This is a genomic window from Oceanicaulis sp., from assembly GCA_040112665.1.
GTDB lineage: Bacteria > Pseudomonadota > Alphaproteobacteria > Caulobacterales > Maricaulaceae > Oceanicaulis.
The window spans coordinates 2002386-2056300 of sequence record CP157796.1; the positions used below are offsets into that span (position 1 = coordinate 2002386).

General features: G+C 67.5%; 57 protein-coding genes (2 of these 57 cut by a window edge). 23 read left to right on the forward strand and 34 right to left on the reverse strand.

What is annotated here, in order from left to right:
- Window positions 1-101 carry the 3' portion of an SOS response-associated peptidase gene (locus tag ABL308_09685; GenBank protein ID XBQ15227.1) on the forward strand. The gene continues 553 nt to the left of window position 1, outside the view, so only the last 101 of its 654 coding nucleotides appear in the window; the start codon falls outside the window, past its left edge; its stop codon occupies window positions 99-101.
- Here ABL308_09685 and ABL308_09690 read toward each other — a convergent pair.
- Both ABL308_09690 and ABL308_09695 read right to left on the reverse strand, forming a co-directional pair.
- A complete protein-coding gene (locus ABL308_09690) occupies window positions 98-1030 on the reverse strand; it encodes a bifunctional riboflavin kinase/FAD synthetase (GenBank protein XBQ15228.1) in 933 nt (310 codons plus the stop codon). The genes ABL308_09685 and ABL308_09690 overlap by 4 nt on opposite strands.
- Window position 1031: 1 nt before the next feature.
- The gene (locus ABL308_09695; GenBank protein ID XBQ15229.1) at window positions 1032-1472 is read right to left on the reverse strand and encodes a MaoC family dehydratase; all 441 of its coding nucleotides are present in this window, start codon (window positions 1470-1472) and stop codon (window positions 1032-1034) included.
- A gap of 132 nt (window positions 1473-1604) precedes the next feature.
- Here ABL308_09695 and ABL308_09700 point away from each other — a divergent pair, with 132 nt between their 5' ends.
- The gene (locus tag ABL308_09700; GenBank protein XBQ15230.1) at window positions 1605-1991 is read left to right on the forward strand and encodes a response regulator; all 387 of its coding nucleotides are present in this window, start codon (window positions 1605-1607) and stop codon (window positions 1989-1991) included.
- Window positions 1992-2091: 100 nt separating this feature from the next.
- Entirely contained in the window at window positions 2092-2733 is a 642-nt protein-coding gene (locus tag ABL308_09705; protein XBQ15231.1) for a protein phosphatase CheZ, read from the forward strand.
- Window positions 2734-2806: 73 nt separating this feature from the next.
- Here ABL308_09705 and ABL308_09710 read toward each other — a convergent pair whose 3' ends face one another.
- From ABL308_09710 to pgsA, 3 genes are all read right to left on the reverse strand, one after another.
- On the reverse strand, window positions 2807-4165 hold the full coding sequence (locus ABL308_09710) for a globin-coupled sensor protein (protein ID XBQ15232.1): 1359 nt from the start codon (window positions 4163-4165) through the stop codon (window positions 2807-2809).
- 154 nt (window positions 4166-4319) lie between these two features.
- Window positions 4320-5678, reverse strand: coding sequence for a globin-coupled sensor protein (locus ABL308_09715; GenBank protein XBQ15233.1), 1359 nt, complete (start codon window positions 5676-5678; stop codon window positions 4320-4322).
- Between the two features lie 86 nt (window positions 5679-5764).
- Window positions 5765-6352 carry a CDP-diacylglycerol--glycerol-3-phosphate 3-phosphatidyltransferase gene (gene pgsA / locus ABL308_09720; protein XBQ15234.1) on the reverse strand — a complete coding sequence of 196 codons (588 nt, stop codon included), beginning with the start codon at window positions 6350-6352 and terminating at the stop codon, window positions 5765-5767.
- A 287-nt stretch (window positions 6353-6639) separates the two neighbouring features.
- On the opposite strand from pgsA, the gene ABL308_09725 reads away from it, so the two are divergent.
- A complete protein-coding gene (locus ABL308_09725) occupies window positions 6640-8535 on the forward strand; it encodes a hypothetical protein (protein ID XBQ15235.1) in 1896 nt (631 codons plus the stop codon).
- A gap of 129 nt (window positions 8536-8664) precedes the next feature.
- Here ABL308_09725 and uvrC read toward each other — a convergent pair whose 3' ends face one another.
- The gene (gene uvrC, locus ABL308_09730) at window positions 8665-10575 is read right to left on the reverse strand and encodes an excinuclease ABC subunit UvrC (protein ID XBQ15236.1); all 1911 of its coding nucleotides are present in this window, start codon (window positions 10573-10575) and stop codon (window positions 8665-8667) included.
- Between the two features lie 49 nt (window positions 10576-10624).
- Window positions 10625-11035, reverse strand: a complete 411-nt coding sequence (gene folB, locus ABL308_09735; protein XBQ15237.1) for a dihydroneopterin aldolase — start codon at window positions 11033-11035, stop codon at window positions 10625-10627.
- Between the two features lie 91 nt (window positions 11036-11126).
- Between folB and ABL308_09740 the strand changes: the two genes are divergently transcribed.
- The gene (locus tag ABL308_09740) at window positions 11127-11885 is read left to right on the forward strand and encodes an SDR family oxidoreductase (protein ID XBQ15238.1); all 759 of its coding nucleotides are present in this window, start codon (window positions 11127-11129) and stop codon (window positions 11883-11885) included.
- On the opposite strand, the gene ABL308_09745 is transcribed toward ABL308_09740, so the two are convergent.
- From ABL308_09745 to crcB, 5 genes are read right to left on the reverse strand one after another with little or no spacing between them, the layout of a single operon-like run.
- Window positions 11882-12622, reverse strand: a complete 741-nt coding sequence (locus ABL308_09745) for an ATP12 family protein (GenBank protein XBQ15239.1) — start codon at window positions 12620-12622, stop codon at window positions 11882-11884. The genes ABL308_09740 and ABL308_09745 overlap by 4 nt on opposite strands.
- Window positions 12619-13317: an HAD-IA family hydrolase gene (locus ABL308_09750; protein XBQ15240.1), complete on the reverse strand. Its 699-nt coding sequence runs from the start codon at window positions 13315-13317 to the stop codon at window positions 12619-12621. Before ABL308_09750 ends, ABL308_09745 begins: the two co-directional genes overlap by 4 nt.
- On the reverse strand, window positions 13314-15107 hold the full coding sequence (locus tag ABL308_09755) for a putative 2OG-Fe(II) oxygenase (protein ID XBQ15241.1): 1794 nt from the start codon (window positions 15105-15107) through the stop codon (window positions 13314-13316). The genes ABL308_09750 and ABL308_09755 overlap by 4 nt, the downstream gene beginning before the upstream one ends.
- A complete protein-coding gene (locus tag ABL308_09760) occupies window positions 15104-16087 on the reverse strand; it encodes an RluA family pseudouridine synthase (GenBank protein XBQ15242.1) in 984 nt (327 codons plus the stop codon). The genes ABL308_09755 and ABL308_09760 overlap by 4 nt, the downstream gene beginning before the upstream one ends.
- Window positions 16084-16470 (reverse strand): fluoride efflux transporter CrcB, encoded by a 387-nt coding sequence (gene crcB / locus ABL308_09765; GenBank protein ID XBQ15243.1) that lies wholly within the window; start codon window positions 16468-16470, stop codon window positions 16084-16086. The genes ABL308_09760 and crcB overlap by 4 nt, the downstream gene beginning before the upstream one ends.
- Before the next feature lie 131 nt (window positions 16471-16601).
- Here crcB and ABL308_09770 point away from each other — a divergent pair, with 131 nt between their 5' ends.
- Window positions 16602-17000 carry a hypothetical protein gene (locus tag ABL308_09770; GenBank protein ID XBQ15244.1) on the forward strand — a complete coding sequence of 133 codons (399 nt, stop codon included), beginning with the start codon at window positions 16602-16604 and terminating at the stop codon, window positions 16998-17000.
- Here ABL308_09770 and ABL308_09775 read toward each other — a convergent pair.
- Window positions 16997-18307, reverse strand: coding sequence for a replication-associated recombination protein A (locus ABL308_09775; protein XBQ15245.1), 1311 nt, complete (start codon window positions 18305-18307; stop codon window positions 16997-16999). The genes ABL308_09770 and ABL308_09775 overlap by 4 nt on opposite strands.
- Before the next feature lie 108 nt (window positions 18308-18415).
- Between ABL308_09775 and ABL308_09780 the strand changes: the two genes are divergently transcribed.
- Window positions 18416-18826: a glyoxalase/bleomycin resistance/extradiol dioxygenase family protein gene (locus tag ABL308_09780; GenBank protein ID XBQ15246.1), complete on the forward strand. Its 411-nt coding sequence runs from the start codon at window positions 18416-18418 to the stop codon at window positions 18824-18826.
- A gap of 55 nt (window positions 18827-18881) precedes the next feature.
- Here ABL308_09780 and ABL308_09785 read toward each other — a convergent pair whose 3' ends face one another.
- Entirely contained in the window at window positions 18882-19082 is a 201-nt protein-coding gene (locus ABL308_09785) for a hypothetical protein (GenBank protein XBQ15247.1), read from the reverse strand.
- An 81-nt stretch (window positions 19083-19163) separates the two neighbouring features.
- On the opposite strand from ABL308_09785, the gene ABL308_09790 reads away from it, so the two are divergent.
- Both ABL308_09790 and ABL308_09795 read left to right on the forward strand, forming a co-directional pair.
- Window positions 19164-19535 carry a 6-carboxytetrahydropterin synthase gene (locus ABL308_09790; GenBank protein XBQ15248.1) on the forward strand — a complete coding sequence of 124 codons (372 nt, stop codon included), beginning with the start codon at window positions 19164-19166 and terminating at the stop codon, window positions 19533-19535.
- A gap of 108 nt (window positions 19536-19643) precedes the next feature.
- On the forward strand, window positions 19644-21176 hold the full coding sequence (locus tag ABL308_09795) for an acyl-CoA carboxylase subunit beta (GenBank protein XBQ15249.1): 1533 nt from the start codon (window positions 19644-19646) through the stop codon (window positions 21174-21176).
- A 160-nt stretch (window positions 21177-21336) separates the two neighbouring features.
- Here ABL308_09795 and ABL308_09800 read toward each other — a convergent pair whose 3' ends face one another.
- The 3 genes from ABL308_09800 to ABL308_09810 form a co-directional block, all read right to left on the reverse strand.
- Entirely contained in the window at window positions 21337-21633 is a 297-nt protein-coding gene (locus ABL308_09800; GenBank protein ID XBQ15250.1) for a GIY-YIG nuclease family protein, read from the reverse strand.
- Between the two features lie 136 nt (window positions 21634-21769).
- Window positions 21770-22036, reverse strand: a complete 267-nt coding sequence (locus ABL308_09805; protein XBQ15251.1) for a Txe/YoeB family addiction module toxin — start codon at window positions 22034-22036, stop codon at window positions 21770-21772.
- On the reverse strand, window positions 22033-22320 hold the full coding sequence (locus ABL308_09810; GenBank protein ID XBQ15252.1) for a type II toxin-antitoxin system prevent-host-death family antitoxin: 288 nt from the start codon (window positions 22318-22320) through the stop codon (window positions 22033-22035). The genes ABL308_09805 and ABL308_09810 overlap by 4 nt, the downstream gene beginning before the upstream one ends.
- 283 nt (window positions 22321-22603) lie before the next feature.
- On the opposite strand from ABL308_09810, the gene xseA reads away from it, so the two are divergent.
- Entirely contained in the window at window positions 22604-24040 is a 1437-nt protein-coding gene (xseA, locus tag ABL308_09815) for an exodeoxyribonuclease VII large subunit (GenBank protein ID XBQ15253.1), read from the forward strand.
- Window positions 24041-24171: 131 nt separating this feature from the next.
- On the opposite strand, the gene ABL308_09820 is transcribed toward xseA, so the two are convergent.
- Window positions 24172-24654 (reverse strand): peroxiredoxin, encoded by a 483-nt coding sequence (locus tag ABL308_09820; GenBank protein XBQ15254.1) that lies wholly within the window; start codon window positions 24652-24654, stop codon window positions 24172-24174.
- 120 nt (window positions 24655-24774) lie between these two features.
- Between ABL308_09820 and ABL308_09825 the strand changes: the two genes are divergently transcribed.
- The 4 genes from ABL308_09825 to ABL308_09840 all read left to right on the forward strand — a co-directional run bounded on the left by ABL308_09825 (window position 24775) and on the right by ABL308_09840 (window position 27880).
- Window positions 24775-25353 (forward strand): YqgE/AlgH family protein, encoded by a 579-nt coding sequence (locus ABL308_09825; protein ID XBQ15255.1) that lies wholly within the window; start codon window positions 24775-24777, stop codon window positions 25351-25353.
- A gap of 60 nt (window positions 25354-25413) precedes the next feature.
- Complete coding sequence (locus ABL308_09830; GenBank protein ID XBQ15256.1) at window positions 25414-26274, forward strand: 50S ribosomal protein L11 methyltransferase; 861 nt, start codon at window positions 25414-25416, stop codon at window positions 26272-26274.
- A 163-nt stretch (window positions 26275-26437) separates the two neighbouring features.
- Window positions 26438-26758 carry a GIY-YIG nuclease family protein gene (locus ABL308_09835; GenBank protein ID XBQ15257.1) on the forward strand — a complete coding sequence of 107 codons (321 nt, stop codon included), beginning with the start codon at window positions 26438-26440 and terminating at the stop codon, window positions 26756-26758.
- A 189-nt stretch (window positions 26759-26947) separates the two neighbouring features.
- Entirely contained in the window at window positions 26948-27880 is a 933-nt protein-coding gene (locus ABL308_09840) for an IS110 family transposase (protein ID XBQ15258.1), read from the forward strand.
- Window positions 27881-27956: 76 nt separating this feature from the next.
- Here ABL308_09840 and ABL308_09845 read toward each other — a convergent pair whose 3' ends face one another.
- On the reverse strand, window positions 27957-29330 hold the full coding sequence (locus tag ABL308_09845; protein ID XBQ15259.1) for a glutamate--cysteine ligase: 1374 nt from the start codon (window positions 29328-29330) through the stop codon (window positions 27957-27959).
- 98 nt (window positions 29331-29428) lie between these two features.
- Entirely contained in the window at window positions 29429-30388 is a 960-nt protein-coding gene (locus ABL308_09850) for an RsmE family RNA methyltransferase (protein ID XBQ15260.1), read from the reverse strand.
- Window positions 30389-30474: 86 nt separating this feature from the next.
- On the opposite strand from ABL308_09850, the gene ABL308_09855 reads away from it, so the two are divergent.
- From ABL308_09855 to msrB, 3 genes are all read left to right on the forward strand, one after another.
- The gene (locus ABL308_09855) at window positions 30475-31845 is read left to right on the forward strand and encodes an NAD-dependent succinate-semialdehyde dehydrogenase (GenBank protein ID XBQ15261.1); all 1371 of its coding nucleotides are present in this window, start codon (window positions 30475-30477) and stop codon (window positions 31843-31845) included.
- Between the two features lie 33 nt (window positions 31846-31878).
- Window positions 31879-32820 (forward strand): 4-hydroxybenzoate octaprenyltransferase, encoded by a 942-nt coding sequence (gene ubiA / locus ABL308_09860; GenBank protein ID XBQ15262.1) that lies wholly within the window; start codon window positions 31879-31881, stop codon window positions 32818-32820.
- Between the two features lie 75 nt (window positions 32821-32895).
- Window positions 32896-33444, forward strand: a complete 549-nt coding sequence (gene msrB / locus ABL308_09865; GenBank protein XBQ15263.1) for a peptide-methionine (R)-S-oxide reductase MsrB — start codon at window positions 32896-32898, stop codon at window positions 33442-33444.
- A gap of 3 nt (window positions 33445-33447) precedes the next feature.
- Here the strand turns inward: msrB and purL are convergent, their stop codons facing one another.
- From purL to purC, 6 genes are all read right to left on the reverse strand, one after another.
- Window positions 33448-35691 carry a phosphoribosylformylglycinamidine synthase subunit PurL gene (gene purL, locus ABL308_09870; protein ID XBQ15264.1) on the reverse strand — a complete coding sequence of 748 codons (2244 nt, stop codon included), beginning with the start codon at window positions 35689-35691 and terminating at the stop codon, window positions 33448-33450.
- The gene (purQ, locus tag ABL308_09875) at window positions 35688-36356 is read right to left on the reverse strand and encodes a phosphoribosylformylglycinamidine synthase subunit PurQ (protein XBQ15265.1); all 669 of its coding nucleotides are present in this window, start codon (window positions 36354-36356) and stop codon (window positions 35688-35690) included. The genes purL and purQ overlap by 4 nt, the downstream gene beginning before the upstream one ends.
- 55 nt (window positions 36357-36411) lie before the next feature.
- Window positions 36412-36699 carry a type II toxin-antitoxin system RelE/ParE family toxin gene (locus ABL308_09880; GenBank protein XBQ15266.1) on the reverse strand — a complete coding sequence of 96 codons (288 nt, stop codon included), beginning with the start codon at window positions 36697-36699 and terminating at the stop codon, window positions 36412-36414.
- A complete protein-coding gene (locus ABL308_09885; protein XBQ15267.1) occupies window positions 36683-36937 on the reverse strand; it encodes a type II toxin-antitoxin system ParD family antitoxin in 255 nt (84 codons plus the stop codon). Before ABL308_09885 ends, ABL308_09880 begins: the two co-directional genes overlap by 17 nt.
- Window positions 36938-37257: 320 nt before the next feature.
- A complete protein-coding gene (gene purS, locus ABL308_09890) occupies window positions 37258-37500 on the reverse strand; it encodes a phosphoribosylformylglycinamidine synthase subunit PurS (GenBank protein ID XBQ15268.1) in 243 nt (80 codons plus the stop codon).
- Entirely contained in the window at window positions 37497-38258 is a 762-nt protein-coding gene (gene purC / locus ABL308_09895) for a phosphoribosylaminoimidazolesuccinocarboxamide synthase (GenBank protein XBQ15269.1), read from the reverse strand. The genes purS and purC overlap by 4 nt, the downstream gene beginning before the upstream one ends.
- Before the next feature lie 236 nt (window positions 38259-38494).
- On the opposite strand from purC, the gene ABL308_09900 reads away from it, so the two are divergent.
- Window positions 38495-38818 (forward strand): DUF1476 domain-containing protein, encoded by a 324-nt coding sequence (locus ABL308_09900; protein ID XBQ15270.1) that lies wholly within the window; start codon window positions 38495-38497, stop codon window positions 38816-38818.
- Window positions 38819-39075: 257 nt separating this feature from the next.
- On the forward strand, window positions 39076-39246 hold the full coding sequence (locus ABL308_09905) for a hypothetical protein (GenBank protein ID XBQ15271.1): 171 nt from the start codon (window positions 39076-39078) through the stop codon (window positions 39244-39246).
- A gap of 238 nt (window positions 39247-39484) precedes the next feature.
- Here the strand turns inward: ABL308_09905 and ABL308_09910 are convergent, their stop codons facing one another.
- The 5 genes from ABL308_09910 to ABL308_09930 form a co-directional block, all read right to left on the reverse strand.
- Complete coding sequence (locus ABL308_09910; GenBank protein XBQ15272.1) at window positions 39485-40582, reverse strand: D-Ala-D-Ala carboxypeptidase family metallohydrolase; 1098 nt, start codon at window positions 40580-40582, stop codon at window positions 39485-39487.
- Window positions 40582-42399 (reverse strand): L,D-transpeptidase family protein, encoded by a 1818-nt coding sequence (locus ABL308_09915; protein ID XBQ15273.1) that lies wholly within the window; start codon window positions 42397-42399, stop codon window positions 40582-40584. The genes ABL308_09910 and ABL308_09915 overlap by 1 nt, the downstream gene beginning before the upstream one ends.
- Window positions 42400-42528: 129 nt before the next feature.
- Window positions 42529-43131 carry an MgtC/SapB family protein gene (locus ABL308_09920; protein XBQ15274.1) on the reverse strand — a complete coding sequence of 201 codons (603 nt, stop codon included), beginning with the start codon at window positions 43129-43131 and terminating at the stop codon, window positions 42529-42531.
- 54 nt (window positions 43132-43185) lie between these two features.
- Window positions 43186-44532: a serine hydrolase domain-containing protein gene (locus ABL308_09925; GenBank protein ID XBQ15275.1), complete on the reverse strand. Its 1347-nt coding sequence runs from the start codon at window positions 44530-44532 to the stop codon at window positions 43186-43188.
- Between the two features lie 82 nt (window positions 44533-44614).
- Window positions 44615-45211: a superoxide dismutase gene (locus tag ABL308_09930; GenBank protein ID XBQ15276.1), complete on the reverse strand. Its 597-nt coding sequence runs from the start codon at window positions 45209-45211 to the stop codon at window positions 44615-44617.
- Between the two features lie 144 nt (window positions 45212-45355).
- On the opposite strand from ABL308_09930, the gene ABL308_09935 reads away from it, so the two are divergent.
- The gene (locus ABL308_09935) at window positions 45356-46201 is read left to right on the forward strand and encodes a squalene/phytoene synthase family protein (protein ID XBQ15277.1); all 846 of its coding nucleotides are present in this window, start codon (window positions 45356-45358) and stop codon (window positions 46199-46201) included.
- A gap of 131 nt (window positions 46202-46332) precedes the next feature.
- On the opposite strand, the gene ABL308_09940 is transcribed toward ABL308_09935, so the two are convergent.
- The 3 genes from ABL308_09940 to trmFO all read right to left on the reverse strand — a co-directional run bounded on the left by ABL308_09940 (window position 46333) and on the right by trmFO (window position 50758).
- Window positions 46333-48303: a S9 family peptidase gene (locus ABL308_09940; GenBank protein ID XBQ15278.1), complete on the reverse strand. Its 1971-nt coding sequence runs from the start codon at window positions 48301-48303 to the stop codon at window positions 46333-46335.
- A gap of 101 nt (window positions 48304-48404) precedes the next feature.
- Window positions 48405-49355: an endonuclease/exonuclease/phosphatase family protein gene (locus tag ABL308_09945; protein XBQ15279.1), complete on the reverse strand. Its 951-nt coding sequence runs from the start codon at window positions 49353-49355 to the stop codon at window positions 48405-48407.
- Window positions 49355-50758, reverse strand: a complete 1404-nt coding sequence (trmFO, locus tag ABL308_09950; protein ID XBQ15280.1) for a methylenetetrahydrofolate--tRNA-(uracil(54)-C(5))-methyltransferase (FADH(2)-oxidizing) TrmFO — start codon at window positions 50756-50758, stop codon at window positions 49355-49357. The genes ABL308_09945 and trmFO overlap by 1 nt, the downstream gene beginning before the upstream one ends.
- Before the next feature lie 120 nt (window positions 50759-50878).
- Between trmFO and ABL308_09955 the strand changes: the two genes are divergently transcribed.
- The 3 genes from ABL308_09955 to ABL308_09965 all read left to right on the forward strand — a co-directional run.
- Window positions 50879-52018: a TonB family protein gene (locus ABL308_09955; GenBank protein XBQ15281.1), complete on the forward strand. Its 1140-nt coding sequence runs from the start codon at window positions 50879-50881 to the stop codon at window positions 52016-52018.
- A gap of 11 nt (window positions 52019-52029) precedes the next feature.
- Window positions 52030-52770: a hypothetical protein gene (locus ABL308_09960; protein ID XBQ15282.1), complete on the forward strand. Its 741-nt coding sequence runs from the start codon at window positions 52030-52032 to the stop codon at window positions 52768-52770.
- A 153-nt stretch (window positions 52771-52923) separates the two neighbouring features.
- Window positions 52924-53915 carry the 5' portion of an energy transducer TonB gene (locus ABL308_09965; GenBank protein ID XBQ15283.1) on the forward strand. 151 nt of this gene lie beyond the right edge of the window, so 992 of the gene's 1143 nt are visible here — the first part of the coding sequence; the start codon lies at window positions 52924-52926; its stop codon lies off the right edge, out of view.

A 53915-nucleotide genomic window follows, 5' to 3' on the forward strand; every position in this document is an offset into this window, starting at 1 on the left:
TCCTGAGGCCCGAGCCTGACGGCGCGCTCACGGCCCGGCCGGTGAGCAAGCGGGTGAACGCGGTGCGCGAGAACGATCCGGGCCTGCTCGATCCGGCCTAGACCGCGAGCAGCTTGCGCGCCGCTTCGCTGTCTGCGGCGATCTGGGCTTTCAGCGCGTCGAGGCCGTCGAATTTCCGCTCGGGACGCAGGAAGGCGACGAGTTCGGTCTCCAGCGTCTGGCCGTAAAGATCGGCCTCGAAGTCAAACAGATGAACTTCCAGCCGCGCTTCGGTCCCCTCCACGGTCGGACGGCGGCCCAGATTGGCCACGCCTGCGACCAGCCGGCCGTCGGCGAGCCGTGACCTTGTGGCGTATACCCCGAAGGCGGGGCGGACATACTCGCCAAGCGGCACGTTCGCGGTGGGAAAGCCGATCGTGCGGCCCCGCCGGTCGCCCGACTGGACCGCGCCCTCGATCGCGAAGGGCCGGCCCAGCAGCACCGCGGCGCGCTGGGGATCGCCGTCGCGAAGGGCGTTGCGCACGTCGGAGGAGGAGATCTTGCCGTCCGCGCCCTCAGCCTTCACCGCCGGGGCGACGCGCGCCTCGATTCCGTGCGCGGAGCCGATCGTCTTCAGTGCGGCGGCGTTTCCCGCCCGGTCCTTGCCGAAGCAGAAATCCGCGCCCGTGACGACGCCTTTCAGCCCCAGCCCTTCGGCCAGCACCTCGGCGACGAACGCCTCAGGCGTCATGCCCGCCAGCGTGCGGTCGAACACGATGTGATGGACGATCTCAACGCCCTCGGCCTTCAGCGCGCGCACGCGCTGGGCCTCGCTCATCAGGGCGAAGGGCTCGGCGTTCGGCTGGAAAAGCACGCGCGGATGGGGGCTGAAGACCGCTGCGGCAGGCGGGGCGCCGAGATCGGCCGCGAGCGCCTTGGCTTCGGCGATCACGGCGGCGTGGCCGCGATGCACGCCGTCGAAATTGCCCAGCGCCGCGACCGCGCCGCGCGCAGCCTCCGGCAGGCCGGAATGACCGTGAAAGACGCTCATCTCAAGCGGCGGACGCCCTGCGCTTCCTGACGATCACTTCGGCGTCGGCCTCCATGCAGGTCTGCCCGTCCACCTCGCACACGCAGGCGAGCTTCACCCGCCGCGCCTTGATGTCGATGTCGGTGACCGTGGCGCGCGCTCTCACCGTGTCGCCGATCCGCACGGGACGTTCGAACCGCATGGTCATGCCCGCGAACACCGCGCCGGGGCCGGGCAGATGGTTGCCCAGCACGCAGGAGACGTAGCTGGCCACCAGCGCGCCGTGCGCGATCCGGCCGCGGAAGGGCGAGCGCGCGGCGTAGGCCTCGTCCATGTGCAGCGGATTGAAGTCGCCGGACACCTCGGCGAACTTGCGTACGGCGTCTTCGTCGACCAGCCGGGTGATTTCGGCGCTCTGGCCGACCTCCAGCTCGGTGATCGAATAGCCCTCTTTCTCGCTCATGACTCGCGCTCCTGCCGCATCGGCCGCGTGTTTAACCGATTTTTGACCGCGCTTGTCTAGGTTTCCCGAACAGAGAGAGCGAGAAACGCGCTCTCCGGGTGGACGACGGTGGAAACACGGGAGTGGGGTGATATGGCTGTCGAAATGTCGATGCCGATCCTGGTGGTGGACGATTACAAGACCATGGTCCGGATCATCAAGAATCTGCTCAAGCAGATCGGGTTTGAAAACGTGGACGAAGCCTCGGACGGCACCGAGGCCTTCGAACTGATGAAGAAGAAGAAGTACGGTCTGGTCATCTCCGACTGGAACATGGAGCCGATGACCGGCTACGAGCTTCTGCAGCGCGTGCGTGCGGACGAGACGACGAAGTCCACGCCCTTCATCATGGTCACGGCGGAATCCAAGACCGAAAACGTCATCGCGGCGAAAAAGGCGGGCGTGAACAACTACATCGTCAAGCCGTTCAACGCCGGCACGCTGAAAGCCAAGATGACCGCCGTCATCGGCGATTTCTAGATTTCAGGCTCGCCGGCGCGCCCTGCGCGCCGACCGTTCGAGCCGATACGCAATCTGAGGGAAGGAAGCCGCTATGCCTGCCGCAGAAGTAGCAGCGCGCGTGCGCGAAAGCCTCCAGTCGGTGAAAGCCGCCGACCTGAAGGACGCCCAGCTGATCGAGGTGCTTCGCCTCGCCCAGCAACTGACCGACACCATGCAGCTCTTCTTCGGGTCGCTCGACCGGTCGATCCATGAAGAGTTCAACGCCATCGCGGCCTATATCGCCCGGACCCGGGACGAGATCGCCCAGCTGCGCCCCAACGACATCAAGGAGCAGCGCATCCCCGTCGCCGGCGCCGAACTCGAGGCGGTCGTCACCGACACCGAGAAGGCGACCGAAGCGATCATGAGCGAGGCCGAGAGCCTGATGGCCGCCGAGCCGACCGATCTGGACGCCTACAAGGCCCAGGTCGACGAGGCGATGTGCCGGATCATCGAGAACTGCTCGTTCCAGGATCTCGCCGGCCAGCGCGTCTCCAAGGTCGTCAATTCGCTCAAGCACGTCGAAAGCCGGGTCGCCCGCTTCGCCGCGACCATGGGCGTCCGCGACGCGGAGATGACCGAGGAGGAGCGCGCCGACGCCGAACGGAAGAAGGCGCTTCACCTGAACGGTCCGGCCATGGGCGGGCCTGAAACCAAGCAGGACGCGGTCGATGATCTGATGGCCATGGACCAGGACGCGATCGACGCGCTCTTCGACTAGGCCTCCCAACGTCAGACACAAAAAAGCCCTTCCGGCGCTGGCCGGAAGGGCTTTTTCGTGGAGGTCCGCGCCGTCAGGCGGCGCGGATGCCCTTGAGGAATTCGGCGACGCCGGAGCGCAGCTCCTCGGCCTTCTTGCCCAGATCCTCGGAGGCCTGCACCACGGAATTGGCGGACTCGCTGGTCTCCTGGGCGCCGGCCTGAACCTCGCTGATAGTGCGCGAGACCGAGGCCGCGCTTTCGGCGGTCTGGCCGGTGTTGCGGCTGATCTCGGCGGTGGCCGCGTTCTGCTCCTCGACCGCGGCGGAAATCGAGGCGGACAGCGCGTTCAGCTGCTCGACCGAGCCTGCGACCTCGTCGATCGCCTTCACCGCTTCCTCGACCACGGACTGGACCTCGCCGATCTGCGCGCCGATCTCCTCGGTCGCCTTGGCGGTCTGTCCGGCGAGGGTCTTCACCTCGCTGGCCACCACCGCGAAGCCCTTGCCCGCTTCGCCGGCGCGCGCGGCTTCGATCGTGGCGTTGAGCGCGAGAAGATTGGTCTGCTCGGCCACGGTCTCGATGAGCGTGACGATCTCGCCGATCTTCTTGGCGGCCGCTTCCAGCCGGGACATCGTCTCGGCGGTCTTGCGCGCGCGCGCCGTGGCGCCGGCGCTGGTGTCCGCCGCTTCGCCGGCGCGCTGGGCGATCTCGCCGATGGCGCTGGTGAGCTGGGCGGCGGCCGTGGCGACGGCGTTGGCGGTCGCGGTGGCTTCTTCAGCGGCGGCGGCCACCGAAGAGGCGCGTTCACTGGTGCCGTCGGCGGTCTGGTTCATCGCCCGGGCCGAGCCGCCCATTTCCTGCGACGCCGCGGCGAGCGCGGAGACCACGCCGGCGATCTTCTGTTCGAACTCGGCGGCCATGGCCTCGCGCTCTTCGGTCTTCTTCTTCGCCGCGCAGGCGTCGATCGTGGACATCACCAGATCGACGTCCAGGAAGGCGGCCTTGTTCACCGCGTCGAGATCGGCTTCGAGATCGGCCGAGCCGGCGCCGCGGCCGAAGCCGAAGCGGCCCGAGCCGCCATGACGCTTCGCCATGGCCTTGAGCAGGCCGCCGACGAGCTTGGCGTAGCCGCCGAAATACCAGTTCGGTTTCAGGCCGAGCCGGGCGTGCGCCTCGCCGATGCGGCGGACGCTGTCGAGATACTCATGGTCGAACTTGGCGTCGCAGATGCGCAGCCAGTGATCGAGCTGCTTGATTCGGGCGTGCTCGCGCATTTTCGGGGTGCGGAACATCTCGTCGACTTCGGGGTGCTTGGCGATGTCGGCGTAGAACCGGTCCAGAATCGCGGGCAGCACCTCGGCCACCAGCGGTTTGAGCGCGCGCAGGCGTTTTCGGTCCGCCTCGCCCAGCTCCAGAAATTCGAACCGCTCGTGAAGCGTTTCCCCCGACATGGCCCTGTCCTTTCCCGAAAGACGCACGAAGTGTGCGGGAATTGTGAGCAGGTTCGTCGAACGCAGTTAATCAATCCTGACGCATGAGTGCGTTCCGATGAAAAAGGGCGCGCCGTCGCCGGCGCGCCCTCGCAGTCTCGGATCTGATCGCCGATCAGGCGGCGCGGATGCGCTCAAGGAAGCCTTTGACGTCCTCGCGCAGCCTGCGGGCTTCCCCGCCCAGACGGTCGGCGGCGCCCACCACGTCGGCTGCTGCGGCGCTGGTCTCCTGCGCGCCGGTCAGCACGTGGGTGATGGTCTCGCTGACCGAGCCGGCGCTGGCGGCGGTCTGGTCGGTGTTGCGGCTGATCTCCGAGGTCGCCGCGTTCTGCTCCTCGACCGCCGCGGAGATCGAGGCGGACACCCCGTTCACCCGGTCCACGCTCCGGGCCACCGCGTCGATCGCCTTGACCGCCTCGGCGACGACCGACTGCACCGCGCCGATCTGGGCGCTGATCTCCTCGGTGGCTTTGGCGGTCTGACCGGCGAGCGATTTCACTTCGCTGGCGACGACCGCGAAACCCTTGCCAGCCTCACCGGCGCGCGCGGCCTCGATCGTGGCGTTCAGGGCCAGCAGGTTCGTCTGCTCGGCGACGTTCTCGATCAGGGTGACGATCTCGCCGATCTTGTTCGCCGCATCCGACAGCGCGGCCATGGTCTCGCCCGTGCGCTGGGCCTCGCGCGCGGCTTCGGTGGACGTGCTCGCCGCTTCGCCTGCGCTGCGGGCGATCTCCTGGATGGCGCGGGTCAGCTCCGCCGCGGCCCCGGCGACCGACTGCGCGGTCGCTGTGGCTTCCTCGGCGGCGGCGGCCACGGTGGAGGCGCGATCGGTGGACTGGTCGGCCGCACCGGCCATGGTGCGCGCGCTGCCCGAAAGCGCCTCGGAGCTTTCCGCAATGGTGTCCGCGATCGCAGCGATGCGGGTCTCGAACTCGCCGGCGAGCGCGTCGAAGGTCTTCATGCGCTCGTCCTGCTGGTGCTTGTAGATGACGGTCATCACCATCTCCATGTCCAGCATGACGGTCTTGACCAGCACCGAGACGCGTTCGCGGGCGTCCTCGGCCTTGGCCCGCCAGCCGCCGAAAAAGCCCGACTTGGTCCGCTGGGTGTCGAGCACGGCGGTGATCAGCCCCATGAGAAGGAAGTTGTAGGCGCCGAAATACCATTGCGGGTCGAGCTTCATGTTCGCGTGCGTCGTGCCGACCCGGATCACGGAGGCGGCGTAATCGTCGTCGAACTTCGCCTCGACGATGCGCTTCCAGTGCAGAAGCTGCTTTTCCTTGGCGTGATCGACATACTCCGCACCGCCGAACATGGCGTAGACCTCGGGCCAGTCCTTCAGATGCGCGTAGAATTCGTCGAGAATGGCGGGGAAGCGGTCCTCGATCACCGGCTTGAGGTCGCGCAGAAGCGCCCGGTCGCGCTCGCCGACATTCATGAAGGCGAGGCGGGTCTTGAAGTCGATGTCGGTCACGGAAGGGTCCCCCAAAGCAAATAAGGTTCTCAGGGTTTCTCATCGGCCGAACGCGGTTAACGCATGATTGAATTAAGACATTCGTCTCAGTCCTGCGCGCTTCGGTCGCGGCGGGCGGCGCGCAGATAGGGCAGGGCGGTCCACACCGTGAGGACGGCCAGGAACCAGACCGCGCCGACCCAGGGATAGAACCAGACCGCGACGTCGCGCAGGCCGGCGATCACCAGCACGAAGGGCGCGGCGACGATCACCATCTGGATCGCGGTCTTCGTCTTGGCTTCGGCGCTGACCGACAGGCTGCCGCCCGAGGGCTGGCGCAGGCGCAGCCCGGTCACCACCATGTCGCGGATCACCACGATCGCCACCGGCACGGTGAGCCAGGGATCGAAGGCGCTGATCACCGCGTAGGCGATGAGATACGGCCCGACGAGCAGCTTGTCGGCGATCGGGTCGAGCAGGGCGCCGAGCGGGCTGACCACGCCCATCCGCCGCGCGAGCCAGCCGTCGAGCCAGTCGCTCGCCGCAGCGACGACGAACAGCACGCCTGAGGCCAGACCATAGGCGACCGCCTCGCTCTCCACCGACGCGCTCGCGCTCATCAGAAGCAGCCATGCGCCCACAGGCCCGGCGAGGGCGCGGAAGATCGAGACGGCGTTCGGCAGGTGATTCAGCATCAGCGGGTCCAAAGGGTCAGCAGTTTAGGTCCGAGAGGATGAGTAAGCCATTCGTTGGTGGAGAGGGCGCCCCCACCCTCCTCTTTGAGCGACAGATTCTACCAGCCTAACGCGTAATGCCCGAAAAGGAGGGCGTTATGCTTCGAGACTCGACCACTGCGGCTGCAATCTTTTTTTGCCTCAGCCTCGTGCTCACAGGCTGCGGAGGGGGCGGCGGATCGCAAACTCCCCCGCCAGCTCCACCACCTCCGCCGCCACCTCCACCTCCGCCGCCGGTGACGGATTTCGTGGCGCTCGCGCGGACATTCCCGGAAATGCCGAAAGAGATTTCAGAGTTGCTGGCGATTTCCCCGAGCGCGACCGGCACGTTCGGGTCAGGGCTGCCCCTCGACGATCTTGAGTACACGATCTACGACACCGACTACATGGAGGGTGAGACGCATGGGTACGACACATTCATGCCGGTCGATCCCGCCGATGAGTATCCTGGCGCCGCTCGGATCAACATTATCCGGACGGTCAACAACACCGATCTCGACAGCCGCTACAGCGGCGCGCGCGGCGACCGGATCATTCTGGGCGTCGATGAGAAACCGCACCCGTTCTTCGTCTCGCCCGATGACGGCGAGGACAACGACTACGCTGTGGTGTCGAATTTCGACTACGAGAACGGCGCGATCCAGTTGCGCGGAACCGCGTCGGACTACGAGCTGATTTTCTGCGACGAGGTTGCCGACGGGTGCCGTTCAGGCGGCTACTACCTCTTCTATACCGGCTTCGAAGCGCCAGACCTCGTGGCGTTCGTCTTTCCGTGTGACGATCTGGCGGATACGATTTCCGGCGCACCCCCGAATAATCCGGATGCGATGTGCAATGCGTCCGGTGAGCTGAGCCTTGCCGACCCAAACCAGTTCCTTTTCGCCGAGCCGATTGAGGACGAACCGACTATCGACAGAACCAGATTGAGCGGCTTTCAGTTCGGTGGGGATGGCAAAGACATCGTGGGCGGTTTCACGCTTGATGCGGCCGGCAATGTCTATGCGTTCGGCATGAGCGACAGCAATCTCGACGGAGGTGTTCGCAGCGACAATGAAGTGTTCATCTCTCGGTTTGCGCCCGACGGGACTGAGCGTTGGGTCACAGAGCTGCCTTTGCCTGACGGCAGCCTGATCTGGGACGCGGTCGCGGACGACACGTACCTTTACGCCGCAGGCCGGACCCTCGGTGCGTTGGACGGATTCACCAATGCCGGGCGGTGGGACGGCATCTTGTTGAAGCTGCGCCTCGACACCGGCGAGATTGTCGCGACCGACCAGTTCGGCAATGAAGGGCTGGACGGGTACGGGCAGATCGTCCTCGACGATGACGGCAATCTGTATGTCTCGGCCCAGGGCAGCCGACCGGGTGAGTCCGGGACCGACCCGTATCATCTTGTCGCGAAACACCGCCAGTCCGACCTGTCGAATGTCTGGCGCAGGATCGAGGCTCCCGAAGTGGGCGCGGACCGCGTCGTCGTATCCGAGGCATGGGGCGGCCTCAGCTACATACCCGGAGCAACGCCGGGTGACGGGACGCTGGTCGCGGCCGGATGGTATTTCACCAACGGCGGCTCTAACGCCTGGATCGAGGCGCTGGCCGATCTCAACACAGCCACGCCGATCCGGATCGCCTCCAATGTGGTCGCAAGCGATGGGGTGGAGGCCGACTGGCTGCTGGACCATGCAGTGGCCGCAGACGGGTCCGTATACGCGGTCGGATTCACCACCGGCGATCTCGACGGCACACAGATCGGGCGTGGAGATGGGATCGTGATACGATACGACTCTTCCCTCGCCAATCCGACTGTCCGGCAAATCGGCACTCAATTCTCCGATGCGTTCCGCAATATCGAGATTTCGCCTGACGGCCGGATATTCGCTCTCGGCTACACCTACGGCGACTTCGAGGGCCTTCAGAATGAAAACCCGGATCGCACCACCGCAGATGTACTCGTGGTCGAGCTTTCCCCCGATCTCGACGTGATCGGCTCGTTTCAGTTCGGGACCAGAGGTGAAGACCGGGGCTACCTCCGCCTCTTCGGTGACGAAGTCGCAGTCGGCGGCATGACGGAGATGGCTCTTGCTGGCGAGAACAACGGATCGTTCGACGGGTACGTCGTGCGAATCCCGATGGCCGAGTTCTAAAGACCTTCGTTGATTCGCGAGGGCTGGCGCGAGGATGATCTTCGCCCCATCGGGCTTACACCGTTCAGAGGATCGCGAACCATGGGGAGGCACGCCCTGCCTTTCGACGGGGAAAGAGCCGGCCCGCTCTCACTCGTGGAAATGGTCGTAGATCTTCTTCGCCAGCGCTTTGGACACGCCTTCGACCTTTTCAAGGTCGGCGAGATCGGCGCGGCTGACCGCGCGCGCCGAGCCGAAATGCTTCAACAGCGCGCTCTTGCGCGAGGCGCCGACGCCGGTGATGTCGTCGAGCGGGTTTTCCCGGATCTGTTTTGAGCGCTTGGCCCTGTGGCCGGTGATGGCGAAGCGGTGCGCCTCGTCGCGGATGCGCTGCAGATAGTAGAGCACCGGATCGTTCATCGGCAGGCGGATCGGCGGCTTGCAGTCCATGTAGAAGACCTCGCGGCCGGCGTCGCGGTCAGGCCCCTTGGCGACCGAGGCGACGGGCACGTCGTCCACGCCCAGCTCCGCCATGACCTCCATGACTGCGGACAGCTGGCCCTTGCCGCCGTCGATAAGGACGAGATCGGGGACCGGCGCGCCCTCGTCGCGCTCTTTCTGAAGCCGGGTGAAGCGGCGGCGGATCATCGCCTGCATCATGGCGAAGTCGTCGTTGGTGGCCGCGTCGTCGCCCTTCATGTTGAACTTGCGGTAGCTCGACTTCTCAAAGCCTTCCGGCCCGGCGACGATCATCGCGCCCAGCGCGTTCGAGCCCTGGATGTGGGAGTTGTCGTATACCTCGATCCGCTCGGGCCGAGCGTCGAGATCGAACACTTTCGCCACCCCGTCCAGAAGCTTCGCCTGGCTCGCGCTTTCGGCCAGCGTGCGGCCCAGCGCCTCGCGGGCGTTGCGGTGGGCGGCTTCGACAAGGGCTTTCCTCGGGCCGCGCACGGGCTTTCTGATCTCCACCTGCCGGCCGGCGCGCAGGGAGAGGGCTTCTGCGAGCAGGGCGGACTGGTCGGGCTCCTCGCTGACCAGGATCTGCGCGGGCGCGGGCTTGTCGTCATAGAACTGGGCGAGGAAGGCGGCGAGGATTTCGGCCGGTTCGGTGTCCGCCTCGTGCTTGGGATAGAAGGCGCGATTGCCCCAGTTCTGCCCGGCGCGGAAGAAGAAGACCTGAACGCAGGTCTTGCCGCCTTCCTGATGGATGGCCACCACGTCGGCCTCTTCCACGCCCTCGGGATTGATCCCCTGCTGGGTGGTCACCGCGGCGATGGCGCGGATGCGGTCGCGCAGCTTCGCAGCCTTCTCGAAATCGAGCGCTTCGCTGGCGGCCTGCATCTCCGCCTGCAGCCGTTCGCGCAGCGCGTTGGATTTGCCGCGCAGGAAGTCCGTCGCCTCGCCCACCAGCTCGGCGTAGGCCGCCTCGTCGACGTAATCCACGCACGGCGCCGCGCAGCGCTTGATCTGGTAGAGCATGCAGGGCCGCGTCCGGCTGTCGTAGACGCTGTCGGTGCAGGTGCGCAAAAGGAACGCCTTCTGCAGGGTGTTCAGCGTGTGATTGACCGCATAGGCGCTGGCGAACGGGCCGAAATACTCCCCTTTGGTGCGCCGCGCGCCGCGGTGTTTGAGAAGCTGCGGCGCGCCGTGATCGGTGCGGATGAGGATGTAGGGGAAGGACTTGTCGTCGCGCAAAAGCACGTTGAAGCGCGGCTTCAGGCGCTTGATGAGATTGGCCTCGAGCAGCAGGGCCTCGGTCTCGGTCCGCGTGAGCACGAACTCCATCGACCGGGTCAGCGAGATCATCAGCGCGATGCGGTTGGTATGACCGCCCGACTTGGCGTAGTTCGCCACCCGGTTCTTCAGCCGCCGCGCCTTGCCGACGTAAAGCACCTCGCCGGCCTCGTCGTACATGCGGTAGACCCCCGGACCCGTGGGCAGGGTCTTCACATAGTCGGCGATGATCTCCGGCCCCGAGCGATTATCCTTCGGCCAGGCCTTCGGACCGGCGTCGGTCTTCGCATCGAGCGGCGGGGTTTCGGGGCGGTCGGCTTTGGCCATGACGCCAATCTAGGCGGGGAGAGGCGAGTCGTCAGCGTTCGCGCTGCGCCTACCGCCAGCGCTCCAGGCTCACGCCGACGCTTTCGGCGTCTTCGAGCGCGGCGAGCTTGTCGATGCTCAGCGCCAGCCGCGTGATGCGCGGATCGGCGAACATCACGTCGGCGATCTCCTGGGCGAGATCTTCGAGCAGGTCGTGGTGCTTGGCTCCCACGATGCGGCGCACGGTCTCGGCCAGGGCCGCATAGTTCACCGCTTCGCCCAGCGCGCCCGAGGGCGCAGCGGCTTCTGCGGCGACGTCGGCTTCCAGATCGATGCGGATCGGCTGGGTGCGGCCGTATTCGCTGTCATAGACGCCCACCTCGGCGTCCAGGCGCAGACCGCGCACGCGAACGCTGACCCGCTCGCCGGCGTGGGCGGGGCGGGGGGCGGCGGCTTCGGCGCGCACGGCGTCGAGTTTCATCGCGGAAGGCCTTCTTTCTCTCCGACTTCGAAGCATATAAGCCGGTTCAGCCCGGCGCGAAACCGGCCGGGCGCCCAAAGGGAGGCGAGCCATGCAGGCGATCAGGGGCGCAGCGCTGGTCACGGGCGGCGCGAAACGGATCGGCCGCGCCTTCATCGAGGCGCTCGCCGCGGACGGACACCCGGTGGCGATCCACTACAACACCTCTTCACACGAAGCCGACGCGCTGGCCGAAGCGGTGCGGGCGGCGGGCGGCACGGCCGTCACGCTGGGCGCGGATCTGTCGGACGCAGAGGCCGCCGCGAGCCTGCCGGCCCGCGCGCGCGAGGCGCTGGGGCCGCTCTCGGTGCTGGTGAACTCCGCCTCGATCTTCGAGGACGACACGCTGGAGACGGTGGGCGCGGAGAGCTTCCGCCGGCACATGGACGCCAACACGCTGGCGCCGGCGCTGCTGACCCAGGGCTTCGCGCAAGCGCCCGGCGAGAACGCGCTGGTGGTCAATCTGCTGGACTACAAGCTTTTCAACATCAACGCGGATTTCTTCTCGTACACGCTCAGCAAGGCGGCGCTGAAGGCGATGACCGAGATGCTGGCGCGCAGCCTGGCGCCGAAAGTGCGCGTCAACGCCATCGCGCCGGGGCTGACGCTGCCCAGCCCCTATCACTCGGAGGCCGAGTTCGAGGCGCGCCACGACGACAACCCGCTTCAGAAAGGCCCGACGACCGACGATCTGGTGCGCGCGCTGCGCTTTTTCAGGGACACACCTTCAGTGTCGGGCCAGATCGTCTGCGTGGACGGCGGCCAGCATTTCGATCCGCGCCTGACCAAAGACGTGTTCGGCGCGATCTAGAGGTCTGCTGCGTCGAGCTCGCGGAAAAGCCGTTCGCAAGCAAGCAGATCACGCTTTTTGTTCGCCGCCGCCTGGGCCGCTTCGGCGTCCTCGCCCCAGCGTTCGATCTGGTGGTCTTCCTCGAGGCGGGACGCCGCCCACACGGTTTCACCGTCCGATTCGCCCTCTAAAAGCGCAAACGCGAGCACCGCGCTCGACAGGATCGGCGCGGCGCTGACGAGCCCGGTGAGCCTGAGATCGTCCAGGGCCAGCGCGCGCTTGCGCATGGCGTCGAGCGAAGCTTCGGGCTGATTGAGCGGTGCGATCGTGACGGCGGCCTTCAGCGGCGCGTCCAGCGCTGTCTCGGACCAGCGCAGATAGGGGTCCCAGACTTCAGCCTGCCTGGCGGCGAGCTGAGGATCGTCGGAGCGGTGGGAGACGAGATCGGTCGAGGCGAACTTGGCGATCTCCGCCGCCGCGCCTTCGCGCGCGGCCGCCATCGCGTCCAGCGCCACATGCACCAGCCGGGTCAGCGGCATGGTGAAGGGGTTGATATGCTCGCCCTGCGCCTCCCATTCGGCCGCGACCGCCATGGCGAGCCCTTCTACGGGCAGAGCGAGCACCTGTTTGGCGGGGGTCTTCACCGGCCGGCCGTCGAGCAGCACCCGCCAGCCGCCGTCTTCCAGCGCGATCCCCGCCTGCTTGTAGAAGCGCCGGGGAAGCGGGCGGTTCTCCGCCTTCGCCTTGGACATGCTCATGCGGTCTCGTCCTTTTTCGCAGCCCCAGGCTCGAACGCGTCGAGCGCGGCGTTCAGATCGTCGAACGCGTGGTGGACGTCGTGCGCCCCGCCCTCGAGGATCTCGTCGGGCGTGTGAAAGCCCCAGCTGACCCCTGCGGCGTGGACCTTCGCGTTGCGGGCCATTTTCATGTCCCAGCTGGTGTCGCCGATCATCACCGTGTCTTCGGCGCGCGCGCCGGTTTCGGCCAGCGCGTCCTCGATCATGCGCGGATGGGGTTTGCCCGGCCCGCCGTCCACGGTCTGGAAGCTCTGGAAATACCGGTGCAGGCCGTGATGGGTGAAGACGATGTCGAGCCCGCGCCGCGCCTTGCCGGTGGCGACCGCCAGAAGCCAGCCCGCATCGGCCAGCCGCTCCACCGTTTCGCGGGCGCCGTCATAGAGGGGTTCATGAAAGCCGGTTTCCGAGCGCATCTCCACGAAGGCCTGCTTGTAGAACATGGCGAGTTCTGCGGTGCGCTGCGCGCCGTAATCTTCAGGGGCCAGCCGGCCCACCGCTTCGGTCAGCTCGAGCCCGACGATCGTCCGCGTGCGGTCGTACGCGATCCCGCCCAGGCCGGCGCGGCGGAAGGCGCGGTCCATCGCCTCGGCGATCACCTTGCGGGAATCCACCAGCGTGCCGTCCACGTCGAACACGGCGAGCTTCAGGCCGCTCATGCCGGCACCACGTCGAACGGCGCGGTCATGCGCGTTTCGCCCGGCTCGATCGGCACGGTCCCGTGCCACATATAGGATGGAAACAGCACCAGCATGCCCGGCTGGGGCCGGACGATCTTGCCGGCCTCGAGCTGTTTCGGGCGAGTGGTGAAGGAGGGCTCGCCGAACTTGATGCAGCCGCCCAGCCGGTCGCTCTTCAGCGTCTTCTCAGGCACGTCGACATAGTAGGCCGAGCTGATCCAGCCGGCCGGGTGGAAGTGATTGACGTGGCGGCCGCCGCCGAAAAGCTGCACCGACCAGCATCCGGAGAGCTTGAACGCGCCCGTGTTCCGGCTGGTCAGGAGATGATCGGGATCCCGGCCCATCGCCTCGATATAGGCGGCGATCGGGGTCCTGAGCGCTTCGAGATAGGCCTGCACGACCGGCGAAGGGTCGCTCAGAAGGCTCCTCGGCGTCTGCCGGCCGGCGCGCAGGGACTGATTGAACGGCTCCGCAGCCATGAAATGGCGCTCGGCCAGAACCTCGCGCAGCGCCTCGTTCAGCGCCGCGCCGGACTTGAAGCCGCCCGCCGCCGGAAGCTCGTAGGGAACGACGAAGCGGTCATAGTCCTCGAGCGCATCGGCGCGGGCGTCGCCCTGCAGGCGCCACAGCGTGATCTGATAGGCGACCCAGCCCTGATTGAGCGGCAGGCGCTCGCGATTGACCGCGATCACGCGCTCGGCGGCGTCGAGATCGCCAGCCATCAGCGCGGCGACGGCGAACCCGGTCGCCACCCCCTGATCGTTCGGATCGGCCTCATAGGCGATCCGCGAATCCGCCAGCGCCCCGTCGACATCGCCGATCGCCTGGCGAAGCTTGGCGCGCAGGCTTAAAAGCCCGCCCGCCTCAAAGGCGTTCGCCGGCAGCCGGTCGAGCAGCGTCAATGCGTCCGCCTCCCGGTCGATCTGGGCCAGGCAATCGGCCGCCATCGCCACGAGGCCGGGCTTGCCGGTGTCGGCGACCGCAGCGATCAGCGCGTCGAAAGCCTCCTCGCGTCCGGCCACCCAGAGACCCTGGGCGAGGTCGCGCAGGCGGCGCGGATCGCCGGACTGGTCGTACAGGCGGCGGAAATCGGCCAGCGCAGCGTCCTGCCGGGCGTTGAAAAGCCGGGCGCGCGCGATCGCGGCTTCGGCCTGCACGTCCCGCCCGCGCTCGGCGAAACAGGTCTCCGCCTCTTCGATCCTGCCGAGCCCGCCCAGCACGTCGATCAGCCCCGAAGCGGCGGCCTGATCCTCCGGCGCGAGACGCAGCGCCTCGCGATAGCATTCGGCGGCGCGCTCGGGCGCCTGGGCGGCCTGATGCGCCCGGCCCGCAATTGTCCAGCCGCGCGCCGGGATCTCGCCGCCCGCCGACAACAATTCGTCGGCCGCGCTTTGGGCCAGATGGGGAAGGTCGGCCGACAGAAGGGCGCCGATCTGGGCGATCTTGTACTCTATCTTCGCCGGTTGCGCCTTGAACGCGTCGGCCCAGCGCGCCGCCGCCTCCCAGAACCGTCCGCTCGACGAGAGCAGATTCGCGTAATTGTTAAGGATGTCGCCGTCGCCCGGCGACAGCCGCAGCGCGTGCCTGAACCACCCTTCCGAACCGGCCGCATCGCCATACTTACGAGACACCAGCGCCTGCAGGTGGGCCGCGTTGACGTCCCTGGGAGCCTGGTCGTGAAGCGCGTTCAGCGCTGTCTGGGCCGCGTCGAGCTCGCCGCGGCGATAGGCGGCGAACGCGCGCTGAATGAGTTCGGCGGAGGCCGTCATTCCAGCGCCTCCTCGACCAGGGTGAGATCGTCTGACGGGTTGAAGCCCAGCGCGGCGAAGGTCTCGTCCATGTGACGCGGCAGGTCCGCTTCGAGCACCAGCGGCGGCTTGCCTGCGCGGGGGATCTCGATCTTGCGCGCGTGCAGGTGCAGCCGGTGCGACAGGCCCTCGGGCACGGGGATCTCGCAGGTGTATTTGCCGTCGCCCAGGATCGCATGGCCGGTCGCGGCCATGTGGACCCTGAGCTGGTGGGTGCGCCCGGTCTCGGGCCGCAGCACCACCCAGCTCGCCTTGCGCCCGGCGTTGTCGGCGACGGCGTAGCGGGTGATCGCGTGCTGGGCGCCCTCCTCGCCGTGGCGGGCGGCGACCATCTGTTCGCGATCGCCGTCAGGGCCGGCGGCCTTCTTCATGAAGCCCTTCACCTCGCCGGCCTTGGGCGCGAGCAGGCCAAGAACGACCGCCCAATAGGTCTTCTTCACGTCGCGGGTCTGAAACAGCCGCGACAGGCGCTTGGCGGCCTGAGCGGTCTTGGCGACCACCAGAACCCCGGAGGTGTCCTTGTCCAGGCGATGGACCAGGCGCGGCTTCTGATCGCCCTTGCCGAAGGCTTCGAGCAGCCGGTCGACATGGCGCGTGGTCTTCGAGCCGCCCTGCACGGCGAGGCCGTGGGGCTTGTCCAGCGCGATGATCTCCTTGTCCTCGTAGATCACCAGCGAGCGCGCGAACGCGGCGTCCTCCCGGCTCAGCGGCGGGCTTTCCTTCACCGCGTCGGGCTCGGGCAAGGGCGGCACGCGGACCTGCTGGCCCTGTTCGAGGCGCTGGTTTCCCTTCGCCCGGCCGCCGTCGACGCGGATCTGGCCCTTGCGCAGCAGCTTCTCGACCATGCCGTGGGGCACGTGGGGAAAGCGCTTCCTGAACCAGCGGTCCAGACGCATCTCCGCCTCGTCGGCGGTCACCGGAAGTGTCTGAACCCCGCTCATGAACCGAACGCTCTCCTTGCGATCAAAAGGCCTGCGATCACCGCGGCGACCGACAGCGCGACGGTGCCGGCCGCATAGCCCAGCGCGATCAGATAAGCCTTGCGCTCGAGGAAGAGAACCACGTCCAGTGAAAACGCGCTCATCGTCGTGAACGCGCCCAGGAAGCCCACGCCCAGCGCGAACCTGAGCTCGGTCGCGTCGGACCGCCCTGAAAGCGCAAGCCAGCCGACCAGCAGCCCGATCGCGAGGCTCCCCGCGACGTTCACGATCAGCGTGCCCCAGGGATAGTCGGGACCGATCAGGCGCAGCGCGCCCTGATTGACCAGATGGCGCGCCACCGCGCCCAGCGCGCCTCCCAGACCGATGAAAAGTAGATGCTGCATCAAACAGGGGGGTAGGCCGGTGTGCCGGGCGACGCAAGCCGTGAGGACTGGGGCACAGTTTCGGGCTCGACATGGAGCGGTCCGCCCCGCTTCGGCGTTGCCACGGCGAGCTGAAGGAGGGATCGCTCCCCATGTTCACCGTCGCCGACATCGTTTCGCTGCGCATCCTCTACCTCGCCGCCGTCATCGGCGCAGGCGGGGCGGGCGCCGTGACCCTGTTCGCACCGAAGCTGGCCGATCAGCGCCTGTTCTTTGGCGCAATGAAGATCGACGCCTACACGCGCATGATCGGGGCGTTCTGGCTGGGGCTGGGCGTGGTCGCCGCGATCGGCCTCGTCCACCCGCGCGAGATGACCGCCGTGCTGCTGGTGCAGATGATCTACAAGGCGATCTGGCTGGCCGCAGGCGCCGCGCCGGCGCTGATCTCTGGCAAGCGCGACACCGGGCTCTTGCTGCTCACGGTGCTCTATATCGTCTGGGCGCTGGGGATCCTGCTGCTGTTCCCGTTCGCGGCGGTGTTCGGGGCCTAGCGCCCCCGCCGCTTGTCCCTCAGCGCCCGCCAGCGGTCGAGGCGCTCCTTGAGCTGGGCTTCGCGGCCGCCGTCTTTCGGCTCGTAGAAGACCGGGCGTTCGGTCATTTCGTCGGGGAAATAGTCCTGACCGGAGACGCCGCCCTCGGCGTCGTGGTCGTACTCGTAGCCCTTGCCGTAGCCTTCGGACTTCATGAGCTTGGTGGGCGCGTTCAGGATGTGCTTGGGCGGGCTGAGCGAGCCGGTCGCCTTGGCGGTGCGCAGCGCGCCCTTCCAGGCCTTGTAGACCGCGTTCGATTTCGGTGCGCAGGCGAGATGGACCACCGCCTGGGCCAGCGCCAGCTCGCCCTCGGGGCTGCCCAGAAAGTCATAGACGTCCTTGGCCGCCAGCGCGGCGTGCACGGCGCCGGGATCGGCCAGGCCGATGTCTTCATTGGCCATGCGCACGATGCGGCGGGCGAGATAGAGCGGGTCCTCGCCCGCGCTGAGCATGCGCGCCAGCCAGTAGAGCGCGGCGTCCGGGTCCGAGCCGCGCACGCTCTTATGTAGTGCGCTGATGAGATTGTAATGCTCCTCGCGGTCCTTGTCGTAGACCGGCGCGCGGCGCTGCAGGGCGCTTGCGAGATCGGCGAGGGCGAGGGGCCGTTCAGGATCGAGATTGAAGACTTCTTCGGCGAGGTTCAGACAGTAACGCCCGTCGCCGTCGGCCATCGCGGTCAGCGCCTCGCGCGCATCAGGCGTCAGCGGCAGATCCCGGCCTTCCAGCGCTTCGGCGCGGGCGAGCAGTTTTTCCAGCGCCTCGGCGTCGAGCCGCTTGAGCACCAGCACCTGACAGCGCGACAGAAGCGCGGCGTTGAGCTCGAAGCTCGGGTTCTCCGTCGTCGCGCCCACCAGCGTGACGATCCCTTCCTCGACCACCGGCAGGAAGCCGTCCTGCTGGGCCCGGTTGAAGCGGTGGATCTCGTCGACGAACAGAAGCGTGCCCTTGCCCGACGCGCGGCGGGCGCGCGCCCGGTCGAACGCTTTTTTCAGGTCCGCGACCCCGGAGAACACCGCGCTGATCGCGTCGAACTCCAGCCCTGCGGCGTCCGACAGAAGCCGGGCGATGGTCGTCTTGCCCACGCCCGGCGGGCCCCACAGGATGATCGAGGAGAGCCGGTTCTTCGCCAGCATCCGCCCCAGCGGGCCTTCCGCGCCGATCAGGTGATCCTGACCCACGACCTCCTCGAGCGTTCGCGGCCGCAGCCGGTCGGCGAGCGGGCGCGGGGCCGTGTCTTCAAGGCCGGCGGAGGCGAACAGGTCGGTCATGGCCTGCACAATGCCACGCCGGGCCCGCGGGTGAAGAGGGGGTTTCACCGTCCTGGCTGGCGTGAAGGAGACTGGAAGGCGTAAGCTCCCGCCCCGGGAGGACGCGCCATGACCGGAAAACCGAGCCCGCTCGTGCCCTATCTGTCCGTGCGCGGCGGCGCCGAGGCGATCGAATTCTACAAGACAGCCTTCGATGCGGAAGTGTTCGACACCTATGAATACGAAGGCAAGATCGGCCACGCCGCGCTTAAGATAAACGGCGCGGCGCTCTATCTCGCCGATGAGTTTCCAGAGCACGAGACGATGACGGGCAATGTCGCTCCGCCCACGCTGGACGGCCGGACGACCTTCACCGTCAACCTCAATGTCGACGACGCGGACGCCTGGTTCGACCGGGCGGTGAAGGCGGGCTGCACGCCGATCCGCGAGGTGACCGAGGAGTTCTTCGGCCGGCACGGCAAGCTGCGCGATCCGTTCGGCCATGTCTGGTCGATCGTCGCGCAGAAACCGCGCGGCTGAAGCCTTTTTAAGCGAAAGTGATCGCCCGGGTTTCGCGGTTCGAGAAGGCGCGGAGCTAGCCGCCTTTGACGCCCAGCCGCTCGCCGGCGAGCATCACCGCTCCGAGCACGCCCGCGATCACCGCGGCGTAGCCGAACCAGGGCTCCCAGCCGCGCCAGAAGGTCAACGCCAGAACGCCGATCCCGATCAGGACGGGCAGGGCGAACAGCGCGACATCGCGCGGGCCGATCGGCTTTTTGTCTTCGGTGTCGCTCATCGTCGCCCTCGCTGTCAGCGGCGCGGTTCTCTTTCGCGCGCGAACGCCTTATATGGCGCGGCTCGCACGAAAGATGCAAACATGGCTGACCTCACGCTCGAAATCTCGAAGGACTTCGCCTTCGACGCCGCCCATCATTTCGGCCACAAGGACGCGGACCATCCGTTCTCGCGCCTGCACGGCCATTCGTTTCAGGGCACGGTGACGCTGACCGGATCGCGGTCGAGCGAGAGCGGCATGGTGCGCGATTTCTGGGAGATCGATCAGGAGCTGCAGAAGCTGCGCGACCAGCTCGACCACCGCCTCCTGAACGACATCGAGGGGCTGGAGAACCCCTCGCTGGAAAACATCGCGGCCTGGGTGTTCGACAGGCTCGATCCGGTGCTGCCCGGCCTGGTCAGCGTGGAGATCCGCCGGCCCAGCTGGGGCGAGAAGGCGGTCGTGCGCCGCTAGCATCGTCAACGGCGGGTTCACCGCAGCGCACGCGGCGGTTTGCCCGGCGCTGCGAACCGGTGCTAGCAAGGCGCGTCCACTCGTGTTTCACGCCCTGGAGCGCCCCTGATGAAAGCCGTTCTCGAACAACTTCAAGCCAAGCGCGAAGCCGCGCGCATGGGCGGGGGCGAAGCCCGCATCAAGGCGCAGCACGAAAAGGGCAAGCTGACCGCGCGCGAACGCCTCGAAGTCCTGCTCGACGAGGGCAGCTTTGAAGAGTTCGACATGTTCGTCGAACACGACTGCACCGAGTTCGGCATGGCCGACAAGAAAATCCCCGGCGACGGGGTGGTGACCGGCTCAGGCACGATCAACGGCCGCCTGGTCTACGTGTTCGCCAAGGACTTCACCGTGTTCGGCGGCTCGCTCTCGCTCGCCCACGCGAAGAAGATCTGCAAGGTGCAGGACGCCGCGCTTCGGAACGGCGCGCCGATCATCGGCCTGTTCGACGCGGGCGGCGCGCGCATCCAGGAGGGCGTGGACGCGCTGGGCGGCTATGCAGAGATCTTCCAGAGAAACGTGCTCGCCTCCGGCGTCATCCCGCAGATCAGCGTGATCATGGGCCCGTGCGCGGGCGGCGACGTCTACTCCCCGGCGATGACCGACTTCATCTTCATGGTGAAGGATACGAGCTACATGTACGTGACCGGCCCGGACGTGGTGAAAACCGTCACCAACGAGGTCGTCACCCATGAAGAGCTGGGCGGCGCCAGCGTGCACGCGAAGAAGTCCGGCGTCGCCGACGCCGCGTTCGAAAACGACATCGAGGCGCTGATCCAGGTGCGCCGGATGATCGACTTCCTGCCGCTGAACAACCGCCAGAAGCCGCCCGTGCGGCAGACTTTCGACGATCCGCGCCGGTCCGAGCCCAGCCTGGACACGCTGGTCCCGCCCAACCCCAACAAGCCCTACGACATCAAGGAGCTGATCGAGAAGGTCGCTGACGAGGGCGATTTCTACGAGATCGCGCCGGACTACGCGCCCAACATCGTGGTGGGTCTGGGCCGGCTCGAAGGTCAGACCGTCGGCTTCGTCGCCAACCAGCCCATGTCGCTGGCCGGCGTTCTGGACATCGACGCCTCGAAAAAGGGCGCGCGATTTGTCCGCTTCTGCGACTGTTTCGAAATCCCGATCGTCACCTTCGTGGACGTGCCGGGCTTCTTGCCCGGCACCAAGCAGGAATACGGCGGGCTCATCAAGCACGGCGCGAAACTGCTCTTCGCCTACGCCGAAGCCACCGTGCCCAAGCTCACCGTCATCACCCGCAAGGCCTATGGCGGCGCCTACGACGTGATGGCGTCAAAGCACCTGCGCGGCGACGTGAACTACGCCTGGCCGACCGCCGAGATCGCCGTGATGGGCGCAAAAGGCGCCGCGGAAATCATCCACCGCAAGGATCTCGGCGACGCCGAAAAGATGGCCGCCCACACGAAAGAATACGAAGACCGCTTCGCCAACCCGTTCGTGGCGGCCTCACGCGGGTATCTGGATGATGTTATACAACCTCACGGGACGCGGTGGAGGCTGATCCGCGCGCTCAGGACGCTGCGCGAGAAAAAGCTCAGCAATCCGTGGAAGAAGCACGATAATATTCCGCTTTAACGGCGGCCGCCTTGCCCGACGATCCCCTGGGTCCCCGCGTTTGCGGGGATGACGAGGGGGACAGGGCGCGCCTGCATCGGCTGAACTCGCCGCAGGTTTCCCAATATCGTCATCCCCGCGAAAGCGGGGACCCAGTCCGGCGGCGCCGCAGTGCGAACGCTCAGAGCAGTTCCTCATACAGATCCCGCCATTGCGGGTTCTGCGCCTCGATGAGCTGGAGCTTCCACGCGCGTTTCCATTTCTTGATCGCCTTTTCGCGGGCGATCGCGGCGGTCATGTCGTCATGGATTTCGTGCCAGACGAGCCGGGTGACGGCGTACTTGCGCACGAAGGCCGACCCGATCCCGTTCTTATGGTCCCAGACGCGGCGCGCCAGATTGCTGGTTACGCCGACATACAGCGTGCCGTTCCGCCGGCTCGCCATGATGTAGACGCAAGGGATCCAGAATTCGCTCATGAGGGGAATGTGCGGGAGCCGCCGTTTCGGAGCAACCCGCAGCCGGGCGGTGCCCGACGATCCCCTGGGTCCCCGCGTTCGCGGGGATGACGGGGGGCGGGCAAACATCAGGGAGGACCGAGCGCTGCGCCCTGCCTCAATAATGATACCGGCACTGCGCCACCTGCACGCGCGCTACGCCGCCTGCCTCCACCACCCGGTAGACGAGCCTGTGTTCGCCGTCGATGCGGCGGGACCACCAGCCGGAGAGGTCGCCTTTGAGCGGTTCGGGTTTGCCGATCCCGTCGAACGGCGCGCGGCGGACGTCTTCGATCAGCTTGACGATTCGGCGGGCCGTTCTGGGATCGCGCTGGACGAACCAGGCGAGGTCGTCGAGCGCCTGCGCGGTGAATTCGACGTTCACTTCGCCGCGCCGAGCAGCGCCTCGAGATCGGACTGGGTCAGCGCGCGCACTTCGCCGGCGTCGGCCGCCGCCACGCTTTCACGCAGGCGCTTCGCGTTCGCCGGGCTGGACAGAAGGTGCTGGGTCTCCTGAAGGGAGTCCCATTCCGACAGCGACACCATCACCACTGGCTCGGCCCCGCGCCGGGTGATCACGGCGGGCGCGCGATCGGCGGTGACCTGATCCATCAGCGCTTTCAGCTTCGCGCGCGCTTCGGAGAAAGAGAGGATGGTGGGCTTGTTCATGCAGCGTATTGTACAGCGCCTTGTACGCCTCGCCAACGTGTACGGTCCGCCGCTCCGGCGGCCGCCTTGCCCGACGATCCTCTGGGTCCCTGCTTTCGCAGGGATGACGAGGTTGAGAGGGCGCGCCTGCATCGGCTGAACTCGCCGCAGGCTTCCCAATATCGTCATCCCCGCGAAAGCGGGAACCCAGTCCGGCGGCGCCGCTTCACGACCGGTCAGAGCAGTTCCCCGCTCCGGCGCCGCGCCCTCTGCACGCGCGCCGAATCCGCGCTAGGTTGGCGCCATGACCGACGCGCCGCATCGTCCCAACACGCCTGAATATTCCGTCTCCGAGCTTTCCGGGGCGCTGAAGAAGACCGTGGAGGACGCCTACGGCCATGTCCGCGTGCGCGGCGAGCTGGGGCGGGTGACGCGGGCGAAATCGGGCCATCTCTATCTCGACCTCAAGGACGAGCGGGCCTGCCTTGACGGCGTGATGTGGAAGGGCATGACCGCCGGGCTGAGCTTCCGGCCCGAGGAGGGGCTCGAGGTGATCGCCGAGGGCCGGCTGTCGACCTTTCCGGGCCGGTCCAAATACCAGATGATCATCGACCGGCTGGAGCCTGCGGGCGAAGGCGCGCTGATGGCGCTGCTCGAAGCGCGCAAGAAACAGCTCGCGAGCGAGGGGCTGTTCGCCGAGGAGCGCAAGCGCGCGCTGCCCTTCCTGCCTACTGTGATCGGCGTGGTCACCTCGCCCACGGGCGCCGTGATCCGCGACATCCTCCACAGGCTCGAGGACCGGTTTCCGGTCCATGTCCTGCTCTGGCCGGTGCTGGTCCAAGGCGAGAAGGCCGCCGAGCAGATCACGCGCGCGATCGAGGGCTTCAACGCGCTTCAGCCCGGCGGGCCGGTCCCGGTCCCCGACGTGCTGATCGTCGCGCGCGGGGGCGGGTCGATCGAGGATCTGTGGTGCTTCAACGAGGAAAGCGTGGTGCGCGCCGCCGCCGCCTCGCGCATTCCACTGATCAGCGCGGTGGGTCACGAGACCGACACCACGCTCATCGACTACGCCTCCGACCGGCGCGCGCCGACGCCCACGGGCGCAGCGGAGATCGCCGTGCCGGTGCGCCGCGAACTGATGGAGCGGATCGACCAGGCCCGGCTGCGCCTGACCGGCGCGCTGCAGCGCGGGCTCGACCGCAAGGCGGCGGATCTCAAAAGCGCCGCGCGCGCTCTGCCCCGCCCCGAAGCGCTGATCGGCGAGGCGCGCCAGCGCGTCGACTACGCCGGCGGCAGGCTGGAGGGCGCGGGCCGCACGCTCGTTCAGACCCGCCGCTCGCGCTTCGAAGCGGTCGCCGGCGGCCTGCGCCCCGCCGCGCTCAGGCGCGACATCGCCGAGAAACGCCGCCGTTTCGACCAGTGCGGCGATCGGCTTGCTCCGATGTACGGCCGCATCATCGCCGATCGCCAGCGGGCGCTCGACAACCTGGCTTCAAGGCTTGAGCTTCTGAGCCACAAATCCGTGATGGCCCGCGGCTTCGCGCTGATCACCGACGCAGACGGCAGGCTCGTCCGCTCGGCCCGGGCGCTCAGCGAGGGCCAGGCGGTGACGCTGAAACTCGCCGACGGCGAACGCGCCGCCACGGTGGGCGAGGGCGCCGCACCCGCGCCAACACCCAAGCCGGCGAAGAAGCCTGCGCCCAAGCGCGCCCGCCCGCCCGAGCAGGGCTCGCTGTTCTAGGCCGCGCCCCGCTTCGGCGCCGCCCCCCTCGCCGGGCGCGGCGGTATCGGTTCCTGGAGGCGTAAAGCACTCACGTCACTCCCTCCCCCGCAGAGGGGGAGGGAATATGCGTGCGCTTCAGCGACCCCGCCTTAGAGCTTTTCCAGCATGTGCTCGGCGCTGGAGACCTCGAACCCGCCGGCTTCCTCGACGAACAGGTGCTCGACCACCTTGTCGTTGACCACCATGGCGTAGCGCTGGGAGCGCTTGCCCATGCCGAATTTCGAGCCGTCCATGACAAGGCCGATCTTCTCGGCGAACTCGCCGTTGCCGTCGGCCAGCATCAGCACGTCGCCGTCCGCGTTCTGGTCCTTGGCCCAGGCGTTCATCACGAACACGTCGTTGACCGAGGTGCAGGCGATGCGGTCGATCCCCTTGGCCTTCAGCGCGTCCGCCTTCTCCACGAAGCCGGGCAGGTGACGCGCCGAGCAGGTCGGGGTGAAGGCGCCGGGAACCGCGAACAGCGCCACGCGCTTGCCTGCGAAGGCTTCGTTCGTGGTGATCGGCGCCGGGCCGTCTTCGGTCATCGTCATGAAGGTGGTTTCGGGCAGGGTGTCGCCGGTCTTGATCGTCATGCTCGCAGCCTTTCGGTTGAAGGGGAGCCTCGGACTTAACGAGGCTGCGGGCCTGCGGCAAGGCGAAGCGGAAACGCGCCGAGGCTGGACAGGGCGAACAAGAGGACGGAAGCTTTCATCATGACCCAGCCCGTCTCACAGTCAGGCTATCTCGGCGGCAGGCTCCTGATCGCGAGCCCGCTCATCGGTGATCCGCGCTTTGACCGCGCGGTCGTCTACATGTGCAGCCATGACGCCGAGCAGGCGATGGGCCTGATCGTGAACCGGCCGATGGAAGGGCTGTCGCTGCCTGATCTGCTCGAACAGCTCGAGGTGGCCGATGCGGAGAAGGCCGAGCCGCGCCCGGTGCTCGACGGCGGGCCGGTCGATCGCGACCGCGGCTTCGTGCTTCACACCGCCGAGATCGATTACGGTCCGGCGAGCCTGATGGTCGCGCCGGGCATCGCGCTGACCGCGACCCGCGAGATTCTCGACGCGCTCGTCTCCGACACCAGGCCCCGCCGCGCCATGATGGCGCTGGGCTATGCGGGATGGGACGCGGGACAGCTCGAAGACGAGATCGCCGCGAACGCCTGGCTGGTCTGCGAACCCGACGAGGCGCTGCTGTTCGCCCAGGGCGGGGAAGAGAAGTGGACCCGCGCGCTCGCCCTGCTCGGCGTGACGCCGGAATTCCTCACCGCGGCCAGCGGACACGCCTGAGCCCTTTTCACGCTCAGAGGACCGGCCTAAACCGGCCCGTCACGAAAAGGAGCTCCTCGCATGTCCACGCTCTGGCGGCTGCGCCTTGAAGGCCCGCTCGACCTTTTGAAGGCTGCCGACGCGCGGCTCGCCGCCGCCGAGGAAGCCCCGGCGCTCGCCTGGTCCTGGTTCGAACTGGGCCCCGAGACCGGCTATCTCGAAATCCTGTTCGACGCGCGCATCGACGAAGCGCAATTCATCCGCCTCTGGGCGCTGGAGGGCTTCGAGACCCATTTCGCTCCGCTGCCCGAGGAGGACTGGGTGGCGATGTCGCTTCAGGGCCTGCCCAGCGTGAAGGCCGGCCGGTTCCGCGTCTATGGCGAGCACACCGAAGCCGATGTGCGGCCCGATGAAATCGGCCTTCTGATCGAAGCCGGCCCCGCCTTCGGCACCGGCCATCACGGCACCACGCTGGGCTGCCTGAAAGCGCTCGACGCGCTTTACGAGGCCGGCGCGCGCCCCGCCCGCATTCTCGATCTCGGCACGGGAACGGGCCTGCTCGCCATCGCCGCGAAGAAGCTCTGGCCCGAAGCATACGTGCTGGCGACCGACATCGACTCAGATTCGGTCGAGGAGACAGAGGTCAACGCGGCCAAGAACGCCGTCACGCTGGAGGCCGTCACCGCAGACGGCTTCGACCACCCCGTCTTCGACCAGCCCGGCTTCGACCTCGTCCTCGCCAACATCCTCGCCGGCCCGCTGGTCGAGCTCGCCCCCGGAATCGCCGAACGCACCAATAAAGGCGGCGCGGTGGTGCTCTCAGGCCTTCTGGAAGAACAGATCGGCATGGTCGCCCCGGCCTATGAGCGGCAGGGGATGACGCTGAGCGAGACGGGGCTGATCGAAGGGTGGGCGACGTTGGTGTTCGAGGCTCCGGTCTGATTGCTCCTCCCTTCCTGAATTCCCGGCCGAATCCCCGGACCTGATCCGGGGGGAGAGCCGGGACCTCCCTCAGAACATGGCGCTATCCCGAGACGCGAGCGCCAGCCCCAATTTTTCCCTATCCGAGAATTCGTATACAGTTTCCCCTAAAGGGGGAGCTGAGATGGATTGCGCCTATATCTACATCCTCACGAACAAGCCCTACGGCGTGCTCTATCTGGGCATGTCCAATGAGAATCTCTGCCGGCGGATCTACGACCATCGCAACGGGATCACCCGCGGCTTCACCTGGAAATACAACTGCCACCGCCTGGTCTGGTACGAACCGATGCCCGACGTCGGCCAGGCGGCCGAGCAGGAACACCGTATGAAGCGCTGGCGGCGCGCCTGGAAGATCGCGCTGATCGAGAAGACCAACCCGGACTGGCGCGATCTCTATGAGAAGACCTGCGGGCCGGAGGTGTTCATCCCGCCGAAAGGGTGAGGCGCGTGGTTCTGCGCTAGGTCCCTGTGTATCGGTCGTGTGCCATGATGATTGCGGGACGGAGGCCGATAGGTCCCCGGGCGGTCGAGCCCGAGAGCCGGCTCAGGCCCCGTCCCGCTTGCACATCAACAACCTGAACAGTTGCACGAGGCTGGTTGCAACAGACCTCGCACCACAGGGACAGGCACGATGACTTTACCTGATCGCTACGTCGGATGCGACGTGTCCAAGCTCTGGCTGGACGTTTTCGACCCCGCCCAGGGCCGGGCGTGCCGCATCCCCAACACCTCCGCCGACGCGGCCCGGCTGGCCGCCTCGATCGCCGCCACCGGCGGCTTCGTCGTCTTCGAGGCGACGGGTGTGTATGACCAGGCTCTGCGCGCCGCGCTGCATGCGGCCGGTGTTCAGAACGCGCGCATCAACCCCACCACCGCCCGGCGCTTCGCCCAAGCCACCGGCCGCAAGGCGAAGACCGACGCGCTGGACGCGGTCGTGCTCGCAGATCTGGGCGCCCGGCTCAGGCCTGCGCCTGACCCCGCGCCGTGCCCGCACCGTGAACGGCTGGGCCGGCTCGGGCTCAGGCGCGACCAGCTGGTCGCCGCCCGCAAGGACGAGATCATCCGGCTGAAGGCGACCGGCGAGCCGATCCTGATCGACAGCTTGAAGGCGCACATCGCATGGCTGGACGGCGCGATCTCGGCCATCGAGCGCGAGATCGCCGTCCTGATCGCGGCCACCGAACTCAACGACCAGGCCCGCCTGCTCGCTACCGCGCCGGGCGTTGGGCCGGTCACTGCGCAGGTGTTGCTCGCGCTGATGCCCGAACTGGGCGCCAGCACCCCCAAGCGTCTCGCCGCGCTCGCCGGGCTGGCCCCGTTCAACCACGACTCAGGTCAGCTCAAGGGAAAGCGCTGCATCTCCGGCGGGCGGCGGCGCGTGCGATCCGCCCTGTTCATCGCCGCCATGATCGCCGCAAGGCTATGCCCGGACCTGAAAGCCTTCGCTGACCGCATCCAGGCGCAGGGAAAGCCCAGAAAACTCGCCCTCATCGCCGTCGCCAGAAAACTCCTCACCCGCCTGAACGCCATGCTTAGAGATCAAACCGCCTACAGCACCGCATAACAGTTGCCGGCTCTTCCCCCGGATCAGGTCCGGGGGTTCGGCCGGGAATTCATGTGTGGGGGTGTTTTGTAAGCGCCTAATAAGCCGCTTCTACAAACACCGGCTCCACGCTTTCGCCCCACGCTTCGTAATAGCGCTGCAGCAGCCGCTCCGCCGGGCACATCCCCGTTTTCGCGATCTCGTCGAGATCGTCGAGGAACAGGGCTTCGTGTTCTCCGTGATTGTTGAGGCGGGCGCGGGCTTTCAGGCCCTGGCGGGCGATGGCGAGGACGTCCTTGGCGACGTCCTGCAGGGTGCGGCCGCGGAAGGGCGTCTTCAGGGCGTGGGTGGCGGCGCCGGCGCGCAAGGCGCGGCGCTCCTCTGCGGTCCAGTCCTTCACATAGTCCCAGGCGGCGTCGAGCGCGGCCTGGTCGTAAAGAAGGCCGACCCAGAAGGCGGGCAGGGCGCACAGCCGGTTCCACGGCCCGCCGTCCGCGCCGCGCTGTTCGAGGAAGGTCTTCAGCCGCACCTCGGGGAAGAGCGTGGAGAGGTGGTCCTCCCAATCGCTCATCGCGGGGATTTCGCCGGGAAGCGCGGGCAGGCGGCCGTTCAGGAAGTCGCGGAAACTCTGCCCGCTGGCGTCGATGAATTTCCCGCCGCGCTTGACGAAATACATCGGCGCGTCGAGCGCCCAGTCGACGTATTGTTCGTAGCCGTAGCCCTCTTCGAAGGCGAAGGGCAGGTCGCCGGTGCGATCGGGATCGGTGTCGGTCCAGACATGGGCGCGATAGCTCATATACCCGTTCGGCGCGCCGTCCTTGAAGGGCGAATTCGCAAAAAGGGCGGTGGCCACCGGCTGCAGCGCCAGCGAGACGCGCATCTTTTTGACCATGTCGGCTTCCGAGACGAAGTCGAGATTGGTCTGCACGGTGCAGGAGCGGAACATCATCTGATGGCCCAGCCGGCCGACCTTCGGCATGTAGGCCTTCATCACGCCGTAGCGGGCCTTGGGCATGAGCGGGGTCTCTTCCAGGGACCATTTCGGCGAGAAGCCGAGCCCCAGGAAGCCCGCGCCGATCTCGTCGGCGACCTCGCGCACCTCGCGCAGGTGCCCGTTCACCTCGCGGCAGGTCTCGTGCAGCGTCTCCAGCGGGGCGCCGGAGAGCTCGAACTGACCGCCGGGCTCCAGCGTGATCGACCCGCCGTTGCGTTTCAGCGCGACGGGTTTGCCGTCCTCCTCGATGGGCGTCCAGCCGAAGCGGACCAGCCCTTCGAGCATCTTCCTCACCGTCGGGCCGTCCCCGTCATAGGGCAGAGGATTATGGCCGTCTTTGGTGAAGCCGAACTTCTCGTGCTCGGTGCCGATGCGCCATTGATCGGCGGGCTTCTCGCCGGCGGCGATATGGCCGATCAGCTGGGCTTTGGTCTCGATGCGGGGGCCTTCGCCGCCGGCGTTATAGGTGCCGCTCATGAGGGTGGGTCCCCGTCCGTAATGCGCTGGCCGCACAGTTAGGCGCGCGGCGTCCCTGCGGCAAGCAGGGCTTTCTCTGCAGGTTCAAAGCTTCGTGATCACCAGTCGCCGAGGATCGCCTGAAACACGCTCATCGAGGCGGCCACCGCAGTGTCGGCCCTGAGGATTCGCGGGCCCAGCGTCACCGGCACGACGAACGCCGCGCTGCGTAACAGGCCGCGCTCTTCCGGTGCGAAACCGCCCTCGGGGCCGATGAGGATGGCCCATTTCTGCGGACGGCCCCCACCCGTTCGACCGGTCGCCCGGTCCCCCGGATCGGCCTTTGCGGCTTCACCCCCCGAGGGGGAGGGAGGGGCGTCGCGCCGCTCGCTGCTATCCTGCGACCGGTTCAGCTCCCCGCCGCCTGGTCGATCAAGCGATGCGCTCTCAGCATCCCTCCCTCCCCTTGAGGGGAGGGCCGGGGTGGGGGGCGCAACGAACGCAGCCAAAGCCTCCGCCATCGGCCTCGCGCGTCCGGTCTGCCCGCCCCAGGGGGCGTCGTCCTCGTCGCCGGCCTCGTCGCAGAAGACGAGCCTGCGCTCGGGGTCCCAGAATTTGATGAGCTGGGTGAGCGAGACCGGCTCGCCGATCGCGGGCAGATCGAGGCGCTCGGTCTGTTCGGCGGCTTCGCGCGCGATCGCTTCGAGGCGGTCTGTGCGCACCCGGTCGGCGATGGTGCGGGCGGTCATCACCGGCGTGATCGACCGCGCGCCGAGCTCGGTGGCCTTTTCCACGATGAAGTCGGTTCGGGCCTTCTTCACCGGGGCGAAATAGAGCGCGAGATCGGGCGTTCCGGCCTGCGCGCGGGTCTGCTCGCCGATCTCCAGCGTCGCGGTCTTGCGGCTGGCCTCTGCGATCACCGCGCGCCATTCGCCGTGCCGGCCGTTGAACACGCGCACGCGGTCGCCCGCCTTCCGGCGCATCACGGTCAGTAGATAGTGCGCCTGGTCCTTTTCCAGCGGCAGGCGCGCGCCTGCGCTGAAATCGGCGTCGAGAAAAAGGCGGGGGTCGGTGCTCATGGCCCGCCTTCTAGGCGATCTCGCCGGCGAACGGAACGCGGGGCTTCGGTGTTGGGAAGGGGACCGTCACGGAAGGGAGCCCGCCAATGAGCACGATCACCGTCATCAATCCCGCCACCGGCGAGACCGCCGGCGAGTATGAGCGCCACGACGAAGCCAAAGTCGAGGCCGCGCTCGAAACCGCCTTCGAGGCCTTCGCAAAGCTGAGGCACGACGATTTCGAGGATCGTGCGGACAAGCTCAGGCGCTGCGCGGACATCCTTGAGGAAGACAAGGATAGGCTCGCACGGCTCGCGGTCACCGAAATGGGCAAGCCGATCAGCCAGGCGAAGGCGGAGATCGACAAATGCGCCTGGGCCTGCCGGTACTACGCCGATCACGGGGCGCGCTTTCTCGCCGACGAGTCGCTTCAGGCCGAGGAGAAGGGCCGCTGCTTCATCCGGCGGGTGCCGATCGGGCCGGTCTTCGCGATCATGCCGTGGAATTTCCCGTTCTGGCAGGTCTTCCGCTTCGCCGCGCCCAATCTGATGGCGGGCAATCCCGGACTTCTCAAACACTCCTCGAACACGCCGGGCTGCGCGCTGGCGATCGAAGACGTGATCGCTCGCGCCGGCTTTCAGGACGGCGCGTTTCAGTCCCTGCTGATCGGCTCGGACCTGTCCTCGAAGGTCATCGCCGACAACCGGGTGCGCGGGGTCACGCTGACGGGTTCTGAAGGCGCTGGCGCGAAGGTCGCCGAGCAGGCGGGCAAGGCGCTGCTGCCCAGCGTGATGGAGCTGGGCGGCTCGGACCCGTTCATCGTCATGCCCAGCGCCGATCTCGACGAGGCGGCGAAGGTCGGCGTGAAGGCGCGGGTGCAGAATAACGGGCAGTCCTGCATCGCGGCCAAGCGCTTCATCGTGCACGAGCAGGTCTATGAGGCCTATCGCGAAAAATTCGTCGAACAGATGAAGGCGCTGAAGGTCGGCGATCCCATGGACGAGGACACGGACGTGGGTCCTCTGGTCGAGGAGAAGGCCGCTCAGACCCTGATGGACCAGGTCGTCGCTACGGTCGATGCGGGCGCGGACACGGTCATGCCGCCCGAGCGCGGCGAGGGCGCTTTCGTCAGGCCGGGCATTCTCGAAGCAATCCCGAAGGGCTCGCCGGGCTATACCGAGGAGCTGTTCGGCCCGGTCGCGCTGTTCTTCTCGGCCCGTGATCTCGACGCTGCGATCGGCATCGCGAACGACCATCGCTACGGGCTGGGCGCGAGCTTCTGGTCCACCGACCGGGCCGAGATCGAGGTCGCGGCCACCCGGATCGAGGCCGGCTCGACCTATGTGAACCAGATGGTCGCGTCGGACCCGCGCCTGCCCTTCGGCGGCGTGAAGAAGTCCGGCTATGGGCGCGAGCTTTCCCACCTGGCGATGGAGGAGTTCACCAACGCCAAGACCATCGCGATCACCGGCGTCTAGCGCTTCGGCCTCGCGCGCGGTATCGCTCCGGCCATGACACGCGAGCCGTCCAACCTGTCCGCCGACCGCCGCGTCGCGGATTCCGAAACCCGTAGCTGGGTCGATCGGGCGCCGGCGCGCGTGCGGCCGTTCCTCAGGCTTGCGCGTTACGACCGGCCCGTCGGCTTCTGGCTGCTGGCGCTGCCGTGCTGGTTCGGCCTTGCGGCGAGCCGGATCGGGACCGGGCTGTCGGGGCAGGATCTGTGGTGGGGCGTCTTGTTCTTCATCGGCGCGGTCGCCATGCGCGGGGCGGGCTGCACCTATAACGACATCGTGGACCGCGATCTCGACGCGCAGGTGGCCCGCACCGCCGACCGGCCGCTGGCGGCCGGCACGGTCAGCGCAAGGGCCGCCTGGGGCTTCCTCATCGCGCAGTGCCTGGTGGGCCTTCTGGTCCTTCTCCAGCTGCCGTTGCCTGCGATCGTCACCGGCCTCGCCGCGCTCGTGCTGGTCGCGGCCTATCCCTTCATGAAGCGCATCACCTGGTGGCCGCAGGCCTGGCTGGGGCTGACCTTCAACTGGGGCGTTCCGGTCGCCGGCGCGGCCGCGCTGGGGACGCCGTTTCACCCGGTGGTGCTGCTGACCTATGCGGCGGCGATCTTCTGGACGCTGGGCTACGACACGATCTACGCCTGCCAGGACAAGGAGGACGACGCGCTGGTCGGCGTGAAGTCCTCCGCCCGCGCGCTGGGCGGACATGTGCGCGCCGGCGTGGCGGTCTTCTATACGCTCACCGCCGTCTTCGCCGCGATCGCCGGGGTCTGGGCGGGCGCCAGCCTGTTCTTCGCCTTCGGCTTCTCGCTGTTCGCGGGTCATCTGGCCTGGCAAGCGGCAGGTTTCGATCCGGAAAACGGCGCAGATTGCCTGGCCCGCTTCAAGTCCAATCGGGACGCCGGGCTTCTCCTCACCCTCGCTTTCGTGATCGGCGCCTACTGACGCCTCACCGCCTCGTGAATGGCGAACGCGCCGCGACGCCCTACGTTATCGGGTGAGCGACACGCGAGGTCCGTCATGATCAGGTTCGACCGCCGCCTCTTTCTTCTGTCCGGGTTCAGTCTCGCCGCCTGCGGCTCCGGCGCGGACGCCCAGGACGCGACCAGCACAGCTATCGACGGCGATCTGTTCGACCATCCCGACATCGTCCCGATGGGCGAAGCTGAGATCGATTACGCCGACCGCCCCGACAGCTGGTGGCGTGAGCGGCTGACCCGCGAACAGTTCCGCGTCCTGCGCCAGGAAGGCACAGAGCGCCCCTTCACCAGCCCGCTGAACGAGGAGAGCCGGGACGGGATCTTCACCTGCGCGGGCTGCGCCCTGCCGCTGTTCTCCTCACGCACCAAGTTTGAAAGCGGCACCGGCTGGCCCAGCTTCTGTGCGCCGCTGGAAGGGGCAGTGGACACCAAGCCGGACTACCGGCTCTGGACCCCGCGCACGGAGTATCACTGCGCCCGCTGCGGCGGCCATCAGGGTCACGTCTTCGACGACGGCCCCCGGCCCACCGGCCAGCGCTGGTGCAATAACGGCGTCGCCCTGAACTTCGTCCCGCGCCCGTCGGCCTAGGGCCTATTCCGCCGCGACCGCGTCCGGCTCGCCGGCCATCAGGCGCGGCATCCAGCTTTCATGGGCCTGTTTCAGCGCAGCGACCGGCACGCCGTGCGCGCCGTTCACGCTGACGTCCGAGCCGCCTGCGATCCCGATCACCTCGACCGGCACGCCGGCGGCTTTGGCGTTGGCGCGGATCTGCTCGGCGTCGGCCGCCGTGGTGGCGACCAGATAGCGCGCCTGATCCTCGCCGAAGAGCCAGGCGAAGACGGGCAGCTTGCCGGTATGGGCGAGCTTCACGCCGACGCCTGTCGCCATGGCCACCTCGGCCACCGCGCCGGCGAGGCCGCCGTCTGAGAGGTCGTGGACGACCCGCGCGCGGCCGGCGCGGATTTCCTCGCGCACGAAGTCGCCGTTGCGCTTTTCCACCGCGAGGTCGACATGCGGCGGGAAGCCGTCTTCGCGGCCCTCGACGAGGCGCAGATAGAGAGAAGCGCCCAGCTCGCCGCGCGTTTCACCGACCAGCAGCACCACGTCGCCTTCGCTGAGGCAGCCGTATCCGCCGCGCTTCGAAACGTCAGGAATGAGCCCCACGCCGCCGACCGCGGGGGTGGGCGGAATGGCCCGGCCGTCGGTCTCGTTATAAAGCGAGACGTTGCCGGACACGACGGGGAAGGAGAGCGCCTTGCAGGCCTCAGCCATGCCCTCCACGCAGCCCACGAACTGGCCCATGATTTCGGGGCGTTCGGGATTGCCGAAATTCAGGCAGTCGGTGATCGCGATCGGGTCCGCGCCCGCCGCGGTCAGGTTCCGCCAGGTCTCCGCGACGGCCTGCTTGCCGCCCTCGAACGGGTCGGCCAGGCAGTAGCGCGGCGTGCAGTCGGTGGTGATCGCCAGCGCCTTGTTGGTGCCGTGGATGCGCACGATGGCGGCGTCGGAGGGGTCTTCAGAGCTTGCGACCGTGTCGGCCATGACATGGCGGTCGTACTGGCTCCAGATCCATTTCTTCGACGCCATGTCGGGCGAGCCGACGAGCGCGAGCAGGGTCTTTCCAAGATCGTCCGGCGCGCGCAGGTCCTTCGGCTTGATGGTCGCGCGGGCTTCGGCGGGGAAGCTCGGCCGGTCGTATTTCGGCGCGTTCTCCCCGATCGGATCGAGCGGCAGGTCGCAGACCACCTCGCCCTTGTGGCGCAGCACCAGACGGCCGTGATCGGCGGTCTGGCCGATCGTGGCGACGTCGAGATCCCATTTGCGGAACACCCGCTCGGCGACATGCTCGCGGCCGGGTTTGACGATCATCAGCATGCGCTCCTGGGATTCAGAGAGCATCATCTCATAGGCCGTCATGTTCACTTCGCGCTGGGGCACGTGGTCGAGGTCGAGCTCGATGCCCAGACCGCCGCGGCTCGCCATCTCCACCGAAGACGAAGTGAGCCCCGCCGCGCCCATGTCCTGGATCGAGCTGATGGCGTCTTCGGCCATCAGTTCGAGGCAGGCTTCGATCAGCTTTTTCTCGGTGAAGGGGTCGCCGACCTGAACGGTGGGGCGCTTTTCCTCGCTGCCCTCGCCGAACTCCGCGCTGGCCATCGTGGCGCCGTGAATGCCGTCACGGCCCGTCTTTGCGCCGACATACAGAACGGGGAAGCCGGTCTCGCGCGCCGCCGCAGTGAATATGCCGTGGCGGTTCGCAAGGCCCACCGCCATCGCGTTCACGAGGATGTTGCCGTTATAGCCCTTGTCGAAATTGGTCTCCCCGCCGACCGTCGGCACGCCCACGCAATTGCCGTAGCCGCCGATGCCGGCGGCCACGCCGGAGACGAGCTGGCGGGTCTTGGGGTGGCTGGGATCGCCGAACCTGAGCGCGTTCATCAGCGCCACCGGGCGCGCGCCCATGGTGAACACGTCGCGCAAGATCCCGCCCACGCCGGTCGCCGCGCCCTGATAGGGCTCGATGAAGCTGGGGTGGTTGTGGCTCTCCATCTTGAAGACCGCCACCTGGCCGTCGCCGATATCGACCACGCCGGCGTTCTCGCCGGGGCCGTAGACCACGCGCTCGCCCTTGGTGGGAAACTTCGCCAGGTGAAGCCGCGAGGATTTGTACGAGCAGTGCTCGGACCACATCACCGAGAAGATGCCGAGTTCGACGAGATTCGGCGCGCGGCCGAGCTCCTTGAGGATTATCTCGTACTCGTCGGCGGTGACGTGCTCGAGCACGATCTCTTCATCGATACCGTCAGCGTAGCGGCTCTGGGCGGGATTGGTCATGCGTGCACCTTCCCCAGAATGCTCTCAAACAGCGCCAGCCCGTCAGTCCCGCCATGGGTGGGATCCACCGCGCGCTCGGGGTGGGGCATCATGCCGAGCACGTTGCCCTTTTCGTTGGTCACCCCGGCGATGTCGCGGGCCGAGCCGTTCGGGTTCACGCCGTAGCGGAAGGCGACCTGACCGTCGGCTTCGATGCGGTTCAGCGTCTCGTCGTCGGCGAAGAAATTGCCGTCATGATGGGCGACGGGAATGTTGAGCGTCTGGCCGCTCTCATAGCCGCGCGTGAACGCCGTGTTCGAGGTTTCGACCTTCAAAGGCACGCGCTCGCAGACGAAGCGCAGGCCTGCGTTGCGCATCAGCGTGCCGGGCAGAAGACCCGTCTCGGTCAGGATCTGAAAGCCGTTGCAGACCCCCAGGATCGGCACGCCGGCCTCGGCCTTCTTGACCAGGTCCGCAGTGATCGGCGAGCGTGCGGCGATCGCGCCGGAGCGCAGATAATCGCCATAGGAGAACCCGCCGGGGACCATGATGAAATCAAGGCCTTCAGGCAGGCTCGGCTCGCCGTGCCAGACCATGGCCGGGGCGGTTCCGGTGACGCGCTCGATCGCCGTGGCCGCGTCGCGGTCGCAGTTCGAGCCGGGATAGACGATGACGGCTGTTTTCATGGCCCGCCCTTTAGCAGGGTGCGCGCCGATTGGGTAGCGCCTCGGTAGCCCGATTTCAGACCAGGCCGGGCGGAAGCTGGCGCGCGTGCAGGATACGCAGGACGAGGAGCCGGTCGTCTTCGGCGCGGTAGAAAATGCGGTGTGAGCGCACGACAAAGGTACGGAACGTCTCGCCCGGCGTCGCCTCGCCAGCAAAAGGAAAGTCAGACAGAGTCCTGACGGTGGACTTGATTTGTGCGGCGAAGGCTCTTGAGGCCGCGACGCCGAATTCCAACGCGCCGTAGCGGGTGAGTTCGGCGAGGTCGGCGAACGCCGCTTCGCTGTATTCAATCCGGCGCGCCATCAGCGCTTGCTCGCGTTAGGGCGGCTTCCACAATTTCGTCGAAGGTCGCGTCGCTGACCGGGCTGTCGATGCCTTCCTGGATCAGGCGGCGGTACTCGTCCCATTTCTTCTTCGTCTCGATGTCCTTGCGGACGAGATCGCGGACGAAGTCGCTGGCGCTGGCGTATTCGCCCGAGGCGACGCGTTCCTCGACATGCTTTTTCAGGGCGTCGGGCAGGGAGACGTTCATCGTGGCCATGGCGGGGCTCCTCGGTTTGATGGCAAAGATTGCCATAAATGGAGCGGGAAGGGGAGGGGGGTAGAAGCTGCCGCTCGCGTTGATCGCGACTCCGCTCATCGCTTCCCGGCCAAGGCCGAAGGCCGCCGAGCCGGGACCGACCGGAAACACTCAGCAATCCTTGCTGAGCGCCGAGCGTAGATCCCGGCTCTGCGCGGCTACGCCGCTTGGCCGGGAAGCGAGGACATTGAGCCTTTGGAGAAAACCGCCCGACGAGGGCCACGAAAAACCCCGGCGCGGGACGCCGGGGTTTTTGCAGGATAGCGGAGAACGCCGCGCGGTTACGCGCTCAGCTCGATGTCGAAGTTCTCGATCACCGGATTGGCGAGCAGCTTCTGGCACATCTCGGTGACGCGCTGATGGGCTTCCTCGGCGTCGGCCGTGTCGAGGTCGAGCTCGATGAACTTGCCTTGGCGGGCGGCGCTGACCTCTTCAAAGCCGAGATGGTTCAGCGAGGTCGCGACGGCCTGACCCTGGGGGTCGAGGACGCCGGGTTTGAGATAGACGTGAACGCGCGCTTTCATGACACCTGCTCGTCGATACCGTTCTGACCGGCTTCCTTCATGATTCCCAGCCGCCGCGCCACCTCCGCATAGGCTTCGGTGACGTTGCCGAGATCGCGGCGGAACCGGTCCTTGTCCATTTTCTCGTTCGTATCCATGTCCCACAGCCGGCAGCTGTCGGGGCTGATCTCGTCAGCCAGGATCACGCGGGCCATGTCGTGCTGGTCGTAGATCCGGCCGAATTCGAGCTTGAAGTCTACAAGGCGTATGCCGACCGCGGCGAACAGGCCGGAGACGAAATCGTTCACCCGCAGCGACAGCGCGATCATGTCGTCGATGTCCTGGGTGGTGGCCCAGTTGAACGCGGTGATGTGCTCTTCAGAGACCATCGGATCGTCCAGCGCGTCGTTCTTGTAATAGAACTCCACGATCGAGCGGGGCAGGGGCTCGCCCTCTTCAAGGCCGAAGCGCTTGGCGATCGAACCGGCGGCGACGTTGCGGACCACCACTTCGAGCGGGATGATCTCGACCTCGCGCACCAGCTGTTCGCGCATGTTGAGCCGGCGGATGAAATGGGTCGGCACGCCGATCCGGTTCAGATGCTCCATGATGAACTCTGAAATCCGGTTGTTGAGGACGCCCTTGCCCTCCAGCACGGCCTTCTTCTTGTTGTTGAAGGCGGTGGCGTCGTCCTTGAAGTGCTGCACAAGCGTGCCCGGCTCGGGGCCCTCGTAGAGGATCTTCGCCTTGCCTTCGTAGAGTTTCTTGCGGCGGGACATGGTCGCTCCGGTCTCCGGACGGCGCGGGCGCGCGCTCCGGCGAAAAATGCGAAACGGCCCGTAAGACGGGCCGCTTTGCGCGTGATTATACGACGCCGCGCCGAGGCTGAGCAACACCGGCGCTGAAGGCGGGCTGAACGCCGGGCGGCGTTTCGTCCCGCTCGGGCTCAGCGCGATTGAACCGCGGCGGGCGCGAGGCTACCTAGGTGAAAACTCACGCTTCAGGGAGCGCGCCTATGTCCGGTTTCGACGATCGCGAAAAAGCCTACGAGAACAAATACGCCCACGACCAGGAGCTGGAGTTCAAGGCGACCGCCCGGCGCAACAAGCTTCTGGGCCTTTGGGCCGCTGAGCTGATGGGCATGAGCGAGGCCGAATCGCTCGACTACGCCAACGCCGTCGTGAAGGCCGATTTCGAAGAGGCCGGCCACGAGGACGTGTTCCGCAAGATCCGCGGCGATTTCGACGCGCGCGGGATCGAGCAGTCCGACCACCAGATCCGCCACAAGATGGAGCAGCTGCTCGAGGACGCGCGCAAGCAGGTCCGCGAGGAGAGCTGAACAGCTCGTGCCTGACCCGCGCCTTCCCGCCGGAAAGATCGTGCTCGTCATGGACGGCGATTGCGCGCTGTGCAGCCGGGGGGCGCGGATCATCGCGGCGAACGATTACGCCGACCGGTTCGCGATCGCCACGGTGCAGAGCGATCTCGGCCGGGCGCTCCTGACCGAAAACGGGCTCGACCCGTCAGATCCCGACAGCTGGCTTCTGATCAAGGACGGCGAGGCGCTGACCGGCGCGCGCGGTCGTGACGGCCGGCTTGCGCCTGAAATTTCCCTGGAACGCGCTCGCCGCGCTGGGCGCGGCCCTGCCCGGGCCTTTGCGCGAGCCGGTCTACAGGCTCGTCGCGAAGAACCGGATCGCCTGGTTCGGCCGGTGCGATCTTTGCGCGCTGCCCGATCCCGAGCTCAGACGCCGGCTTATCGGTTAAGCCTAGTCCGCAATCCGATTTTTACTCCCTCCCCCTCTGTGGGGGTGAGGCCGCCGAGATCGATCCGGGGGATCGATCGAACGGTCGAACGGGCCGGCGCGTAGCGCCGGGTCGGTTGGGGGAGCGCCGGGTTTTCAGAATACGGCGCTCGACGATCACCACCCCACCCGTCCGCTTCGCGGACACCCTCCCCATCAAGGGGAGGGAGTGGGTGCGCAAGGCTTCACACGACCGATCCTCAGCTGCCGCCGCGGCCCCAGCGGGCGGCGCGGCCGCGGCCGTCGATATGCACGAACGGGCCGTGCACCGCGTTCGCGCCGTAGGCACCGATGCCGCCGGGGACCACCTCGTCGGAATTGGCGTACAGCTCGGCGGCGTAGTCGTAGAGCCATTCGGCGTCCGCGCGGGTGATGCGTCCGTCATTGTTGAGGTCGTCCATCACGTCGTCGTTTCCTTCGACGTCGGGATAGATGTCCGACGCGTCGCCGTACATGTGCCGGCTCAGGCGCGAAGAGCCGATGGCGGTGTTGTAGAACGGCGTCCGGAACCCGCTCATGATGAAGAAGGTCTCCGCTTCGGTGCGGCCGTCCTCGCGCAGGTTTTCGAGCAGCAGTTCGAGCCGCTTCAGCATGGGCTCGGAGGTGAGGATGAATTTCGGCCAGTGGCCGGGCTGCTGCTTGCAGATGAACTGGCCGATCACGAAGCTGGGGCTGACCGGGGCGTCCATGTCGGCCTGCGTCAGGCGGATGAAGCCCTTCGGCGGCTTCTCCGGATAGGTCCCGATCCGGTAGCCCTCCAGCACCGTGTCGCCGTCCCAGGGGGTGAGCACGAACAGGGTCAGTTGCTGCACGTCGCCCTCGGCGGTGAAGGCGCGCAGCATGTGCACGCCCGGCGTGTCAGGCGCGGTCAGCGCATGGCTTCCGGCCGCCTCCGAGACGATCGTGCCGTCGATGGAGACCGCGAATTCGGTTCCAGCGCTCAGCTCGAAGGCGGCGCCGGGCATGACCTCGTGGTGCCAGACCGGGTGGGCGGCCGGCTCGCCGTCGATCGTCACTTCGAGCCATTCGGCTTCGGTGGGCGCCTCGGCGGTCAGAAGCCGGTCGTGGACCGCCTCGATGGCGCTGGACGCCTCGGCGGCGGTGCGTTCGGCGGCGGCGAGTTCGCGGGCGTCGGCGTAGCCTTCGATCTCCGCGCTCGCGCTCGCTGCGGCGAGCGAATACGGACCGTCTTCGGAAAGCTCCGCACCCGACGCGCCCGAACCGTCCCCGCCGCCTTCGCAGGCGGCGAGGCCGAGCGCTGTCATCGCGGCGCAGGCTGTGGTCGGGGTGCGTGTCATCAGGCGCCTCCGCTGTCTCCGATCGAAACCGCTTCGCGTTCGAGCGCGGCGATGAGCTCGGCGTCGCGGCCGTAAATGTCCTCGTAGAACACGGCCTGGCCGTCGCGGGCCTCCGCCGCGGTGAAGTAGAACAGGTAAACGGGCAGGGGCGTGGCGAGTTCGAGCCGCTGCAGCTCGTCGCCGTTCACGGCTGTGCGAACCTCCTCATAGCTGAGATCGCCGCCGTTCTCGCTCACGATCCATTCGGCCATGTCGAGCGGCCGTTCGAGCCGCACGCAGCCTGAGGAAAAGGCGCGCTCCTCGCGGTCGAACAGATGGTCGGCCGGGGTGTCGTGCAGATAGATCGCATGCTCGTTGGGGAACATGAATTTGATCTGCCCCAGCGCGTTGTTCGGGCCGGGGCCCTGGACCAGACGGTATTCCTCGACCACGGAGTCGTCGGAAAAGTCGATCTGATCGATCGGCACCTGGTCGCCGCTCGACCGCTCGAGCACGAAATATCCGTTCTCCTCGAGATAGCCCGGATTGTTCCGGATGCGCTCGAGCTTGTCCTTGCGGAAAATGCTCTCGGGCACGTACCAGCGCGGATTGGCGACGAAGTATTCGATCTCGTCGGCCATCATCGGGGTCGGCCTGCGGCCCTGACCCACGATCGCCTCCATGGTGATCGCAGGACGGCCGTCCTGATAGCCCTGGGCGATGAAGGCGGGCGGGTTCACCCGCACGTGCCGGTCGGGCATGTCCGTCGGCGCCCAGCGCCAGCGTTCCATGTTCGCCTCGATGGTGGCGATCTTCTCCTCAACCGGCTGGTTGAGCACCTCGATCGTGTTCGGACCGAGCACGCCGTCCACGGTCAGGCCGTGGTCTTCCTGGAAGGCTTCCAGCGCAGCCTGCATGGTCTCGTCGAAAGTCTCGGGCTCGGGCACGCTCGATTGCGCGTCCTGGCGCGAACCGCCGGGCTCGGCGGGCGTCATGCGCATGTCGCGTTCAGGCGTGCCGCGGCGCACGCTGGCGGGCGCATCCACGTCATAGCCTTCTTCGGCGAGGCGCTGGCGCAATACGCGCACCACGGGGCTCGCTTCGCCTAAGGTCACGACGGCGTCGCGCTCAATCGTGGTGAAGCCGCCGTTCTCGGCGTGACGGCGATAGACCTGCAGGATCTCCTGCAGATTACGGAAGCCGTCGGAATCAGGATCGAGCCGGCCGTGATCGAACTGGCCCGCGCCCGCCGCGCCCAGAAAGCTGCGCAGCGGTTCGGGCTGGGGCTTTTCGAACTTGATGCCTTCAAGGGAGTCCGGATCGACCGCGCCGTTCAGGCGCGCGTCCGCGTAGCTCATGAAGGCGGCGGTGAGGTCGAGATCGGCCTCGGCGCGGGCCTGCGTGCTCGCAGACCCCGACAGGGTCTCGGCGGCGGCCTGCACGCGCTGGATCATCGACGGGGCGATGCGCAGCCCGTATTCGGGCGCGCGATCCAGCGCGTCGAGAAAATCGCTCACGCCTTCACGGTCCCAGATCGGATCGTGCACGCGCATGACATAGGTCTGCTCGGCCGCGGAGATCACGCCTTCGGAGATCTCGCTCATCCGGCTGGCGAGCGCGCCGCCTTCGACCGCGTCGCGGATCGCGGCGGCGACGGTGCCTTCGCGGATCTTTCCGTCCGGGCCTTGTTGTTCACCCATGGTGGCGGGGTTGTAGTCGACGCGCGCATCGGGCTCGGGATCGCTGTCGGCGTCCTGGCCGAAAGCGGCCGGCGCGGCGGGGAGGGCGAGGAGCGCGGCGATCGCGGCGCTGCGCATCCAGTCGCGGGAATGGTTCATGACCTGACCCTTTCAGGGCGGCTGCAAAACGGGATGTGAGTAGACAACAGACCGCCGCGCCCGCCGTTCCGCAGCGAATACCTGTGATTACACATGAAGTTTGCCAGAACCCTGAGGCGGTTTGCGCGTTCACCGCTCCGCTTGGCGGTCCGGTGAAACGGGGCTGTTGCTGACGCCCTCGTCGTTTCCCTCACCCTCGGGCTCGGGCGCGTTTTCAGGGTCGCCTGCAGCGGTCCAATCCTGATCCTCGTCCTTGTGGGAGAACACCGCCGCCTCGATCCGGCCGATGCAGGCGAGCACCAGAACCGCGAGCAGAACCGCGGCGAGCGCGAGATCGAACTGGCCCGCCCCGCAGGTCACCCCTGCAGCGCCTGCAAGCCACAGGGCGGCGGCCGTCGTCACGCCCTGCACCGAGGCGCGGGCGCGGATGATCGTGCCTGCGGCGATGAAGGCCACACCGGCGGTCACCGCCTCGATGACGCGGATCGGGTCGGCGCGGGCGGCGTCTCCCGCCTCGCTGGCGGACTGAACCAGGCTCAGCGCGGTGAGGGTGAACAGGCACGCGGCGAGGCTGACCAGCATGTTGGTGCGAAGCCCGGCCGGGCGCTGGCTCGCCTCGCGGTCAAAGCCGATCACCGCACCCAGAAGCGCCGCCACGGCCAGCCTCAGCGCGGCGTCCCAGAAGGACGCCGGCTGGGGGGGCAAGTTCAGCCAGTCGATCATGTCGGCCATGGGATGCTCCGCGCGTGTACGGAGCAAACCCTCGGCCGGGGCGGGCCGTTCCGGTCAGCTTTCCCGCGGCAGAGCGGAATAGGCGAGTTCGTTGAAGATCGAGCGGGCGCTGGTGGTCTCGGCCGTCGTCGCGCCGGGCTCTTCCTGCGCCAGGATCAGCGCGACCATGCCGGTCGATGGGCTGACCACGAACTCGGTGTCGAAATAGCCCGCCCAGCCGAAATCGCCGGTCCTGCGGTGCTCATGAAACCCCGGGCCGTCATAGGTGACCCCGAGCCCGTAGCCGTAACCCATGTCCATATCGCTCATGCCGGCGGGGGCGCGGTCTTCGGTGACGTGCGGGGTGGTCATCGCCTGAACCGAGGCTTCGGTCAGCACGCGCACCCCGTCCAGCACTCCGCCGTTCGCCAGCATCTGAGCGAAGCGCAGATAGTCGTTCGCGGTGGAGAACAGCCCCGCCCCGCCCGCTTCGAAGGGCGCGACCGCGGCCTGATCGGCGGAGCCTTCGACAGCGACGAGCTCGCTCATGTCGTCATGGGTGTAGAGCGTGGCGATCCGGCCCGCATAAGCCTCGCCGGGGAAGAAGGTGGTGTCGTCCATGCCCAGCGGGCCGAACAGGCGCTGCTGCAGGAAGTCCTCAAGGGGCATGCCCGAGGCCTCGGCGACGACATGGCCCAGAACGTCCGAGGCGTAGGAGTAATACCAGCGCTCGCCGGGCTGGAAATAGAGCGGCAGGCCCGCCAGCGTCTCCATCCGTGCGGCCAGCGTGTCTCCGCCGCCCGAATAGATGTCGTTGCCGATATAAAGCGCGCCCAGATTGGTCTGGTAATCGAAGATGTAGCCGAGCCCGGCGGTGTGGGTGAGCAGGTGCTCGATCGTGATCGGCCGGGCCAGAGGCTCGGTGGGGATCTCGTAGGTCTCGTCGACGCTGGTCGAGGTGGCCACGCGCGCGTTCGCGAAGGCCGGAACGTAATCGCTGACCGGGGTGTCGAGCGAGAGCACGCCGTCCTCGATCAGCATCATCGCGGCCGCCGCGGTCACCGGCTTGGTCATCGAGGCGACGCGCACCAGCGTGTCCGCGGTCATCGGGCGCTCGCTCTCCACGTCCGCCCAGCCGGCCTCGGCGACATGGCGCACCACGCCGTCGCGGGCGAGCACCATGACGACGCCGGACCGTTCACCGTTTTGCACCAGCTGATCGAGCCGGGCGTCGATCGCTTCAAGGCCGGAGCGGGAGAAGCCGACGATCTCGGGTTCGGGCGCGGGGGCTGCAGCCGGCGCAGGCGCGGCCGCCGGTTCCGGCGCCTCGGCCTCGCGATCGCCGCAGGCGCTCAGAAGCAGCGCCAGAACGCCCGTTCCAAAAAGAAGGCGCAGACGCCGTTCCTCGATCGACACCATCATGAAATCCCCGAACCCGTAAAAGAAAAGGCCGCGGGCGCAAGGCGCGCCGCGGCCTTCATGATCGCCCGTTCGCGCCGGGCTGTTAAGCCTTGGCGAGATTTTCGTTGGCGAAATCCCAGTTGATCAGATGGCCCAGGAACGCGCCCATGTAGTCGGGGCGGCGGTTCTGGTAATCCAGGTAGTAGGCGTGCTCCCACACATCCATGGTGATCAGCGGGGTGGCGCCGTCGGTGATCGGGTTTTCCGCGTTCAGCGTCTTGCGCACTTCGAGCTTCGAGCCGTTCTTCACCAGCCACGCCCAGCCCGAGCCGAACTGGGTCGCGCCGGCGTTCTTGAAGTCCTCGGCGAACTTCTCGAACGAGCCGAAGGACTGGTTGATCGCCTCGGCGATCTCGCCTTTCGGGGCGCCGCCGCCGTTCGGGCTCATCGAGTGCCAGTAGAAGGTGTGGTTCCAGATCTGAGCGGCGTTGTTGAACATGCCCATGTCTTTCTTGTCCCACGACTTCTTGATCGTGGCTTCGAGGTCGGAGCCGTCATAGTCCGAGCCTTCGAGCGCGGCGTTCGCCTTGTCGACATAGGCCTTGTGGTGCTTGCCGTGATGGAACTCCAGCGTCTCGGCGGAGATGTGCGGGGCGAGCGCGTCCTTGGAATAGGGCAGGTCGGGCAGGGTGAAGGCCATGCGGGGGTCTCCCTTGATGTGAGCGATCGGTCGCCATGCCGAACGCGCGAGCGAAAAAGACGGGCGCCTGCGCGGACGGCTGGAAACTTCGTGCGGTCTTCATATGGTCTGAGCCCGCTTCCTGTCCACCGGACCGCCCGCCCGATGACCGATTTCGACGCTTTTCTGGAAAAGACCGATCCCGACCGCCGCATGGCCGCGCTGTTCGCTGCGCCCGAAGTACGCGGACGGCTGTTCGCGCTCTACGCCTTCTACCACGAGATCGCGCGGGTGCCCGATTCGGTGAGCGAGGCGGTGATCGGCGAGATGCGCCTGGCCTGGGCGCGCGAGGCGGTCGAGGATCTGTTCGCCGATCCTCCGAAAGTGCGCCGCCACGACGTCTACGAAGCGCTGTCCGAGCTGAGGGAGGCGCCCGGCGCGCCTTCGAAGGACGAGCTCGTCCGCCTGGTCGAGGCGCGCGCCGCCGATCTCGGCGAAGGCCCGTTCCCCACCCGCGAGGACCGGCGCGATTACGTCGACCGCACCGCCGTCACCCTGATGCGCGCGGCAGCCCGGCTGTGCGAGCCTTCGGTCGATCTCGGCGGCGAAGCGGGCGCGGCGGTCATGGCGGCGGGCCGGCTCTGGGGGTTCGCAGGGCTGGTGCGGGCGTTCCCAGCGCTCTGCCAGGCGGGACGGCCGCCCTACGCCGCAGACGAGCTTGCCGGCGCCGCTCTGAACGAGGCCGACCTCGCCGCAGGCCGCAAACCTGAAGACGCCAAAGCCGCGCTCGCAGGGCTCCTGAAAGAAGCCGACGACGCCGCCGCCATGCTCAAGCGCACGCGCAGCTCTCTGCCCGCCGGCGTGTTTCCGGCGGTCGGCTATGCGGGGCTGGCGCGGGGCTATCTGAAAGCCTTCAGGGCCGTCTCCGACCCCTATCGCGAAGTCCCCGAACGCCCGCTCAGCGCCCGGCAGTGGCGGCTCACCTGGGGCTCGCTGACCGGGCGGGTCTAGGGCTGGGCCTCGACCCGCTGCAGCGCCGCCGGCACAGAACGTCCGCGCCGACATGAAAACGGCGCCGGGTTCATCACCCGGCGCCGCTGTTCATCTCGAGGTCCCGGCTGAGCGCACGGGCCTCGCCGGTCTCAGGGCTGGCCGATATGGCGATCGACGAACGCCACCAGCTCTGCAAGCGTCTCCACCCGCGTTTCGTAGTTGGAGATCCAGTGGTCCTCGCCGTCCTGGGCGATGAACTCCACCGGCTTGCCGGCGCGCTCGAGCGCGCTGACCATCTTCTCGCTCTGATCGATCGGCACGACGGTGTCGTCACGCCCGTGGATCAGCAGGATCGGGCCTTGCGCGTTCTCCGCGTGCCGCGCGGGCGAGGCTTCGGCCAGGCGGGAATTGTCGTTCGCCGCCATCGCCTTGCGCCAGTAGCGCGTGGTCGGGTTGTTGAACCCGCCGCGGCGCTGGGTCCAGGAGACCATGTCCACCAGATCGCTCACCGGAGAGATCGCCACGCCGCACGCGTAGATCTCAGGGGTGAAAATCATTCCGGCGAGGGTGGCGTAACCGCCATAGCTCGCTCCGGCGATGCAGACACGGTCGGGATCGACCAGGCCCTGCTCGACGAAGTAGTTCACCCCGTCGGTGAGGTCGTGCTGCATGATGCCGATGCCCCACTCGCCCCAGCCTGCTTCTTCCCACTCGTCGCCATACCCGTCCGATCCGCGGAAATCAGGCTGCAGGACGACATAGCCCTGCGACGCGATGCCGTGCGCGAGCCAGTCATAGCCCGGCCGCTCGTAGGAGGCGGGGCCGCCATGGGGCAGGATCACCATCGGCATCGGACCTTCGCCGGCGGGCGTGGTCAGATAGGCCGGGATTTCCGTGCCGTCGCGCGCGGTGTAGGTCACGCGCTCGCGAGCGGGCAGCTCGACTGAGCGCAGCGCGGGATAGCTCGACCCCAGAAATTCGAGCGACATCTGCTCGGGCCGGAAGACGTAGAAGTCGGACGGGAAGCGCGGATCGACGGTTCCGACAATGATCGTGGAGCGATCGCGGCTCCAGCTGAGAAACCTGATGTCCTCGTCGGGGATCGCGCCTTCCAGCATGCTCTCCCACTCGGCGAACTGCGGATCGAACCAGTGCGTGTCGACGTCCTGGCTATGGTGCACGCCGAGCAGGCGCCCCGAAAAGCGATCCGAGACTGTCCCGGCGAGTTCGGCCTGATCGGGCGTATATAGCGTCTCGCCGATCTCGCCGCGTTCGAGATTAAACCGCACCAGGCCGAGATCTTCGTCGGGCATGCTGGCGACATAGCCGTCTCCGTCCGGGGCGACTCCCCAGATCGCCACGAACTCGTCCTCGCCGTCCGAGCGGTAGACTTCACGATAGCCGCCGCGGTCGTTGCGCGCCTCGATCATCTGGGTGCGCCCGCTCGACGAGATCTTGATCCGCGCCGCAGGCTCGTTTCCCGCACCGAAGAACCAGCCGACCGTCTCGCCGTCGCCTCGCTCGGCGACGCTGGACTCCCCGGTTCGCGGATCAATCTCGAACAGCAGGCGCGGAATATCGCCCCAGCCTTGATTGCGGCCGATCTCGCCCTGGGCGGACATGTAAATCTTCTCGTTCTCCCAATCGATCGACTCGATCGAGGAGAGCGACCCGTTGATGCCGATCTGACGGGTGTCGGTGAGCAGCTGGGTCATCGTGCCGCTTCCATCGGTCTGTGCCAGGAAGACCGCGCCGAATTCGAACCGCTGGTCGTCGGAGGTGAAGCGGATGCGCTCGGTCTGCGTCACGCGGACGATCAGCGTATCAGCCGGGCCCCAGGTGACGCTGCGGACCTTCAGATCGCCGAAATTCAGGAAGCCGGTCTCGTCGCTTCCAAGTTCCCTGTAAGCGACCGCGTTGAATTCCTCCTGACGGCGGATCATCGCGACCTTCGTCCCGTCCGGCGAGATGCTCGGCGAATCGAAGAACGGCAGCGCGGCGAAGTTCTCGACATCGATGCGTTGCTGGCGGGCCTCAGCCGGCGCAGCGGCGACCACCAGCGCGCTCACCGCGCCGGTCAGAGCGGCGGCGACGGCGCCGGCGTAACGTTCGAGGTTCATTTCCCCTCCCCCCTCATGGCGTTAACGCTGCGATTAGGCGTTGCTCGCACGCCGAGGTCAACACTCATCGAGCGAAGATCGCATCTGCGGCCGGTCTTCGCTCAGCGCGCCTCGGGTTCGATCTGCGCCAGTACCGGGCGGTGATCGGAGCCCAGATCGGGGCCGACTTCGGCGCGGGTCACCGTGAAAGCCGCTCCCACCAGGATGTGATCGAGCACCAGCCCGCCGCGGGGCAGCCAGCTGGGGAAGGTGGTGACGAAGCGCGGATCGCCCGCCCGGCGCCCGGGCAGGCGGCCGAAATCGGGCGACCAGACCGAGGCGTTCAGATCGCCGAGCAGGATGAAGTCCGGCGTGCCGTCCAGCGTGTCGGCCAGATCCTCGAACATCGCGCCGCGCCGTTTCACCGCGCCGCGCGTGCGGGGCGGGAAGGGGTGGGCGACGGCCAGGGTGACAGGGGCGCCGCCAGTTCGAAGCCGGGCCAGCAGGGCGGGCCGGTCATAGGCCGGATCGGTCTCCTCCGCGCCGTCCCCGAACGCCTCGATCGGGCTGCGCGACAGCAGCGCGATTCGGGTCGTATATGTGGTCCCTGGGAAGTCGACCGTCTCGGTATCGTAGAGAAGGTGGGGCAGGCCGGGGAACAGGGCGCGGAGCCGGGCCGCGTCGACCGTCTCGACCTCTGAAAGCGCCAGCACGTCCACCCGCTCGGCCTGAGCCCAGGCCGCCGCGCGCTCCAGCGCCGCCTCCGATCCGTGCGCGTTGAACGCCGCCACGATCAGGGCGCGCCCCTCGCCCGCCGGCTGGTCCGGGACGAAGTCCGCGCCCAGCCAGGCCCAGCTCAGCGCGAGCGCCGGAAGCACGGGCGTCAGCGCCGTGCGCCAGCCCGAAAGCGCGAGCGCGGCGAGGCCAAGACCGAGCCCGGCCAGCGCCAGATGGGGCGTGAAATGACGCGCCGCTTCTGCGGGAAAGCCCAGCGGAGCGGCGATCCAGAGCGCGATCGCCCCGGCGTACAGCGTCAGCGCTGCGGCCAGGGCGAACCGCGCCGGGCGGCGCACTATTCGGCCGCCTCGGCGATCTGTCCGGCCAGCCAGGCGTCATGGTCGGCCAGCGCGCGGGCGGTCATCAGGCGCTTCTTCGCCTGCGCCTTGGCCGAGCCGCGCAGCCGCTCGCCGTCAGGGCCCTTACGCGGGGCCTCGATCTCGGGGAACAGGCCGAAATTGACGTTCATCGGCTGGAACGCGCCTTTCCGGCCGGGCACGTGACCGGTGGTGATATGGGTCAGAAGCGCGCCCAGCGCGGTGGTCGGCGGGGGCGGGGCAAGCGCCCGGCCCAGCTTTTCGGCCGCGGCGAACCGGCCTGCGAGGATCCCCGTCGCGCCGCTTTCGACATAGCCTTCGACGCCCGTGATCTGACCGGCGAAGCGCAGCGAGGGCCGCGATTTCAGGCGCATTACCGGATCGAGCAGTTTCGGGGAATTGAGGAAGGTGTTGCGGTGAATGCCGCCCAGCCGCGCAAAGCGCGCGTTCTCCAGCCCCGGGATCATCTTGAAGACGTCGGCCTGCGCGCCGTATTTCATCTTGGTCTGAAACCCGACCATGTTGAACAGCGTCCCCAGCGCGTTGTCCTGCCTGAGCTGGACGACGGCGTAGGGCTTTTCCTCAGGCTTGTGCGCGTTGGTCAGGCCGCGGGGCTTCATCGGGCCGTGGCGCAGCGTCTCGCGGCCGCGTTCGGCCATCACCTCGACCGGCAGGCAGCCGTCGAAATACGGCGTGTCCTTCTCCCAGTCCTTGAACTCGGTCTTCTCCGCGGCGAGCAGCGCGTCGATGAAGGCCTCGTACCGGTCCTTGTCCATCGGGCAGTTGATGTAGGCGGCCTTGTCGTCCTCGCTGTCGCCCTTGTCGTAACGCGACTGCTTCCAGGCCACGTCCATGTCGATGCTGTCGGCGTAGAGGATCGGCGCGATCGCGTCGAAGAAGGCGAGCTCGCCTTCCCCCGTCAGACCGTGGATCGCCTCGGCCAGCCCGGGCGAGGTGAGGGGGCCGGTCGCGATGATCACGCTGTCCCAGTCCTCAGGCGGAAGGCCGGAGATCTCTTCGCGGCGGATCTCGATATTGGGGTGGGATTCCAGCGCTGCGGTCACGGCCTCTGAAAAAACGTGCCGGTCCACCGCCAGCGCGCCGCCGGCGGGCACGCGCGCGATCTCGGCTTTTTCCATCAGCAGCGAGCCGGCGCGCCGCATCTCCTCGTGCAGCAGGCCCACCGCGTTGGTCTCCGCGTCGTCGGACCGGAAGGAGTTCGAGCACACGAGCTCGGCCAGCCCGTCTGTCTGATGGGCTTCGGTCCTACGCACAGGGCGCATCTCGTGAAGGACGACCTTCACGCCGAGATTGGCCGCCTGCCAGGCGGCTTCGGAGCCGGCCATGCCGCCGCCGACGATATGAAGAGGGGTCTGGGTCATGGCGCGCAGATATACGCCTTCGCACGAGCAGCCTCAAACCTTCAGCGCGGCGCGGCGCAGGGCGTTGACACCTCAGGCGGTCGCGGCGATCCTTCCTCGCGTCACAAGGGAGGGGGTGATATGGTTCGGCTTGTCAGCATGTTGGCGGTTTTCGCCCTCGCCTCGGCGCTCGGTCAGGCTTACGCCCAGGACCTGCCCGCCGAGGTCACCGATCCCTATATCGCTTACACCGAAGCGCTCGAAGCCGGCGATCTGGACGCTGCGCGCGAGGCCGCCCGGCAGGCCTGGCGCGCCGGGGAGCGTCTGAAAATCGATCTTCAAACCGTCGGCGTGCTCGCCGACAATTTCGCCCAGCTCGCCCTTCAGGCTGGCGAACACGGCGCGGCGCGATCTGCTTTCGAGCGCTCAGCCGAGGTCCAGACCGCCCAGGGCGGCGATCGGGTGCTTCTGGCGGAAACCTGGCTTCTGGCGGCGAGGGCCGCCCGCAGCGGCGGAGATCCGCGCGACGCCGCCGATCTCGCCGAGCGGGGCGCCGAGATCGCCGAGGCCGCCGAGGGGCTGGCGGCCAGAGGGGTCGCGTTTGAAGCCCGCCAGTTCCAGGCGCTCGCCCTGCTCGATCTCGGACGCAGCCGCGCGGCGATCCGCGCCGCCGAGCAGGCGGTCGACCACCTGCCCGATGACGGACCCTATCCGGGATCGGCCTGGCCGGCTGCGTTCATTTCAGGTTTCGGCGCGTCGCTCGACAGGGACACGCTCGAAGCCGCGTACTGGATGTCGGTGACCCATCGGCTCCTTCTTGAGCACCAACCCGAGCATCCGGACGTTCTGAGGACCCGCTACTGGACCCGCTGGGCGCGGCAGAACCTGGAAGAGGGCGAGGGGGCTGCGCTCCTGGCGCGGCTGGCGGAGCGCGGCCTGCTGCCGCCCGAAGGGACGGATAGCGCAAGGCTCACCGCGTCCGAGGCTGCGGCTGAGGACGCATTGAACAGGGACGCGCGGCCGCTCCGGAGGACGCCGCCAGAGTATCCCGGCGACGCGGCGAGAGCCGGTCTCGAAGGTTTTGCGCTGCTGACCTTCGACGTGGCGCCGGACGGAACCACGCAGAATGTGCGCGTCATCGCGTCGGTGCCTCACCCGGTTTTCGGAGAGCGCTCGGCGCGCTCCGTCCGCAGATGGCGCTACGAGCCCAGGCTCGTGGACGGTGAGCCGGCGCTGCGTGAGGGCGTGATCACCGAGTTCAATTTCAGCCTCGAGGGCTAGGGTCGGTTCCGATGCTCGCGCTGCTTGCGATGACAGCCCTTGGCGCCGCCGCGCCGGCGGACGAAGACTCGATCGAGACTGCGCTGTCGGCGATGGCCGACGCCTGGACCAGCGGCCGGCTCGCGCAGGCCGGCGACCAGGCGCAGCGAGCGCTTGACCTCATTGGGCAGAGCGATTGCCCGGTCAGGCCGGACGCCGCCGTCGCCGGCATCATCGCCGGCGTGGCGGCTGCAGGAACGTCGCGAAGCCATGAAATGCATTTCTGGACGGCGTCTCGCGTGGCGGAATTGTCCGGCGTCGAGCTGCCGCAAGAATATCTCGACCTGATCGAACTCACCAAAGCCGAGCCGGGCCGCGACCCCGCCCTGGACCGGGCCTTCGTGCGTTCGCCCTATTTCGCGGCGCGGGAAGGTGCGGGAGACTGCAGTCGGCCCTATGTCGGGGTCGATCTGCTGGACCAGGCTCCGCCGGACGCGTTTCCGGTGATCGCTTTTCTTGAGCGGCGCGATCGATTGGGCCGCGCTCCGCGCCTCAGCTGGAGGCATCTGAGCAACGCCGTCGTCGTGTATGTCTACCCGCCGGCCGCGGCCGATCTCGTCGACGCCGCGCTGTCTTCGCTCGCCGCCGATGAGCGCGTCGCACTCGGCCCTGTCGCGGTGTTCGATCCGTGTGCCGAAACCGATACGCCGGACGCCTTCGGTCCTGTCTGCCTGCCGGGCTCCGGCCGGCCCGCCGCCGACGCGCCCGATTGACATGAAACACGCCGGTCCGCGATCCACGCTCTCGCCTGTCGCGCCTGGCGCTGAAACACCGGTGCGCGTCCAGTGCAATGGCTGGTCGCATTCCGGCGCCGCTCGCCTCCGGATCGGAGGCCCGTCCGCTCGTCGTCTCTGGAGCTGATCGACATGAAATCTGTTCTCGCCGCGCTCGTGCTGGGTTTCGGAGCGGCCGGGGCCGCGGCCGGCCAGGACGTTCCGCCTGATGTGATGCAGGCCTACCGGGCCCACCAGGCCGCGCTCGAAGCGGGCGACCTCGCGACCGCGCTGCGCGAGGCCGAGAACGCCCTCGCAGCGGCCGAGGCGGCCGGGGTCGATCCGGGCACGCGGGCGGTGCTCGCGCACAACGCCGCGAACATGCGGTCACAGCAAGGCGATCATGACCGCGCGGCTGCGCATTTCCAGCGCGCCGCAGCGTTGACCACCGAAGCCGGCGGCGATGCGGTCGCCATCGACCGGTACAACAGGATCGCAGCGGAATCGCTATTGTTCGCCGGGGAGGCCGACCGTGCCGAAGCCCTGGCCGACGAAGTGGCGGACCGGCTCGAAGCGCTTCCCGAGAGCCCGGAGCGCAATAACGAGCTCGGACGGGCGCGGGGTCTCCAGGCGCACGCGATGTGGCGAGACGGCCGGTCTCTGGTCGCCGGGGTGCGCGGCCGCGAGGCGATGCGCGCGCTGCAGCGCAACGGCGTGCCCGATGGGCTCGATCCGGCGTTTTACGCCTTCTACTCCGGCGTCGAGCGGGCGTTCCGCGGCGATTACCGCGGTGCGGCGGAGTGGTTCGGCGTCTCCGAAGCGCTGTTCCGCCGGGAAAACGCCGAAGTGGACCTCTACGGCGTCGCGCGCGCCTGGGGCCGCTATGCTCGTGGGCGTCTGGACGATGCGGATCGGCGCATCCTGCTTCAGACCCTGAGCGAGGGCGGCTGGCTCGACCTCGGCTGCGAGGCGGAGTGCCCGGCCGATGACGAGCCCGGCTTCATGGACGGTCCGGGTGAGCGCGTCGATGCGGCGCCGGTCCGCCGGGCGTCGCCCCGCTACCCCGGCCGGCTCGAGGCCGCCGCGATCGACGGGGTCGTGCTGGTCCGCTTCGCCATCGGCCAGGACGGCCGGGTGCAGGACCC

What these genes read in the sequence shown, in the direction of transcription:
- ABL308_09795 (XBQ15249.1), top strand. Translation starts at nt 19,644, where the DNA reads ATGAAAGCCGTTCTCGAACAACTTCAAGCCAAGCGCGAAGCCGCGCGC.
- ABL308_09825 (XBQ15255.1), top strand. Translation starts at nt 24,775, where the DNA reads ATGACCCAGCCCGTCTCACAGTCAGGCTATCTCGGCGGCAGGCTCCTG.
- ABL308_09760 (XBQ15242.1), bottom strand. Translation starts at nt 16,087, where the DNA reads ATGAGCGGGGTTCAGACACTTCCGGTGACCGCCGACGAGGCGGAGATG.
- ABL308_09835 (XBQ15257.1), top strand. Translation starts at nt 26,438, where the DNA reads ATGGATTGCGCCTATATCTACATCCTCACGAACAAGCCCTACGGCGTG.
- trmFO (XBQ15280.1), bottom strand. Translation starts at nt 50,758, where the DNA reads ATGACCCAGACCCCTCTTCATATCGTCGGCGGCGGCATGGCCGGCTCC.
- ABL308_09915 (XBQ15273.1), bottom strand. Translation starts at nt 42,399, where the DNA reads ATGAACCATTCCCGCGACTGGATGCGCAGCGCCGCGATCGCCGCGCTC.
- pgsA (XBQ15234.1), bottom strand. Translation starts at nt 6,352, where the DNA reads ATGCTGAATCACCTGCCGAACGCCGTCTCGATCTTCCGCGCCCTCGCC.
- ABL308_09930 (XBQ15276.1), bottom strand. Translation starts at nt 45,211, where the DNA reads ATGGCCTTCACCCTGCCCGACCTGCCCTATTCCAAGGACGCGCTCGCC.
- ABL308_09830 (XBQ15256.1), top strand. Translation starts at nt 25,414, where the DNA reads ATGTCCACGCTCTGGCGGCTGCGCCTTGAAGGCCCGCTCGACCTTTTG.
- ABL308_09745 (XBQ15239.1), bottom strand. Translation starts at nt 12,622, where the DNA reads ATGAGCATGTCCAAGGCGAAGGCGGAGAACCGCCCGCTTCCCCGGCGC.
- ABL308_09940 (XBQ15278.1), bottom strand. Translation starts at nt 48,303, where the DNA reads ATGAACCTCGAACGTTACGCCGGCGCCGTCGCCGCCGCTCTGACCGGC.
- ABL308_09785 (XBQ15247.1), bottom strand. Translation starts at nt 19,082, where the DNA reads ATGAGCGACACCGAAGACAAAAAGCCGATCGGCCCGCGCGATGTCGCG.
- crcB (XBQ15243.1), bottom strand. Translation starts at nt 16,470, where the DNA reads ATGCAGCATCTACTTTTCATCGGTCTGGGAGGCGCGCTGGGCGCGGTG.
- ABL308_09800 (XBQ15250.1), bottom strand. Translation starts at nt 21,633, where the DNA reads ATGAGCGAATTCTGGATCCCTTGCGTCTACATCATGGCGAGCCGGCGG.
- purQ (XBQ15265.1), bottom strand. Translation starts at nt 36,356, where the DNA reads ATGAAAACAGCCGTCATCGTCTATCCCGGCTCGAACTGCGACCGCGAC.
- ABL308_09955 (XBQ15281.1), top strand. Translation starts at nt 50,879, where the DNA reads ATGGTTCGGCTTGTCAGCATGTTGGCGGTTTTCGCCCTCGCCTCGGCG.
- ABL308_09840 (XBQ15258.1), top strand. Translation starts at nt 26,948, where the DNA reads ATGACTTTACCTGATCGCTACGTCGGATGCGACGTGTCCAAGCTCTGG.
- ABL308_09750 (XBQ15240.1), bottom strand. Translation starts at nt 13,317, where the DNA reads ATGAGCGGCCTGAAGCTCGCCGTGTTCGACGTGGACGGCACGCTGGTG.
- ABL308_09910 (XBQ15272.1), bottom strand. Translation starts at nt 40,582, where the DNA reads ATGACACGCACCCCGACCACAGCCTGCGCCGCGATGACAGCGCTCGGC.
- ABL308_09880 (XBQ15266.1), bottom strand. Translation starts at nt 36,699, where the DNA reads ATGGCGCGCCGGATTGAATACAGCGAAGCGGCGTTCGCCGACCTCGCC.
- purC (XBQ15269.1), bottom strand. Translation starts at nt 38,258, where the DNA reads ATGTCCCGCCGCAAGAAACTCTACGAAGGCAAGGCGAAGATCCTCTAC.
- ABL308_09700 (XBQ15230.1), top strand. Translation starts at nt 1,605, where the DNA reads ATGGCTGTCGAAATGTCGATGCCGATCCTGGTGGTGGACGATTACAAG.
- ABL308_09780 (XBQ15246.1), top strand. Translation starts at nt 18,416, where the DNA reads ATGACCGGAAAACCGAGCCCGCTCGTGCCCTATCTGTCCGTGCGCGGC.
- purL (XBQ15264.1), bottom strand. Translation starts at nt 35,691, where the DNA reads ATGACCAATCCCGCCCAGAGCCGCTACGCTGACGGTATCGATGAAGAG.
- purS (XBQ15268.1), bottom strand. Translation starts at nt 37,500, where the DNA reads ATGAAAGCGCGCGTTCACGTCTATCTCAAACCCGGCGTCCTCGACCCC.
- ABL308_09740 (XBQ15238.1), top strand. Translation starts at nt 11,127, where the DNA reads ATGCAGGCGATCAGGGGCGCAGCGCTGGTCACGGGCGGCGCGAAACGG.
- ABL308_09770 (XBQ15244.1), top strand. Translation starts at nt 16,602, where the DNA reads ATGTTCACCGTCGCCGACATCGTTTCGCTGCGCATCCTCTACCTCGCC.
- ABL308_09810 (XBQ15252.1), bottom strand. Translation starts at nt 22,320, where the DNA reads ATGAACAAGCCCACCATCCTCTCTTTCTCCGAAGCGCGCGCGAAGCTG.
- ABL308_09755 (XBQ15241.1), bottom strand. Translation starts at nt 15,107, where the DNA reads ATGACGGCCTCCGCCGAACTCATTCAGCGCGCGTTCGCCGCCTATCGC.
- uvrC (XBQ15236.1), bottom strand. Translation starts at nt 10,575, where the DNA reads ATGGCCAAAGCCGACCGCCCCGAAACCCCGCCGCTCGATGCGAAGACC.
- ABL308_09775 (XBQ15245.1), bottom strand. Translation starts at nt 18,307, where the DNA reads ATGACCGACCTGTTCGCCTCCGCCGGCCTTGAAGACACGGCCCCGCGC.
- ABL308_09845 (XBQ15259.1), bottom strand. Translation starts at nt 29,330, where the DNA reads ATGAGCGGCACCTATAACGCCGGCGGCGAAGGCCCCCGCATCGAGACC.
- ABL308_09900 (XBQ15270.1), top strand. Translation starts at nt 38,495, where the DNA reads ATGTCCGGTTTCGACGATCGCGAAAAAGCCTACGAGAACAAATACGCC.
- ubiA (XBQ15262.1), top strand. Translation starts at nt 31,879, where the DNA reads ATGACACGCGAGCCGTCCAACCTGTCCGCCGACCGCCGCGTCGCGGAT.
- ABL308_09920 (XBQ15274.1), bottom strand. Translation starts at nt 43,131, where the DNA reads ATGGCCGACATGATCGACTGGCTGAACTTGCCCCCCCAGCCGGCGTCC.
- ABL308_09710 (XBQ15232.1), bottom strand. Translation starts at nt 4,165, where the DNA reads ATGTCGGGGGAAACGCTTCACGAGCGGTTCGAATTTCTGGAGCTGGGC.
- ABL308_09790 (XBQ15248.1), top strand. Translation starts at nt 19,164, where the DNA reads ATGGCTGACCTCACGCTCGAAATCTCGAAGGACTTCGCCTTCGACGCC.
- ABL308_09960 (XBQ15282.1), top strand. Translation starts at nt 52,030, where the DNA reads ATGCTCGCGCTGCTTGCGATGACAGCCCTTGGCGCCGCCGCGCCGGCG.
- ABL308_09850 (XBQ15260.1), bottom strand. Translation starts at nt 30,388, where the DNA reads ATGAGCACCGACCCCCGCCTTTTTCTCGACGCCGATTTCAGCGCAGGC.
- ABL308_09885 (XBQ15267.1), bottom strand. Translation starts at nt 36,937, where the DNA reads ATGGCCACGATGAACGTCTCCCTGCCCGACGCCCTGAAAAAGCATGTC.
- msrB (XBQ15263.1), top strand. Translation starts at nt 32,896, where the DNA reads ATGATCAGGTTCGACCGCCGCCTCTTTCTTCTGTCCGGGTTCAGTCTC.
- ABL308_09935 (XBQ15277.1), top strand. Translation starts at nt 45,356, where the DNA reads ATGACCGATTTCGACGCTTTTCTGGAAAAGACCGATCCCGACCGCCGC.
- ABL308_09925 (XBQ15275.1), bottom strand. Translation starts at nt 44,532, where the DNA reads ATGATGGTGTCGATCGAGGAACGGCGTCTGCGCCTTCTTTTTGGAACG.
- xseA (XBQ15253.1), top strand. Translation starts at nt 22,604, where the DNA reads ATGACCGACGCGCCGCATCGTCCCAACACGCCTGAATATTCCGTCTCC.
- ABL308_09690 (XBQ15228.1), bottom strand. Translation starts at nt 1,030, where the DNA reads ATGAGCGTCTTTCACGGTCATTCCGGCCTGCCGGAGGCTGCGCGCGGC.
- folB (XBQ15237.1), bottom strand. Translation starts at nt 11,035, where the DNA reads ATGAAACTCGACGCCGTGCGCGCCGAAGCCGCCGCCCCCCGCCCCGCC.
- ABL308_09855 (XBQ15261.1), top strand. Translation starts at nt 30,475, where the DNA reads ATGAGCACGATCACCGTCATCAATCCCGCCACCGGCGAGACCGCCGGC.
- ABL308_09820 (XBQ15254.1), bottom strand. Translation starts at nt 24,654, where the DNA reads ATGACGATCAAGACCGGCGACACCCTGCCCGAAACCACCTTCATGACG.
- ABL308_09695 (XBQ15229.1), bottom strand. Translation starts at nt 1,472, where the DNA reads ATGAGCGAGAAAGAGGGCTATTCGATCACCGAGCTGGAGGTCGGCCAG.